This window comes from Nibrella saemangeumensis (assembly GCF_039541915.1).
Lineage (GTDB): Bacteria > Bacteroidota > Bacteroidia > Cytophagales > Spirosomataceae > Nibrella > Nibrella saemangeumensis.
Genome location: NZ_BAABHD010000022.1, coordinates 173,014 through 230,684 on the forward strand (window position 1 = coordinate 173,014; position 57,671 = coordinate 230,684).

Consider the following 57,671-nt stretch of genomic DNA (forward strand, 5'->3'; position numbering starts at 1 on the left):
TTAATCTGCTGCCAGGGCCGGTGTTCCGGCCGCACAGCAACGCCATCGGTCTGCGGAAAATGCAGGACATACGCATAACCGGCTGTAAGGCGAACCTGGTCGGACAGGTAATAGGTGATACCCGGCCGATAGATCTGCGTAGACCAGCGGTCGATGAAATCACCCGTTCGGCGGGCATGTACATCGAGCCACAGGCCCCAGCGATTAGACAGACGGGTTTGATTGAAATACGCGAGCCAAAGCTGTTGCTGAGGATTAACAATCTTTACGGGTGTAGTTTGAGCCTGAACCTGGATGGAAAATAAAAGGGTGAAACTAAGCAGCAGGATTTTTTTCATGCGGGTGTGAGAAGGTTTGTTTCTGCGAATCGTCTTGAACTTTCCCCATAAATTCTTAGACAAAGTCATTACTGCGTCACTAGAAAAATCTAATATTGTATGTCACTTCAAATAACCCGCCCTATGACTAAAACTACTCTAAAATGTTATTTTCTGACCTTGCTTCTGGTAGTGTGTACTGCAGCCGGTTGGGCGCAGTCAATTACTTTATCCGGGACTATTACCGATGCCGCTACTAACCAGCCGTTACCGGGTGTGAACATAACCATTAAAGGCCGTGCGGTCGGTACGGCCACCAACCGCGACGGCCGTTTTTCGCTACAAACGAACCAGGCACTGCCGCTTACGCTGGTGGCTACGTATGTTGGCTACGGTCGACAGGAGGTAACGGTGAGCAATTCGGGCAATCCCATCAATTTCACGCTGCGGGAGGAGTCGCTGCTGGCGGATGAGGTTGTGGTATCGGCCAGCCGGGTAGAGGAAAGCCTGACCAAAGCCTCGGTTACGGTGGAAAAACTGGGCCCCCGGCAATTCCAGCAGTCTCCGGCCGCCACGCCCTACGATGCGCTGCAGAACCTGAAAGGCGTTGACCTGCTCACCCAGAGCCTGACGTTCAAATCGGTAAACATCCGGGGTTTTGGGGCGAACAACAATAACCGCTTTGTGCAGTGGACCGACGGCATGGACAACCGTTCGCCCGGTCTGGGTTTTGGTTTCGGTAACGTAGCGGGTATCTCTGATCTGGACATCGAGAGTATCGAAATCATTCCCGGAGCGTCATCGGCGCTCTACGGTCCCGATGCTTTGCAGGGCCTGATGCTCACCCGCAGCAAAAATCCGTTCGAATACCAGGGCCTGAGCGCTCAGGTCAAAGTAGGAGTAAACAATGTGGGTAAAGAAGGATTCGGCCCTAAGCCCTATACCGACCTGGCCATCCGTTACGCCAAGCAGTTGGGCGAGCGGTTTGCGTTTAAAGTCAACTTTCAGCGGCTTGACGGCACCGATTTTATCGCTGACGATTACAGTGACCGCTCCCACCGCGACCGGGCCGGCTTTTTTACGACCGACGCCAGCCGCGGTAATGTGGCTACGGGCATCAACTTCCAGCCCAACAGCAATCCGAATACCAACCTGCAGTACGATGGTGTGAATATCTACGGCGACGACTTCAATACTGCCGGTGCTTTCCGCTACCCAGCCAATCATCCCAACGCAGCCCTGGCCGGTCAGCTCGTGACCCGGACTGGTTACACCGAACTGGACATCTTAGGAAATAACGGTAAGGTATTTAATACCCGAGCCAATGCGTCGTTGTATTACAAGCTGACAGAGAAAATTCAGGCTACCGTGGGTTGGTACTACGGCAACGGTAACTTCATCCGCACGGCTGGTTTCCGCGAGTACTTCCCGGACTATAACCGCCACCAGATCAAAGCCGAGATCAGTAGTGACAACTTCTTTGTGCGGGCGTATACAACGCAACAGACAGGCGAAGGCTGGAACATCGGTCAGACGGCGCAGGCCATCAACAACGCCTGGAAACCAATTGCGCAATGGTCTGCCGATTTTGCGGCCGGCTACTCGGAGTCCGGTGGAGTTTTTAACCAGGTCGATGCTGCCCGCAACCGGGCCGATCAGGGTCGCTACCTGCCGGGTTCGTCTGATTTCAACCGGGTGAAGGACCTGGTAACCGGTACCTGGAATAACGTGGCGATTCCGAGCCTGGGCCGCAACGGTACGCGTTTCCGCGACAACTCCAGCATGTGGCATTACGAAGGGATGTACAACTTCAAAAACCTGACGAATGTAGTTGAACTGATTGCTGGAGCCAGCTACCGTCATTACGGTCTGGAGTCGGGTGGAACACTATTCCCGCGCAAAAACCTGGGCAATGGTCAGTTTGAGGAATACACCATCGACGAATACGGCGCTTATGTGCAGGCCTCCAAAGAAGTAAAACTGGCGTCGCTGATTACCCTGAAACCTACGGTGGCGGTTCGCTACGACAAGAACGAGTATTTCAAAGGCGGTTTTACACCCAGAGCCTCGGCCGTGCTGAGCGTCGGGCCGCACAACTTCCGGGGTTCGTGGCAGAGCGCTTTCCGGAACCCGTCGCCGAACCAGTTGCTGTCGATGCCCCCCGCCGGGCAGGGTGGCGAAGTGGGTGGATCACCGATGGCCTACGAAGCGACCGGCCTGAACACCAACCCGGCGTACCTGGTGGCCGATGCGCAGGCGTTTGTAGCCAATACCATTACCCAGCAGCAGTTGCAGGAGCGGGTGTTCCGCCCCGGCGAGTTTACGACGGAGAAGATCAAGACGTGGGAAGTGGGCTACAAGACCCTGCTGAACAACCGGCTGTTTATTGATGCCTTCCTGTACCGCAGCGTCTACACCGACTTTATTGCGGCTCAGAACGCATGGCAGCCCAATAGCGGGCAGGTAGCCGATTTCCGGACGAATGCTTTCCGGGCGTTGCAGGTCAACTTCAACAACTTCAACGAGATTTTCGTGAATGGCTGGGGCGTAGGTGCCGATTATGTGCTGGGTAGAGGCTACAGCCTGAGCGGCAACTACGCCCGGCAGGTAGGCCTGATTACCCTGCGCGATGCCCGCGGCAATGTGATTAAAGACCGCGCCGGTAACGACGTGGTGAAGCGCCGGATGAGCAATCCGGAGGTCGCGCAACTGGGCCGTAACTTCTTCATCTCACCGGAAAATCGGTATAACATCACCCTGAGCAATCCCCGCGTGACACCCATGCTGGGCTTTGCCGTAACGTACCGCTGGACGGATAAGATGTGGGTTGAGCAGGGCACCACGGCCGGCGACATCTGGCTACCCGCCTGGAACACCCTCGATGCCCAGGTCTCCTACCGCCTGCCGGCCATTAAATCAATCCTGAAAGTAGGCGGCTCCAACATCCTGAACCAGTACTACGCCCAGGGCTATGGCCTCGCCCGCATCGGCGGCCTGTATTACGTGTCATTGACGTTTGATGAGTTAATGCGGTGATGCACTGGAAAGAAGCCATTATCTATCAGATCTACCCCCGCAGTTTTAATGATGCCGATGGCGACGGCGTGGGTGATCTGATGGGGATTATTCAGAAGCTGGACTACCTGCACGATTTGGGGGTAGATATTCTCTGGCTGAGTCCCATTTTCCAGTCGCCCAACGCGGATAACGGCTACGATATTTCGGATTATCAGGCCATTCAGCCGGCGTTTGGCAAGATGGATGATTTTGATGAACTGCTGGAAGGTGTTCACCGGCGGGGGATGAAGCTGATCCTGGATCTGGTGGTCAACCACAGTTCCGATGAGCATTCGTGGTTTCAGCAGTCGCGTCAATCAAAAGAAAACCCATACCGGGATTATTACATCTGGCGGGCACCGAAGGATGGACGTGAACCGAACAACTGGCTTTCGTTCTTCTCCGGCCCTGCCTGGGAATATGATGATGTTACAGGCGAGTATTACCTGCACCTATTTGCCAGGAAGCAGCCGGACCTGAACTGGGAGAATCCAAAACTGCGGCAGGAGGTGTACCGGATGATGCAGTTCTGGCTGAATCGGGGTGTTGACGGCTTTCGGATGGATGTCATTCCGTTTTTGTCCAAAGACCCGGCGTTTCCGGATTATCCGACGGACCGCTACGGTGACCTTACTTTGTACGCCAATGGCCCCCGCATCCACGAGTTTCTGCAGGAAATGAACCGGGACGTACTCAGCCGCTACGACTGCGTCAGTATCGGTGAGGGCTTCGGCGTAACGGCGGATATTGCGAATCTGTACGTCGGTAGTGGCCGGAACGAGCTGGACATGATCTACCACTTCGACCATGCCGTGCCCCGCGATGAGATCAATTTTGTTGAACCCCGTGCGGAGTTTCCCCTGCCCGAACTCAAAGCCGTTTTCGACCGCTGGGATGCCGCCATTGACGACATCGGCTGGCAGAATACCTATTTCGGTAATCACGACAATCCAAGGGTTGTTTCCCGTTTCGGCGACACGGAGCGGTATCACTGCGAGTCGGCAACCATGCTGGCAACGGTACTGCTCACGCTGCGGGGTACACCGACTATTTACCAGGGCGACGAGATCGGAATGACCAACTGCCTGTTTAATAGCATTGATGAGTTTGACGATGTGCAGGTGCGTAATGCCTATGAGGCTTTGGTGGCATCTGGCCGCTATCCGGCGGAGCAGTTCATGGCTGCCGCAAACCGCATCGCCCGCGACCACGCCCGGACGCCGATGCAATGGTTTGATAGCCAGAACGCGGGTTTCACGGCGGCAAAGGTTATCCCCTGGCTGAAAGTGAATCCGAACTACTCAACGATCAATGTGGCCGCCCAGCAAGTCGCCCCGGATTCTGTGCTGAACTATCACAAAAATCTAATTCGCTGGCGGAAGAAGACGCCGGCGATGGTCTACGGCACCTACCGGGATCTGCTACCCGACCATCCGGCGCTGTATGCCTTTGAGCGACATTTAAACGAAGCGCGTTTTCTGATTATCGCCAACTTTTCCGCCGAAAATACCGAACTTGCTATACCGGAAACGCTCGTGTGGGAGATCGCCATGAGCAATTACCCCGCTCCGGAGATCGACAACAAAACCATATTACGGCCTTTCGAGGCCAGAATTTATCAATACTGAGTATGCTGAAGAACATCACACCCGTCACGATACGTACTGAACAACGATTAGCGGAGATTGCCTGGTTTTGCGACCTCTGCGGGGGCGATACCGAATTTCTGGGTCAACTGGACCCCGAACGGCGTAGCAATTGGGAGCATTGCAGCGACATCCTGCTCACCGCCGACCGGCTGGGCTTTCACAACATCCTGCTGCCGACCTCCTACGTGGTAGGGCAGGAGCCGATTGCGTTTGCCTCGGCCATTGCGCCCATGACCCAAAACATCAGCCTACTCGTGGCTATCCGTACCGGTGAATTCCACCCGCCGATGCTGGCCCGCGCTATTGCCACGCTGGACCATATGCTGGAGGGGCGTCTGACGGTCAATATTATCAACTCCGAACTACCCGGCTACAAAGAAAGCCCCGAACTGCGCTACAAGCGCTGCGCCGAAACTATTCAGATCCTGAAGCAAAGCTGGACCCAAGACCGCATCGAGTTCGACGGAGAGGTGTACGGCAAACTGAGTCTGTCGACAGACCCGGTGAAGCCGTATCAGCAAAACGGTGGTCCCCTGCTGTACTTTGGCGGTATTGCCGACGGTGCCAAGGAAGTGTGCGCTGAGCATTGCGACGTGTTTTTGATGTGGCCCGAAACGGAAGAATCCCTCTACGCCACCATGCTGGATGTTTCTGCCCGCGCGGCTAAATACAATCGTACCATCGACTTCGGTCTGCGTATTCACGTAGTCGTGCGCGAGACCGAGGAAGAAGCCCGTGCCTGGACCCGCCGGATGATGTCTAAATTTGATGAGCAGCAGGCGGCCTCGCTGAAACACCGCACCCAGGACTCCCGCTCGCTGGGCGTACTGCGGCAGGATGAACTGCGCCAGACCGCCGACGATGACGGCTTCATTGAACCCATCCTGTGGACCGGTATCGGCCGCGCCCGTTCGGGTTGCGGTGGCGCTTTAGTCGGCACACCGGAGCAGATTATCGCGCAGATGAACCGCTACATGGATATGGGCATCCGCGCCTTCATCCTGTCCGGCTACCCGCTTATCGAAGAATCCGAATACTTCGGCAAACTCGTCCTCCCGCACCTCCCCAACGTCCGCCTGGGCGACGTCCAGGGCCGCCGGCCCACCACCACGCCCGCTACGCCGTTAACCTACGGCCAGCTAACCTACTAATCTGCTTAAGCCGTGCTTAGCCAACTCCAGACGATTGACATTGTTGTTCTCATCCTGATGCTGCTCATTATGCCGACAGCCGGGGTGATTGTGGCCCTCCGCAAAAAGAACGCGGAGCAGTATTTTCTGGCGGGTCGTTCCATTCGGTGGTGGACGGTGGCCGGGTCGGTGTTTGGGACCAACATTAGTTCGTTTCACCTGATCGGCATGCTCGGCATCGGGTATTCCATTGGCTTTGTGCAGGCGCATTATGAGGTCGTTTTTCCGGCCGTGCTGCTGCTGTGCTTCGTCTTCCTGGCGTCATACCGGCGGTTGGAGTTGTTTACCCTCTCGCAGTACCTGGAGGTGCGGTACAATGAGGCTGCGCGGCTGATTTATACCATTCTGCTGGTGCTGATTATTCTGGTGCAGCTGGTGGGCGCTTTTTACGTCGGCAGCATTACCCTGCAGTGGCTGTTTGGCGGCTCCGATTTTGCCATTTCGTACGAAGTCGGTCTGCTGCTGATTGGTCTGGTCACGTGCAGCTACACCATCTGGGGGGGTATGGAATCCATCGTGATTACCGATACCATTCAGACGCTGATGATGCTGGCGGCTGGTATTACGGTTGCCTACTTCACATTCTCCCAACCGGAGATTGGCGGTTTTTCAGGGCTGTTGTCGCTTGATGCGTCCATGCCGCGTGAGGCTCAGAGGATGCACCTGTACCTGCCGGCGTCGCACCCCAACTTGCCGTGGACGGGTATCTTCACGGGGCTAATGCTTCAGCACTGCTTCAACTTCACCACCAATCAGTTTCTGGTGCAGCGCGTACTGGCGGCCAGCAGCGACGATGATGCCCGCAAAGGCATTATCGCCAGCGGCTTTCTGAAGCTGATGATTCCGTTCTTCTCCATCTCGGCGGGCGTAGCTGCGTATTACCTGTTCCGCAGCCGCTTTGCTGACATGGATTTCAACTCCGATGGAGCCTTCCTGAAACTGGTCGAGACGGTAATACCCTCTGGTGTCGGTCTTACGGGTATGATCCTGGCCGGTCTCACAGCCGCCACCTTCTCCTCCGTCGATTCCATGATGAATGCCGCCACGACACTGCTGACGCTGGATGTGTACAAAAAGTACATTACCCCGGAAGCCAACGACCGGCAGATTGTGCGTTTTGGTCGGCTGAGCATTATAGCCATGGTTTTTGCCTCTATCGCCATTGCGTTGTGGACCTATACGCCCGACCGCTCCAATAACTTCTTCCTGAAGGTATCGGCGCAGTTGTCCTACTTTACCCCCGGCATTATGGTCGCGTTCTTTATTGGCGTGCTGTGGAAGCGGGCCAGCGCCCAGGCGGCCGTAGCTGCCATGGTTCTGGCACCGCTGTATGGCCTGTTGGCTGAGTGGATTTACAATAATGGACTATCGCAGATTCCCGCCATAGCTGCCACTTTTGGGGAAACGCTCAACTTCATGCACCGGGTCTTTATCACCTTTGTACTGAGTTCACTTACCCTGATTGGACTAAGCCTGACTATTTACCCTAATACTAATTTTGAAGGCTTCAACAAACTACAGGTAGACATTAATGCCGGTGAGTTATTCCGCGCCGTTGGGCTGTTTCTACTGGTGCAGGCGGTATTTATCGGCATCATCTTTGGGCTGGATGTATCGCCGAAACAGGTCGCGGTTTGGGCGGCCCTAGCTACGCTGAGCTTATTCCTGCTCACTAACCGCAACGCCCGAACCCAACCTGAACCGACGCAACCAGTGCGGGCGGGCATCGGTCAGGTTTGGATCGACAATCACTTCTGGGCCGGTCTGCTCACGGCTGCTTCGGTTTGGATGTTGTACTATTTTGCCTGAATATTACCAGATCAAATTTACGCCAGCACCTGCCGCAACGTAACAATGCGGTTCCAGGCGAAGCCCACCGTCTGCGGATTGAACCGGCTGCGGTCGCGGCTGATGTCGAACGCCCGGACCGGGTTGGAGGCCGTTGCGTAGCGTTCCAGCAGGTCATGCCAGACGGCGTGGTGGCGGCAGTGGCTCAGCAAGTCCCGGCCGCGCTTGAGGTACCGGCGCTGGCGGGGCGTCAGCATAGACAAAATCATGTCACTACCGTTAAGTAAATCGGGTAAGGCAGTCGGTGGGGCTGTTGGCAGAAACTCTGCCAGCAGGAACAGGCCCAGTTCGACATCGAATAACTGTTTTGCCGACAACCGTCTGGTCAGACCGGATGAACAAAGCGACAGGGCGGCAGAAGTCGGGGCAGGTTGGCGGTGTAAAGCGTTCATGAGTATTGTTGTTTACTGTTCGTTGAGACAAAGTAAACCGGCCATGAACGTAACCTTTTTACGTTGGGCTTTTCTGTAAAAAATTATTTGCGCAAAAGAATAGACTCGACAACTCGTAGGATTACTTCGACGACAGTACACAACTGGTCTGGTACATGGCCCCTAAACGACAAAAGATTTTTGCATACGCTTCCCCAGACGAATCCAAAGCCTACAAAGGCCAGGACGTTCCCGTGGTGCCGGAGTTTCAATTTGTAGTGGCGGAACTGTTTGCGTGAACGTAGCCGCTGTTTACCGGTGCAACCCCCACCGCCGGGCCTCCCGGCGAAGTTCCCGAGCGGTTTCGTAGTCTTTCTGCATCAGTAGTTTATACTCCACGGAATCAGCCGCAATCAGGCGTTCTTTGTAGGTGTTGATAAACGGCATGTCCCAGAAACCGTCGGGCCACTGCCGGATCGGATTATCACGTACATCCAGGCAAACCAGCGAGGTTAACCGGCTAAACCGACGCGGTAACGCCCTAAGTTGGTTTCGTCTCAGGTACAGCCGCTCCAGCCGGGGCAGGTTGCAGAGCGAATCGGGTAACTCCGTAAGCTGCTGACCGGTGAGGTCCAGTTCAACCAGATTGGTCAGCTCGCTGATGCGGTCGGGCAGGAGGCTGATGGTTTTGCGGTACATGGCATTTTGCAACGCAGTAGCCGGCGGACCAAGTGAAAAAAAGCGTAGCACCGTCACCTGTGGATAGTCGAATACCTCTTCCGGAAATTTCGTTAGGTCGAGCAGGCTTAGGTTGATGGTGGTCGAAAGGCCGGAGCGGATATGCCACAGGCGGTCGTCCAGCGTCTCGTCCTGATCCTCCTCATCGTCGTAGAAATAGTACATAAGCCATTGTTGTTTACTGCTATAAGATACAAAAAAGTGGTGGATTGCCGAGGCTTTTGCGAGGTTTAACGGGGCCAATCTATAGGTTTTGCGTAATTTTGGCAGACTTAAAGGCTGTTTTGAATTCCTAATAGGCTTTGTGAAATGAAATAGTTTCTCATTAAATTTTGTCAACAATGAAAACAGACCTGATTACTATAGATCCTGAAACGTCGGGCGGAGTACCACTTTTCGCAGGAAGTCGTGTGCCGTTAGCCAACTTGTTTGATTACCTGAACAGCGGCACGAAAACGTTGCAGGACTTCTGCGAAGATTACCCAACCGTTGACCCGCAGCAGCTTCGGGAGTTTTTGTTGCTAGTGAAGAAGACATTCTCGAATCCAGACAATATCCGGCAGTTAGACGCATGAAACTCCTGCTGGACGAAAATTTACCACTCTCATTACGTCATGAATTCGAGTTGCCTATCGAAGTTATAACGGTCCAGTACATGCAGTGGAAAGGCCGCAAGAATGGTGAATTGCTAGGTTTAATGGCAATGAGTGGCTTTGATGGCATAATTACAGCCGACCAGCGAATGTACACGGATGAGGTAGTTCGTCGCTTCAATTTACATTTCTGTCTGCTTCGTTCCAGAGACACACAGTTAGAAACGCTGCTGCCATTGGTGCGACAGATGAATACGTTTCTAATCCAAGAGCATGACCAACTTATGCAGGCTCGCACGTCCCGGATTATCAGCACTGATGGACTTGCCGATGAGGAGGAAGTGCTTGCTGAACTGTGTCAGTCTGCGGGTTAGTCGAAGCGGTGGGGTTTGATACGTTCTTCAAAGATAATACTGAACTGGTTAATCACCTCCTTCCAGTTGTAGGTTGTTGTTTCCCATTTTACCTGTAAATTTTGGATCGTTAGGTACACCAGCTTCTGTAAGGCCACGTCGGAACTAAAGGCTCCTTTCGTTTTGGTTACTTTGCGCAACTGACGATGATAGCCTTCCACTGTATTGGTGGTATACATCACTTTACGAATAGCGGCTGGATACTCGAAGAATGGCGAGAGTAACTCCCACTTTTCCAGCCAGGGCTGCACGGCCTTAGGATAGCTATGGCCCCACTTTTCCTGCACCAATAACAGGTTCTCCATGCCTTGCTCCCGATCTGGTGCCTGGTAGACCCCTTTGAGGTCTTTAGCAAAGTCTTTCAACAGCTTATCGGGCACAAAGCGGAAACTGTTGCGTAGCTGATGCACAATACAAAGCTGCACGGTAGCGGCCGGAAAGACACTGTTGATAGCCGTATCAAAGCCTTTTAGCCCATCTACGCACGTAATCAACAGATCCTCTACTCCCCTTTGTTTCAAATCACTCAGCACCGATAGCCAGAATTTAGCCGACTCACTCTCAGCAGTGTAAATGCCTAAAACCTGCTTCTTGCCCGACAAACTTAAGCCGATCACACTGTACAACACCCGTGTCACCACTTTACCCTCCTGGCGTACCTTGTAGTAGATTCCATCCAGCCACACCAGCGTATACAGACTCTCCAAAGGCCGGTTCTGCCATTCCCGCATGGCCGGAATGACCTTATCGGTAATAGCGGTTAACTCACTGTCAGAGAGCGTGTAGCCATACATCTCCAGCAGGTGCTGACTGATGTCGGCGTAGCTGTTGCCCACGCTGTAGAGCGAAAGTACCTTCTGCTCTAATTGGGGTGTCAGTACTACCTGCCGCTTAGGCACTAGCTGAGGCTGATAGCTGCCCGTTCGGTCACGGGGTGTTTGTAAATCAAGCAGGCCCGCGCTGCTTTTGACCCGCTTGGTAGTTTTGCCATTGCGCCGGTTTTGCTCGCTTACCCGGCTCTGGAGTAGGTGGTTATCCATTTCCCCTTCTAAGGCTGATTCCAGAAAGTGCTTTAGCAGGGGCGCAAATAGACCGTCTTCGCCGGTCAGGGGCTTACCTTCGTAGAGACCTTTAATGGCGGCCTGCTTGAAGGCCTCAAAGTCGAAGTTGTTGTGGTCAGTCATAATGGTGAATTTAAAGAGTTTTTTCTTTCCCTTCTATTCACCCGCAGACCTGACACAGTTCAGCGAGCAGTCTCGATGAGGAGCTTACTGCCGGAGTGTATCTGGTCTGGCTGGGAAATTAAAACAGTATAAATCTATATTTGGGGTAAGACAGAATTAAAGGGTTTCTATAGCCTCGTCAATTCTAACTACTTCTCGCAGCAACTCATCTATCTGCTTAAGCTCTTCCACCAGCAGTTGATTCCGAATTTCGCTGCGAACTTTGCCGACGTTATAGTCCTGATTTGCCAGGTCTCTATCGCGGATGAACTCCTCTACTCTAGCCGCGCAGGCTTGGCCCAGATGTGCTAACCGGACATGTGCCTCTTCATCGGCTTTAAACTGTGGTAAGGGAACATCTAATATCTTTTTCGAGACATCTCTGGCCCCAAACAAACCCCGCGACTGAAAAGGCTTCATTAAATCATTGGCAGAGTTTGCATTCAGAAACGCTGTCAGATAATAGGCTTCCAGCTCTGAGTCAGTGTAGAATACATAAGCCGCCTTGTCTATAATATATTCCAAATCAAGAGTGCCTCGTTTGTGGACAAACGCATTCGCGTCTTTTGCCGAAGCCGAGTAAAGAACCGCAAATTGCTTGTTCAAATCTTGCTCGGTTAACTTATGTTGCCAGTTAAGGTACTCAATACTCGTAACGTTAGAATTGTTCTCTGTTCGGTATTTAGCCCAAACAGTCTCAACCTCTTTAAACCAACGGGCTGTATCTATGTGGCCCAACAGCTGAATGTCTTTATGGTCAAGTAATTTTAACCGTTTTTGTGGCTTCCCTTCTGAGGTCATTACGTTCAGTATCTGAATAGGTAGCAGAACAAGCGGTAATGCGAATTGAGCAAACGGAACCATGTTACGGGCCATTGCCGTTCGGAACAGGAAGTCTGAATGCACTCGCCCGGACAGCTTCACACTCCTTCCACGGCATTTTGGCGTCTTTGTCATTAGCGTCGTCGGAACGCACCGCAATTACCCTGTCATGCCAGTCCGGTGGCGTAACCCCTTCCGTGCGAACAAAGTAGAAATTACGCGGAAACATAGTGGCTCCATTCCGAAAATGCTCCTTATAAAAGTTGTTTTTTGTGCTTGATAAAAGTTGTTTTTTGTGCTTGCACCACTGCTTAAAACCTGGTTCGTTAATGCCGAGGTGTTTTGCTGCCGGGCCAGATACCAGCGTACCGGAACCGAACTAAGTCTGTCCGCAACTTCGGTAAGCGTTGCATTATGTTTGCGGATGTTTCCGCTGAATACCTGTCCGGTTATACCTTCGGCCGGGATGCCTTTGGCTACATTGGCCTGCCGGGCAAACAGAACACACGAGGGTATGTTGAATAGCGGTTTTACATCTTTCAGGTCCCAAACATCCGTGAGCCGAAAGCCCTTTGCTGAACCGGAGCGGGTATTGTCGTGCTGAGCAGCCGACAGAAAACTGCGCGGTACCACAAAAGCCAGCTTTCCGCCCTCCCGGAGCAGGTAACTTGTCACATGGCTCATAAAAATGGCGGCTATTTCGAGTTGCGGCATGAGCGCTTTCTTCTCAGGAATGAGGTCATAGCGTGTCGCCAACGTTTTCAGGAGTTGCTGGTACTCAGCGTTTCGTATACTATTATACGTAAACCAGGGTGGATTACCTACCACGTAATCAAACCGCTTACGCAGGAAAAACGGCTTGTAACTGTTCTGCAAAATAAACTTCCAGATGCTGTCCCGGCCTTCTTCTTTTGCCCGTTTCAGCGCCAGATAAATATCATAGAACTTACCCACCAGCGTATCTGGTACAGTTGGATGGTCGCTGCGGACGGCATTCACCAACGCTTTAACGGGCACAGGCGCTTCGCCAACGGTATCGGTTGCTAATGCGTCGGCTACCGATACGGCGTTGTCGAAGAGCGTAGGGTTATCAAATGTACCAGTAGGCAGATAATATTTTCGGTCGTCGATAGTGACACCAAACTCTTCGCCAAACAAGTTAACGGCTGCCAGTTGAAGGGTAACCAGGCTATTGGCCAGGTAAACACGCAGATAAATTGGCCGGCGGGCATGCCGAACCGGCTCACCTAAGGCCAATAGCAGGGTAGTTTTGGCTATTTGCACCGACAACGGGTGAATATCAATGCCGGCTATCTGGCCGGCCAGTTCTTCCGGTGTCAGGTCAGGATGTAGTTGGCGCAGCCGGTTTACACTAGCCAGCAGGAAAGAGCCGGAACCACAGGACGGGTCCAAAATTTGCGCGTTCCGTTCAAACTGAAAATGCTCAGCTACCTTTTCGCACAGCCAGTCAGGCGTATAGTACTCTCCGAGCGCGTGCCGGGTTTCCAGGTCGATAAGGTGCTGATAAACACCCTTTAGAATATCAGACTGAACATCCCGAAAGTCATATTCCGAAATTTTGTCCGCAATTTTCAAAAAGAACCGGCGCAGTCGTGGGAAGTATTTGTCAATGGTTACCCATTGGTAGAAATCCTGTTCGACAAAGTTTTCGACGTTGAATTGAGAGAAGATGGAGCCGTCGAGTGCCTTACGCATTTCGGTGGCGTCAATGTGCGTATCGCGGCTCAGCACCTCATACGCAATCAGTTTAGAAAACACACTCAGGTAGGTGTGTACTAAAAACACCTCGCTTGATGCGTTGAAGCTCCCATAAGCGATACTCATAAACCGGCTCCACTCCCGGTATGCCGTCTGAATTTCCGGGTCTATGCTAATGTCCTCGTAGACGAGCTTCATGCCGGCAAACACCTCCATAAACAATGAAGAGCTGTCGCCGAAATCAATCAGAATGGTGTCCAGCGTTGGTTTCTGCTTACTGGAGCGGAATAGGTAGCGGTCAATAAAGGTGAAAAACTCGTCGGCGTTGGTATCGGTCAGCGTAAAGCTGTCAACCACCCGCAGGTAGACATCATCCGCAGTTATCTTTGCTTTGTTCAGGTAACTTTCCGGCTTTGGGCCGTAGATGTTCCAGCGAATACAGTCGGTAGCAATCAAGTAAAAGTCGAACTGCGAACTGGTATTGTAATTACCAGCAAAATATTCTTTGAGCTGGTATTCGGCGTGTTCGCGTTTAGAAGCGTTTTTTATGTCATTCTCGAACTCGATAATTACCTGCCGAAACTGGGTGTCGGCCCGGCCAGTTTTGGTCCGGTCTCCTTTCGGAATGTTAAAGATAGCCTGCTCGGCACCCGATGCCATTTGTTTGACAATGGATATGGCAGTTGGATCATGCCGGAACAGTTCGTGAAGTAATGAATAGAAATGTAGTTTTTTCGCTTCCTCAGTATTAGCCTGCTTAATCTGACTGAAGTAATGTTGAATAAGGGCCTGATTGTTCATGAAGGTGGACTAGGTATTCACCTGACAATATACGGCCCTCAGTAGTGATATGCCATCACCGGCCCAAATATTCTCCGCTGGTGGTGCTAGGCTTTTTCTGTCGGACTACTTCGTTCGCAAGGTCTCTGAGGAGATGAGACAGCTCCAGCAACAACGGCCTATGAGCCAGACCGAGCTTGACAAATTTCTGAATACTCACCTCCGTACTTCCTACCGTAGGGTAGTGGTCGACGGGTTCTTCTTGCTTAGACCGGTTTCTGGCGGGCGATACGCGGGTTCAGGTTCATTTTGAAACCACAGCGGGCTGGATTAACTTTATATACTTGGAATATGTCAATGGCAACAGTACGCAGAACCCGGTCAGACAAAAATACAGGTACAATTCCTGACGAACCCGCCGAACAGACAAATCTCTCGCCGGATGAGTGATGCAACCATCCCTGATAGGAAGCAGTGAAATAGGGAAGACGTTCAATTAACAAATGAATAAGTATGACAACATCAAGCGATACGTTGGAAACCACTGTGCGCGAACTAGGCTACACCGACGTGCGGCAGTTTGCGCGGGTGCAGGCTATGAATCTGTTAAATCGTCGGATACATGAGCACGAGGCTATCGTACAGGCGTTTGAGCGCAAATACCAGACCGACTGGAGCACTTTTCAGGTCGCTCCGAAACGGCATCTGTTGGCCTTATCGAACGCGAATACGACGAGATGGCCTGGGAGGCTACCCTGACCTATCTTGACCACCTACGGCAACGGCGGCAACGGCTTCAGGAAGCAGAATGAGACAGACACTCACGGTATTTGCCGACATCATTACCGAATATGATGTGCTGATAGATATTATCGACAGTGATTTTTATTATTTCTACGTCCGAATTCGACTGACTGATGGCACCCTCTTGTACGCCAGGGAGTATGTAAACTGGAAGTAAACCCGGAAGTACGCGTACAAGTGGCAACAGGCCGATTGCCCGCTGCTCGGCTTTCTGTTTCAGGTGGCTACGGCCGGGCGGCTGTTTGTAATACAGTACGGCAAACCAACACGCTGGTGCCGGTAACCGCCCGACCTGAAACCTTGTAGGTTGCCTACTTCACACCAGCGCTTTTCTGAACAGGCTCAGTCGCTCGTGCAGGCCGAAGCTGCTGACGCCGTTGGTATACTGCCCCTGCACGGTAAACACCCGCAGCCCCGGTCGTAGGTTGGCGTAGATAGTCAGTGCTTTCAGCCAGGTTTCGCGGTTGCGGTACGGTGCCAGCAGGGTCCGGGCGCGGCTCAGGTAGCGGTGCTGCCGGGGTGTCCAGACCGGCCGGTGCCGGTAGGCAATGCCCTCGCCATTGAGCAGGTCGGGCAGCGCTTCGGGCGCAGCAAAGGGCAGCAACTCCACCATCAGAAACAGACCCAGCTCAATATTGAGCAGCCGGTTAGCCTGTTGGCCCGGCAGGTCGTGCCGGAACTGCAGGCGGGTAGCCAGCGGCTCCTGCCAGTGCATCAGCGAGGTAAAGGCTGAGTAGGCAGGGGATGCAGTCGATGCGGAGGAGTGACGTACGGCGTTCATTTGTATTGTTGTTTCTTTGTTCATGACAAAGATTTCCTACCCTTCACGTAATCTTTTTACGTTCTTCTATTTTTCTTCAGAAATTTTCTTTGTTACTTGTCCGCAGACACTGTGGGATCTAAATCTGAGAACAAGCCCTAACGATCTACTGTGAACTGCAAACTGCCAGCCACCCATGCCCATCACCCGTTCCGCCTTTCAGCGTTACCGGCTCATCGATGAAATCATCAGCCGCTACCCGCGCCGATATTCCAAACAGAGGCTGTTTGAACTCCTGCAGGACCAATGCGGTATCCGGTCCGTTTCGTCGCTGGAAAAAGACATTCAGCGGCTGCGCGAAGACCACGACGCGCCCATTGCCTACGACAAACGGAGCAACGGCTACTACTATACCGACCCGCAGTTCCGGCTGCTGAAACTGATGCTTACCCCCGACGATATGGACGCTTTGGAGCAGGCCCGCGAGGTGCTGGCAGCCACGCAGGGAACCTCACTGGCCAATGAACTGGATAACGCCCTGCAGCGGGTCCGGCAGAGCCTCGACATTATCCGGGAGGTGAAAAGCGACGATCAGGCGCAGGGCCTGCCCCGCAAGGTAGTGTACGTCGAAGAGCGCGTTCTGGGCGGCAACCGGCATTATGTGCCAGTGCTGATCCGGGCCATCAGCCAGAACCGCCAGGTGCAGTTCCGGTACAGCAAACACGAAAAGAGCGCGGCCGAACCAGAGCGGCCTAAACTCCGTACGCTGCATCCGATTCTGCTGCGCGAATGGGCGGATAGCTGGTACGTGATCGGCTACGATGCCGCCGGCGGGCGCGAAAAGACCTTTGCCCTGGATCGTATGAGTGATCTTGAGATTACGGATGACCCTTGCGATGTGCCACCGTCGGTGCTGACAAGTGTCAGCGAACTGTTCGAGCATATCTACGGCGTTACCGACAGTAGCGGGCCGGTCGAGGAAATTGTACTGCAGTTTACCCCGCTGTTTGGACGGTACGTCAAGGCTAAGCCCATTCACCAGTCGCAGGAGGTGCTGTGCGACACGGATACCGAGTGTGTGGTACGGCTGCGGCTGGCTCCCAACCGCGACCTGCTGATGCACCTCCGCAGCTATGGCGAACACCTCAAAGTACTACAACCGGCCAGTCTGGTACAGGCCTTCACTGACTCCCTCAGGGCTACCCTAGCGCAGTACAGCGGTTAGGCCGTCAAAGGCTGGGAGAAAAGCTATTTTGTCTGGTAATTTTTATGAAAGCACAGACAGTGCAGGATAGAATGCGGAAAAAACCGCCTTAGTTTGCTTCATTGAAAACTATGATGATGCTACCGGTTCACTAAGGTCAGGCCTGGTGAACTGTATACTGAAAATTAACCCATTCAGTTACACGTTTATCCACCAACGGGTATGCATGATTTTTCGATCCTATCGGAAAAAGAACTGCTGATGTCTCTTCAGCGGGGTAACCCGCAGGCATTTGCCCAAATCTACAAAACGTACTGGTATCCTTTGTATCAGACCGCGCTGGCCCGGTTGAAAAATAGGGAGGTGGCCGAAGAGATTGTACAGGAGTTGTTTATTCAGCTTTGGGAGCGCCGGGAGAACCTGCAAATTGGCAAGCTGGAAAATTACCTGTTCCGGGCGCTCAAATATTCGATTATCGACTTAATCCGGGCGCAAGTGGTGCAGGACCGGTACCTTGACCATTACCAGGCCTTTACTGCGCAGGAGGAGACCACTACCGAGGAAGAGACGACGTACGATACCCTGCGAACCTGCCTGGAGCAGGGCCTGAATACCCTGCCCGAAAAAACGCGTAACATATTCGTGCTCAGCCGGATAGAAGGCTGGCCTGTCAGCCGGATCGCTTCGCATTTTCAGGTCACCGACAAAGCTGTTGAGTATCACCTGACTAAATCCCTGAAAACATTGCGACTATACCTGAAAGGTATCGTGCTGACAGCTCCGTCTTTTTTATGCAGTTACCTGTTCTGAGCAGGTGCCGTTTAAAACAGCTCTATAACTTTCCAAAGAAAGATCGGTGTATCGTTTAAGTTTAATTTGATTTTTCCAATAATTTTTAGTTCGTATTTAGGATTTACCCCAGGTTGCCCGACTTCCTGTTAGAACGGCTTCAGTCGGCCGGCCCGGAAGCTAACGCAGGCCGGGCTGGCTGGAGCAGGTAAATTCCTGAACCCATAACTTTTTTTCGCCATGACCAAGCCTGAGTTTCAGAAGCTGCTGGAACGGTATGTACAGGGTACCTGTACGGCGGAAGAAATCCGGCAGGTTGATCGATGGTATAAGGCTATCGCTGGTGAAACGAACAGTGAACCAGCGAACCTCGATAAACAGGCTGTTCGTGATCGTATGTGGCAGCGGATCAGCCAAACGGTGCAGTTAACAGCCTCTCAGCCTGTGGCTGTAAGCCCCGAACTGGCCTTCGGAAAACGGTATCTGTACTGGGTCGGAATGGCTGCATCGATAGTCTTACTCCTGCTATTGGGCTGGGGCTGGAACCGCATCAACTTCGTTCCCAAAGAGGCAACTGCAGAGCGACCTGCTCAACCCGCTGCGGTATTCAGTAATTCTCAATCGGTTCAGCGCGTTCAGAATACTACGGGCCGAAACCGGTTGCTTACCCTCGAAGACAACAGCACCGTTCTGCTGACGCCCGGCAGCCGGCTTTCGTTTCCGGCTCCGTTTGGCAGCTACCGGCGGGAGGTCGAACTCGTAGGCGATGCTTTCTTTGAAGTTACCAAAAATGCAAAAAAGCCTTTCTTCGTTTATTGCGGTGGGGCCGTAGCGCAGGTGCTGGGTACAAGCTTCTGGGTGAAAACAGAAGGGAAAGCCCGGTGCGAAGCGGTAGAGGTAGAAGTGAAAACCGGTAAGGTGTCGGTGTACGGGCAGAAAAGCCGGCCCAGCGGAAAGCTGTCGGACCCTATGATCTCCAAACTCCAGGGCGTCATTCTGACGCCTAATCAGAAGGTCGTTTTCTTTCCCGACAACAATCACCTGATTCCCGGCCTGGTGGAGAAGCCGGTACTGATTACACCAGCCGACCTGACGCCAACCTTTGTCTACAACGATACTCCACTGACGCAGGTTTTCGGTGGACTGGAGAAAGGCTACGGCATTGAGATCATCCGGGCGACGGAGAACCTGGACAGCTGTTCGTTCAGCGGTGATCTGTCGGATCTGTCCCTCGATGATAAATTAACCTTAATCTGTAAATCCGTGGGGGCCTCTTACGAGGTAAGGGGTACCCGTATCCTGGTCAACGGACCGGGTTGTACTTTATGAATTTTCTTTACCTAACCTGATCCCTAAACGTTAAACCCCGCTGCTGCCGATGGCTTAAAAAAGAACCTACTAAAAAAAACAGCCGACAGTGTACCACCACCGCCGGCTGCCGGATTACTGCCCCTAACAAGTATCATCCTGCCACAGATGCGTTACGGGCATTCTGTCTTTTTTCTCACAAAAAAACATTCCTAACATTATGAACGAGTCGCGACAACTACAATTGTACGCCAAGCTGTACATGCTCATGAAAGTGTCAGTTGTTCAAGTAGCTTTTGCCTGTCTGTTTGTTGCTGTAGGGTTTGCCAGCCCCAGCCGGGGACAGGAAATTATGGACCGTAATATTAGCCTGAGCGTAGAGGGACAAAGTCTGAAGGTGGTGCTGCAAAAAGTGGAGCAGCAGGCCAATGTGAAGTTCGTCTACAGCAAAGAACAGATCAAAACTGACCGGAAGATTACCCTGAAGCTAACCAATCAGCGGCTGGCGGTAGCCCTGGAGCAGTTGCTGCAGCCGCTGCAGATTTCCTATCAGGTTGTTTCAAATCGCATTCTGCTGCAGCACAATACCCCCAGGATTAGCGAGCCAACCAGTTCGTTGGCTCCGTCAGTGGAGCATAACGTGGCCGTAACCGTCAGTGGTAAAGTAACGGATGATGCCGGTCAGGGTCTGCCCGGCGTAAGTGTGGTGCTGAAAGGAACGACCACGGGTACATCGACCAACAGCGCCGGGAATTATACGCTGACGATTCCTGAGGCCAGAGGAACGCTGGTGTTTTCGTCCATCGGGTTCACCACACAGGAAATTCCGGTTGGCCGGCAGACAACCATCAATGTGCAACTGGTAGCCGATACCAAATCGCTGGCCGAGGTAGTGGTGGTGGGTTACGGTAGCCAGGTAAAGAAAGAAGTAACCGGTGCGGTGCAAACGGTGAGTGCCCAGGAGATCAAAGACCTGCCCGTGTCGCAGGTGGGCCAGAAACTACAGGGCCGGCTGGCCGGGGTGCAGATCAACCAGACCACCGGTAAGCCGGGGCAGGGCATCAGCATCCGGATTCGCGGCCAGGTGTCGGTATCCGCCGGGAGCGATCCTCTGTACGTGGTCGATGGTTTTCCGATTACGGGAAACATTGCGCAGCTGAACCCCGATGAGATTGAAGACATTTCGATCCTGAAAGATGCGTCGTCTACCTCGCTTTACGGCTCGCGGGCGGCCAACGGCGTCGTGCTGATCACCACCAAAAAAGGGAAAGTCGGCCGCACCAACATCAGCTTCAATGCCTTCGGCGGGGTGCAGCAGGTGCCCCAGCGGGGTCGCATCAAAATGCTGAATGCCCAGGAGTTTGCGCAGTTCAAGAAAGAGTACTACGAAGATCAGGGTCAGGCGGTACCGGATGAGTTCAAGGACCCGGCAAGCTGGGCCAACAAAGACAACGACTGGTACGATGCCGTTATGCGCGATGCGCCCATTCAGAGCTATAACCTGAGCGTCTCCAACAATACCGAACGCTCGAATACGTCGTTGGTGGCGGGTATCTTCAGCCAGGATGGGGTTGTCATCAACAACAAGTACAAGCGGTATTCGCTGCGGATGAACTCAAACTACAACCTGTCGGATAAGATAACCGTCGGGTTCAACGTAGCGCCCTCCTATGTGTACGACAACACCCCCCGGACCGATGGCGACCGCGGTACGGGCATTCTGTTCAACGCCCTGCATACCTGGCCGGTCATGCCGATCCGCGACGATAAGGGCCAGCTGACGCTGTTTAACCGGTTTCCGGGCAGTACCGGAAATATCTTTGCTTATCCGAACTGGGTGAGAGCCGCCAACGAACTGACCAACGAGACCAAGAACACCAACCTGCTGGCCAATGCGTACGTTCAGTACTCGCCGATCCGGGGCCTCTCGCTGAAGTCGACCATGAACGTGGAATACATGAACTCCCGGTTCTTTTTCTTCAACCCGTCGACGGCTACCAGCGCCATTAACGTGCCCATTCCAACGCTGGCCGTATCGATCCGGCAGAACAGGGAAGACATCTCCTGGCTTAATGAGAACCTGGCGACCTATACCCGCACGTTCAATGACAACCATAATTTTGAACTGCTGGCCGGTTTTACGCAGCAGCGTTTCAGCCAGGAGGTTACCCGGATTCAGGCCGATACCTACGCGGATGACCGGTTGCCAACCATCCAGGGTGCGCTCAATGTAAACCGGGGCGGTACCACCAACGGGGTAAACCAATGGAGTCTGTTGTCTTACCTGTCGCGCTTGACGTATAACTATAAAGGTAAATACCTGTTTACGGCCTCTATCCGGACCGACGGTTCGTCCCGTTTCGGGGCCAACAACCGCTGGGGTACATTCCCGTCGGCTTCCGTCGGGTGGGTGGTTTCCGACGAGGACTTTATGAAGGCCATTACGCCGGTTTCGTTTGCCAAGCTGCGCGCCAGCTACGGGGTCATTGGTAACAACAATATCGGTAACTACACTCAGTACGCCCTGGTGAACAACACGGTCAACGCGGCTTTTGGCGGTACGGTAGCGCCGGGAGCGGTGGTTACCTCCATTGCCAACCCCAACCTGGGCTGGGAGACCACCAGGCAGCTTGACCTGGGCCTGGACCTGGGCTTGCTGAACGATCGCATTCAGTTTACCTACGACTTTTATAACAAACGGACTACCAACCTGCTGTATGCCGTGCAACTGGCGCAGGAGTCGGGTTTTGGCAACTTCAACGACAATATTGGTGAGATTAAGTTCTGGGGTCATGAGTTTGCGCTGAACACCCGCAATACCACCGGTAAGCTGAAGTGGAATACCAACGCCAACATCTCATTCAACCGCAACCAGGTTGTTGCGCTGGCACCGGGCATCGACCGGGTATATGGTACCTTCCACATTACGCAGGTCGGCAAACCCTTTGGCCAGTTCTACGGTATGTTGAAAGAAGGTTATTACATGACCGCCGAAGAGCTCAAAAACTCGCCCATCATCCCGGGTCGTTCGGCGGTAGGGACCATCAAGCTGAGAGATATCAACGGCGACGGCGTGATTACCTACGGCGGTGATTTCGACGACCGGACCATCATCGGGAACCCCTTCCCGAAATTTACCTACGGTATTGTCAACGACCTGCGCTACGGTAACTGGGATCTGTCCGTTACGGGTTCCGGCTCATACGGCAACCAGTTATGGGTTCGTCACCTGTACAGTACGGCTAACCTGGATGCTGTATTCAACATGGTGGCCGGTGTAAAAGACCGCTTCCGGGTCGACAGCAAGGGTAACGTGATTACGCCGGGTGCAGGCCAGTTTGGAGCGACCAACGGTGGTGGTAACTTCACCGGGATCGAGCGCGACTGGAACAGTACCCAGTTCCTGGCCGATGCCTCCTTCTTTACCATTAAAAACATCACGCTGGGTTATACCTTCGGCGCGCTGAACAAATTCTTTAATTCGGCCAGGGTGTTTGCCTCGGCCCAGCAGGTCTATGTATTCACGAAATACTGGGGTGGCCCTAATCCGGAGACCAGTGCCCAGGCTAACGGCGAGGGCGATGGCGGTAACCTGAGCCAGGGAGTTGACTTCTCCAACTACCCGGTGCCGCGGACCTACACCATTGGTGTAAACCTGAATTTTTAATTGCTAATCCATTTTTTCATCCTTATTCGACTACAGAATGAAAAAGAAAATCATACTGGCGAGTCTGATCGGTTTGGCCGTGACGAGTTGCAATAATGATAAGTTCCTGACCGTAATTCCTCAGACTGCGTTAAGTTCAGCCACGTTCTTTACCAAAGAGGCTGATTTTGTGCAGGCCGTGAACGCTACGTATGTACCCCTACGGGCTATGTACAACGAAGCGGCCTGGGCGATGGAGGAGATGCACTCCGATAATACCTATTACGCCCGCAACGTCCTGTTCGGGGCGGTGGAAAACACCCAGAACATCGCCGATTTTGCGATTCTGAACGCCGGTGGCCTCACCGCCAACACGATTGTACTCAATATGTACCGCCTGAATTATCAGATCATCGCCCGGGCCAACCAGGTGCTGTCGGTGATCGATAAAGTAGAGTTTAGTGGCGCTGCTGGTGCCGAATCGAAGAACAACCTGAAAGGACAGGCCCATTTTCTCCGTGGGTTTGCGTACTTCCAGCTGGCCCGGCTATTCGGCAAAGCACCTATGCACCTGACGCCGGTAGCGAACCGCGAAGAAGCGGCATCACCCCTGGCGACGACGGCCGACTTGTACAATCAGGTGGAGAAGGATCTTTTGGAAGGGGTAAAACTGCTGCCGGTAAAATCGAAACAGGAGGCTGGCCGGGCTACATCCGGTGCCGCCAGAACGGCACTGGCCAATCTGTATATGGTTCAGAAGAAGTGGGCTGAGGCCGAAAAACTCCTGGCGGAAATCGTGGCCAGCGGGGAGTACTCGCTCATGGCGGATTATAATGATGCGTTCTCGACTACCTCGGGCAACAAGAACAACCGGGAGTCGGTTTTTGAGGTCCAGTACCTGGAAGGCGCTGCCGGCCTTAATGGAAACCAGATCTACCGGTTTATACCAACGCCGATTACCGCCGAGGAATTAAAGCCCATCACCGGTACGTCGAACCCGCAGGCCATCTCAGGCGAGAACAACAACATTCCGACACCGGACCTTATTGCCGCCTACGAGCCGGGCGACAAGCGTAAAGACATTTCGATCGGTTCCGTCACCCTGAGCCAGAGTTTACGGGAAAACAAAACGTACCCGTATATTAAGAAATATGCCCGGACACACGCGCAGCACAACAACACGGGTCAGAACTGGCCGATTTACCGCTACGCGGAGGTGCTGTTGTTCCTGGCCGAAGCGCTGAATGAGCAGGGTAAGACGGGCGAGGCTGTTCCGTACCTGAATCAGGTGCGGAGCCGGGCCGGGCTGGCCGCCACTACGGCGGCTTCGCAGGCTGCGATGAGAGATGCCATTTATCGGGAGCGTCGCGTAGAACTGGCGTTTGAGAATAAGCGCTGGTATGATCTGGTCCGGACCGGCCGGGTGAAAGACGTCATTACGGCGTACGGGGCCCGCATCAAAGCCAATCCGCAGGATTATTACTTTCCGAAGGGAGCTGTGCCTCCGCCGAACGCCTTTACCAATTTGGAGGATTATTATCCCTTGCCGGCGGTAGAGGCTGCGTTAACTCCGCATTTCTAGAAAATCGTTCAGGCCGGCTTCAACCCGAAGCCGGCCTGTTTTACAGAGTCGTATGAGTGGGGAACCAGCCGGCCTTATGAAAATAAAATTATTTTTTCCGGTTTAAGTGTTATAACTCCCGCCCCTTTACCTTTCTTCTGTAAAGAGTCCTGCACCAAAAAGTTTCTTAAACGCTGTACCCTTCAGACAAACCAATGAAGTCGACCTTTTTAAATCTAAAAATACTGCCGGTTCTGGGTCTGATGACCCTGCTCGGTGCCTGGAACAGTCTGCCGGACGTAAATCAAAACCTGAACTCTCCGCCGGAAACAAAAGTCGATAAACTGAAACTGCCGGCTGGTTTTAAAGCCGAACATCTCTACAGTCCGTCGGAGAGCCAGAACGGTTCCTGGGTGTCGATGACGTTCGACGACAAAGGCCGCATGATTGCCTCCGACCAGTACGGCGCCTTGTTCCGGTTGCAGCTTCCGGCGATTGGCTCCGGTTCGGCGCAGCCCGTTGTTGAAAAGCTGGTTATTGGCAGCGATACCAGCTCGGTAGGTGGTATGGGCTACGCTCAGGGGTTATTGCATGCTTTTAACAGCCTGTATGTGATGGTGAACAACCGGGCCAACAACCGGTTCTCCAAACCCAGTGGTCTGTACCGGTTGCAGGATACCAACGGCGATGATAAATACGATAAAATTACCCTGCTGAAAGAACTGGTGGGCGAAGGCGAACACGGCCCGCACAGCATCCTGTTGTCGCCCGATAAGAAATCGCTGTATGTGATTGCGGGTAACCATACCGATGTACCTAAAATGGATGCGTACCGGTTACCGCCCGTCTGGAAGGAAGATAACCTGTTCCCGCAGATTAAGGACCCCCGCGGCCACGCCAACAACCGGATGGCCCCCGGCGGCTGGATCGCTAATCTGGACCCGGAAGGCAAGCGGTGGGAACTGATCAGCGCCGGCTACCGCAATGCATTCGATATGGCGTTTAACGAAGCCGGTGACCTGTTCGTTTACGATGCTGATATGGAATGGGATTTTGGTCTGCCCTGGTACCGCCCCACCCGCATCACCCACGCTACCAGCGGCAGCGAGTTCGGCTGGCGGACGGGTAACGGCAAGTGGTCGCCGACCTACCCCGACAATCTGCCCGCGATCGTGAACATCGGTCAGGGCTCGCCTACGAACCTGATTTACATAAACCGGGGCCGCTTCCCCGAGAAATACCAGCACACACTGCTGGCCTTCGACTGGAGCTTCGGGATCGTACACGCCATTCACCTGAAGCCGTCCGGCTCAACCTATGCGGGCCAGCACGAAGAATTCCTGTCGGGCCTGTCGCTGCCACTGACCGACGGCACTATTGGTCCCGACGGTGCTTTGTACTTCCTGACGGGCGGCCGCCGGCTGGAGTCTGACCTGTACCGGGTATACTACGACGGACCGGGCAAGACCGTATCAACCACGGCTATGCCGGTGCTGCCGGAGGCCCACAAAATCAGAACCAGCCTGGAGGCCTACCACAGCGGTGGTCCTAAAGCCGGAGCGGTGGCGGCTGCCTGGCCGTACCTGAAGCACCCGGACCGGTTTGTGCAGTACGCAGCCCGCGTCGCCGTTGAGCATCAGCCCGTCAGCGAGTGGAAAGATAAAGCCCTCGCGGAAAAAGACCCACGGGCCGTTTCGCAGGCCATGATCGCCCTGGTACACCACAGCGACTCAAGCGCTACCGCGCAGCGGGATCAGATGCTGACCAACCTGATGGTGCCCACCTTCAAACAGCTTTCTGAGCAGGAGCAGCTGGATATTCTCCGGGCCATGGAACTGATAATTGTTCGGATGGGCCGGCCCACTGCCCAACTGTCGGCGCAGCTGGGTGCCTTCCTGAATCCGAGCTATCCGGCCAAAACAAATAACCTGAACCGAGCTTTGTGTAAAATGCTGGTAGGAATCGAAGACCCGCAGGTGATTGCCAAGACGCTGAACCTGATGGATCAGCCGGCCGACCGCGAAATTGCCGGTGGCGAAACCGCTACGGCATCCAGCGAGCTGATCATGCGTAACCCGCAATACGGTCTGGATATCGCCAAAATGCTGGAAAAAATGCCCCCTGCCCAGCAAACCTGGTATGCAAACATGCTGAGCCGCAAGGCAACCGGCTGGACGCCGGAACAGCGGAACAAATACTTTAGCTGGTTTGCCAACGCCTTCAAGTACCAGGGTGGCCGCAGCTACGTCGGCTTTGTCGACCGCGCTCGCAAGCTGGCACTAGCTCACGTCCCGAAAGACCAATTTGATAAGTATAACAAAATGTCGGGTGCCGAGCTGCTGACCAGTTCAGGAAACGACATTGCCCTCAGCTACGCTCCCAAAGGACCGGGCCGGCGCTGGCAGCTCGACGATGCCGTAGCCGCCGTTGATACGGGCCTGAAAAACCGCGATTTCGAGACGGGTAAGAAAATTTACTCGGCTATCCTGTGCAGCCGTTGCCATGCCATGCGGGGCGAGGGATCGGATATTGGTCCGGACCTGACGCAACTGGGAACCCGGTTCTCCAACAAAGACATTCTGGAGGCCATTATTGATCCGAACAAAGCCGTTTCTGATCAGTACGCGGCTACTACGTTTAAGCTGAAAAATGGCCAGACGGTGGTAGGCCGACTGGTGAACGAAGACAAAACGTCGTACTCGGTTTCACAGAACCCCTTTTCGCCGGAACAGCTGAAGAAGCTGCTGAAGAAAGATGTGGCCGCTACCTCGCTTTCAAACGTATCGATCATGCTGCCTGGACTCATCAATAGCCTGAATGCAAATGAATTGCGCGATTTGATGGCCTATCTGAAATCCGGCGGTAACCAGAATCATGAAGTGTACCGGGCAACGGCCGACGCCGGAAAAGGAAAATAAAGGCACAGCTGCAAAACAGATTTATCAATGTTGAAAAAGACGAATCGTATATTTATTCAGCTTGGACTGGTGCTGGCGGTTATAGCGGCCGGCAGCATCAGTACCTCCTGTATGGCTCAGAGCAGGAAGGCAAAGAATGACGGCTTTGTGCAGATTTTTGACGGCAAAAGCCTGAAGGGCTGGGACGGCGATCCTACTTACTGGCGCGTCGAAAACGGGTCCCTGGTGGGTGAAATCACGCCCGACAAACCGCTGAAGACGAACTCCTTCATTATCTGGCGCGGTGGCGAACCGGGCGACTTTGAACTGAAGGGCGAGTTTCAAATTACCGAAGCAGGTAACTCGGGAATCAACTATCGTAGTGAGCAGCTGACGGATATTCCGTTTGCTCTGCGCGGCTACCAGGCCGACATTGACGGCCGGAACCGCTATACCGGTCAAAACTACGAAGAACGCAAGCGCACCACGCTGGCTTATATCGGACAGAAAACCAAAATTGTAAACCAGAGCGGTGCCAATACCCCTGAGGCCATCCGGGCAAACGTAAGCCGGAACGCCTGGAACGGCCTGACGGTGGTTGAGTCGCTGGGTAATGCCGATTCGCTACGGGCTAACGTGAAAACCGGTGACTGGAACACGTTTCACCTCATTGCCAAGGGCAACCGCCTGCAACATTATATCAACGGCAAGCTCATGAGTGATGTCACCGACGAGGACCCCGCCAACGCAAGCGCCAAAGGGTTGCTGGGTGTGCAGGTTCACGTAGGGCCACCCATGAAGGTGCAGTACCGAAATATTATGCTGAAAGAACTGGATCAGGGGTTATCCCGTAAATAACCCCTGACCCGAATATCATTTCGTATCCACCAGTTAAGCACAGTCAATGAACAAGATAGGATTCAACGTCCTGGCCTGGTCGGCCGTCATTTCTGATGATTTATTTCCCATTATTGAACGACTTAAAACCATCGGCTACGATGGCGTCGAGTATTTTGTCGGGTCACCGGATGAGCCGGCTTATAAGCGCGTAGGTCAGCATACCAGAGACCTCGGCCTGGGTGTTACCTGTGTGTCGGTAGTGGGCAAGGACGAAAATCCAATCAGTGATTCGGCAGCTGTACGGGCCAAAGCGCTCGACCGGCTTAAATGGGAAATTGACCGGACCCACGATCTGGGTTCGCAGCTTCTTTGCGGACCGATTCACTCGGCCCACGCGGTATTTGCCAGTCGTGCTCCCCAGGATGATGAATACAACTGGGGGGCCGAGGTACTCCATGCTGCCGGTGAATATGCCGCGCAGGCCGATGTGGTGCTGGGGCTGGAAGCGCTCAACCGCTTTGAGACTTACCTGTGTAACACCATGGAGCAGTTGCTGCGGCTGGTCCGGGCGGCCGATCACCCCAATGTGCGGGCCATGTTTGACACGCACCATGCCAATGTCGAAGAGAAGAGTTACGCCAGGGCATTACAAACCATTGCGCCGGTGCTGGTCCACGTTCACATCAGCGAAAACGACCGGGGTACGCCCGGCGACGGTATGGTGCTGTGGGATGATGCGTTTGCCGCCCTGGCGCAGATCGACTATCGAGACTGGCTCACCATTGAGGCCTTTTCCCGGAATGACCCTGATTTCGCCAACGCCATCGGGGTCTGGCGGGAATATTCTCCGCCCTGGGACATTGCCGAAAATGGATTAAAATTCATCCGGCAGATGTGTCAGAAACACGGAGTCGGTGCGTAAGCTGACCTTTCCGCCTTTATCCAACCACCATTCCTGAATCTCAACAATGAATAGCACAGGCACCGATTTGAGTCATCAAACCTGGCGCGACAAAATCAGTAATACAGCCCAGCTCGGGGGCATCGAAACCGCCGAACTGGACAATGGGCCGGGCCGGGGTACCCGCATTGCCTGGATCAACACGGGGACCGGGTTGCGGTACAAAGTCGTTTTGGACCGGGCGATGGATATTGCCGACGCCTTTTATAACCAGCACAGTCTGGCCTGGCTAAGTCATGTCGGTGTTACCTCGCCCCAGCCCTTCTCGGATAAGGGCATCGATTGGCTCCGTACGTTCTACGGAGGATTGCTGACGACCTGCGGCCTTACCCACGTGGGCGGACCCGAATCCGATGAATTTGGGGAGCGGGGTATTCACGGCCAGATCAGCAATATTCCGGCCGAAATCGAATCCATTATCCAGCCCGACCCGGCAGCGGGTAAGCTGGATATGAGCATTACGGGCCGCATGCGGGAAACCCGCGTGTTTGGCCCCAGTCTGGAGTTAAGACGAACCATATCCGGAACGCTCGGCCAGCCGTACATCCGCATTCAGGATGAGGTCATCAACCGGGCCAATACGCCGGCTCCGCACATGCTGCTCTACCATTTCAACTTCGGGTGGCCGCTGGTCGACGAAGGCACCGATATTGTATGGCAGGGTCAATGGCAGGCGCGGGACGGTGGGATGAACGCTGACATTTTCAACGAAGGCAATACCTTCAAAAAGTGCCCCGCGCCGATGGATCAGCACGCCGGCGGGGGCGAAGCCGTAGCGTTTATCGACGTGGCGGCCGATGGTAACGGCCAATGCAGCGCCGGGTTGCACAATGCTAATCTTGGTATTGCGGTGGCGCTGCGGTTCCGGAAAGATCAGTTACCCTGGCTCACCAACTGGCAGCACTGGGGCAGGGGTGAGTACGTCACCGGCATTGAGCCCGGTACACACCCACCCATCGGCCAGGCCAAAGCTAGGGAGCAGCAGTCGCTCATCTTTCTGGCACCGGGCGAAAGCCGCACCTACAACCTTACGGTGGAGGTGTTGCATACGCCGGACGCTATTCAGGATTTTGTAAAACCAACTTAGAATTCATAAACCAGTACAGCCTCGATGGAAACAGTTGAAAAAGTAAGTTTAGCCGAACGAGCATTGGAGCAGGGCAAGGGTATTTTGCGTCTGGCCCCAACCTGGGTGCCCCGCTCGTTCTGCGTACCCGGCCGGCGTATTAAGCTCCACCCCGATGATTATTATGTACTCGGCGGCAACCGGGGCGGTATAGACGAGCGCTGGTTGTCTTCTACCACCCCCGCCAAAAACGGTCCGCTCACCGGCGAAAACGAGGGGTTGAGTGCCATTGTATTCAACGATGGCGGTAAAGAAGTGCAATTTTTGCTGAAGGATGCAATAGACGAATTGAAAGGCGCTATCATCGGCGACCGGCTGTGGAATCAGTACCAGAGCTGGCCGATGTACTCCAAGTTTTTCGATAACATGGGACCGCTGCCGCATCACGTTCACCACAACGATGAAGAGGCCGCTAAAATTGGTCAGTTGGGCAAGCCGGAAGCCTACTATTTCCCTCCCCAACTGAATAACCACGGGGGTGATTTCCCGTATACCTTCTTCGGTATTACACCGGGAACTACCAAAGAGCAAGTCCGTGAGTGTCTGGTGAACTTCACCAAGGGCGACAATAAGATTACCAACTACTCGCAGGCCTACCGGCTGGAGCCGGGCACGGGTTGGGATGTGCCTCCCGGTCTCCTGCACGCGCCGGGTAGTATGTGTACGTACGAACCCCAGAAAGCGTCCGACGTATTTGCCATGTACCAGTCGCTGGTAAACGAGGCCATTATTCCGGAAGAACTGCTCTGGAATGGCACCCCAAAAGACCGCATCGGCGATTACGACCAACTCATGGAAGTATTGGATTGGGAACTGAATACGGACCCCAATATGATGGCTAACCGCTTTATGGCTCCCAAGCCAGTACGATCCGTTGACGAGATGCAGGCTGAAGGCTACATCGAGAACTGGGTATGCTACAAAAACGAAGCGTTCAGCGCGAAGGAACTTACCGTTATGCCGGGTGCCACAGTAACCATCAAAGACAGTGCCGCCTACGGCTTAATCATGATGCAGGGCCACGGCAAGATGGGCGTGTGGGACATTGAGACCCCGGCCCTGATCCGGTACGGCCAGCTGACCAACGACGAGTTCTTCGTGAGTGAACGTGCCGCGATGGAAGGTGTGCAGATTACAAACCTGTCTTCGACTGATCCGATTGTCATGCTCAAGCACTTCGGACCCGGCAACCCGGATTTGGTTTTATAAAAAAAATTGTAGTTTCAAGTTCCAGGTTTCATGTTGGCAAGGACCTGTCTGACATGAAACCTGGAACTGCGAACCTCAAACGTCAAACCTCAAACTCTTCAAAGTATGCCCGAGAATAATTTTCCTAAGCTTCACAACGCCACCTGGCCGGGTGTGGTCGGAAAAGGAGAGAACTCCGAGCCGGCTATCCCCTTCGATACCATGCTGGACATGACCGCTGCCGCTGAGGTAGACGGCGTAAAATTCGATGGCGTTGACCTTGGCCTGTTCGAGCCGCACTTCGACATTAACATGTCAGATGATGACATCAAGCGGCTGGCCGACAAAGTGTCGTCCAAAAACCTGAACATCGGTAGTCTGGTAGCGCCTATCTGGGGTGGTCCAGCGATGGGCAGTAAAGAGGACCGCGCCGTATTTGTCGATATGGTGCGTAAATCGTGTCACATCGGTCAGCGGCTGCGCGAACTCGGCGTTCGGCCGTACGGTATCGTTCGTATTGACTCTGCCAGTTCTCCGCAGGAGTGGGAGAAAAACCCGGTAGAGAATTCCAAACTAATTGTGCAGACGTTCCAGGAAGCCTGCGACGTTGCCGCTGATTTTGGTGAGCGCCTGGCCGCCGAAGGTGAAATCTGCTGGGGCGGTATGCACAGCTGGCGGGTGATGGTGCAAACGCTGGAGGCCGTTGACCGCCCGAACATGGGTTTCCAGGCCGATATGGCCCACACCCTGCTGTACCTGATGGGCTACAACCATCCCGAAGACCGCGTGCTACCCGAAAACTTCGACTGGAGCGACCGTGCTACGCTGACCGAATCGCTTAAGACCATGACCAAAGCCCTGCGCCCCTGGACCATCGACTTCCACGTGGCTCAGAACGACGGCACCGTGTTCGGTTCCGGCTCGCACGACAAAACGGGTCGCCATTGCCAGGCGCTTGACCCGAACGGTAAGCTGGACATTGCCGTCGATGCCGGCCACTGGCTGCGCAACGAAAACGGTGAACTGACCAAAGCCTTCAAGCACATCTGCTGGGACGGCTGTATGTTCCCCAACGCCGTCATGACGAATCAGCAGACCTGGAATGACATTCTGGCTACCATGATCAAAGTGCGCAACATGCACGGCTGGTACGAGCCGGAGGCAGTAGCTGTTGGGAATTAGTTTCAAGTTTCAGGTTCCAAGTTGCTTCGCTTAGGCTAAAACCGCCGGGCGGGCTCCTTGGAACTTGAAACCTGAAACTTGGAACTTGAAATCTGAACCAAAAACATGGCAACAAAAAAAGATTTACGAATAGGCTTAATCGGAACCGGCTTTATGGGCCGGACCCACTCCAACGGCTACAACCGCGTACCAAACTTCTTCCCCGATCTGCAATATAATCCGGTACTCCAGGCCGTTTGCTCCCGCAACGAAGCCAGCGTACGGGCCTTCGCCGACCAGTGGGGTTACAAATCCATCGAAACCGACTGGAGAGCGATTATCGCCCGCGATGACATTGATGCGGTAGACATTTGTACACCCAACGACACCCACGCCGAAATTGCGATTGCGGCTGCCGAAGCGGGCAAGATGATTCTCTGCGAGAAACCCCTGGCCCGCAACCTGACCGAAGCCCAGGCTATGGTCGATGCTATTGAAAAGGCGGGTGTAGCCAATACCGTTTGGTACAACTACCGCCGGGTGCCGGCCGTGACGCTCGCCAAGCAGATTATTGATTCGGGTAAACTTGGCAAGATCTTCCACTACCGGGCCAACTTCCTGCAGGACTGGACCATCAACGCCAATGTGCCGCAGGGCGGGACCGGAACCTGGCGGATGGACGTTGAAGCCGCTGGTTCAGGTGTGACGGGCGACCTGCTCGCTCACTGTATTGATACGGCTATGTGGCTGAACGGCGGCATTACCGATGTATCGGCCGTGACCGAAACCTTCGTGAAAGAGCGGATGCACCAGCTTACCGGTAAAATGCAGCCGGTGGGTATTGATGATGCCTGTATCTTTCACTGCCACTTTGAGAACGGCTCGCTGGGTCTGTTCGAGTCGACGCGCTACGCCCGTGGTCACAAGGCCCTGTATACCTTCGAAATCAACGGAGAAAATGCCTCAATCCGCTGGGATCTGCATGACCTGAACCGACTGGAGTACTTCGACTATGCCGATGACGGTATTGTACGCGGCTGGCGGTCCATCCACGTTACCGACGGCGACCAGCCCTACATGGGTAAATGGTGGGTGCCGGGTCTGTCAATCGGTTACGAGCATACGTTTGTGCATCAGGTAGCCGATTTCCTGAAGAGCCTCGAAACCGGTGAGCCCTGCCAGCCGACCTTCCGTGACTCGCTGGAAACCCAGAAAGTTTGCGAAGCTGTCATCGAGTCGGCTAAAACCCGGAGTTGGAAAGACACTAACGTCGAGTGGAATGCCACCGTATCGGTGGGTTGATTTGCCTTGCTTTACACCCCGGATTGGCTGATATTAGCTAGTCCGGGGTGTTGCTTGAATGCCTTCTCCCTCTTCTCCTAACCCATGACTCAACCCCCAACCCCCATCCTCCAGGTCCGCGACCTGTCTAAATCCTTTGCGGGTGTAAAGGCGCTGGACAACGTTCAACTGAACGTTCAGCGGGGAGAAGTGCATGCGGTAATGGGGGAGAATGGGGCCGGCAAATCAACCCTGATGAAGATCCTCATTGGGTTGCATACGCCCGATGCCGGCGAAGTTATGTTCGAGAGAAGTCCGCTCCCTTATGGTGATGTTCACGAAATCCTGAAACGGGGTATTTCGATGATTCACCAGGAATTACAGGTGGTGCCGGAGCTGACGGTAGCCCAGAACATCTTTCTGGGGCGGGAAACCACCGGCGGGCTGTTTAGCTGGCTGAACGACCGACGCCAGGAGCGGGAGGCAGGCTTGCTACTGGAGCAGATGGGCGTAACCATTCGCCCCGGCCAGACAATGAAGTACCTCAGCGTGGCCGAAATGCAGATGGTTGAAATTGCCAAAGCCATTTCCAACCAGGCCAAAATTATTATCATGGATGAACCCACCTCCGCCCTGTCTGACAAGGAGGTTGCCGCGCTCTTCCGCATCATCAGCGAACTTAAGAAAAATGGGGTGGCTATCATTTACATCTCCCACAAAATGGAGGAGATATTTGAGATAGCCGATACCATCACCGTCCTCCGCGACGGCCAGTATATTGACACCCAACCGGCCGCCAATCTGAACCGGAACAGCCTCATCGCCATGATGGTTGGGCGGGAAATCGAAAGCCTCTTTCCGGAGTCGGTGCCGCGCAAAGGGCAGGAGGTGCTATCGGTGCGGAACCTCAGCCGGGCGGGCAAGTTTACCGACATCAATTTTACCGTACACGAAGGCGAGGTGCTGGGCTTGGCGGGCCTGATGGGTGCCGGCCGCACCGAAATCGCCCGCGCTATTTTTGGACTTGACGAACTGGAAAGTGGTGAAATCTACATCAAAGGACAAAAAGCTGATATTCACTCACCCCAAGACGCTATTCAGCATGGCATCGGCTACGTCAGCGAAGACCGCAAGGCGCTGGGCTTTATTCCTGGGCTGTCGGTCAAGCACAATATTACCCTGGCCAGCCTGCCGAATCACTCAAAGGGTGGACTGATTCAGGATAAAACGGAGACCGAAGCAGCGGCTAAAATGATTGCCGACCTAAAGATAAAATCCGCCGGTATGCACCAGAAGGTCACCTACCTGAGTGGGGGTAACCAGCAGAAGGTCGTGATCGGCAAAGTACTGCTCGCATCGCCGGACCTGATTATCCTCGACGAGCCCACCCGTGGTATCGACATCGGTGCCAAATCCGAAATCTATAAACTAATTAACCGGCTAACCGCCAGCGGCATTGCTGTTATTATGATTTCCTCGGAACTTCCGGAAATCATAGGCATGAGCGATCGGGTGGTGGTGTTGTCGCAGGGACGGCAAACGGCAACCCTCAGCAAAGAAGAAGCGACACCGGAAACCATCATGGCCTATGCCATGCATGCCTAATCTGTGCAGTATGATACCTACCCAGAAACCGAAAAGTACCTACCTTAACCAAGTGGGGGAATCTTACAAAACCCGCCTTCGGGGCCTCAGCACCTACGGCATCCTGCTGGCGTTTATTGCCATCTGCATTGTGCTGGCGCTGATTACCCCCCGCTTCCTGACCATTTCCAACTTAACGATTGTGTTGACGCAAGTGTCCATCAATGCTCTGCTGGCGTTTGGCGTTACGTTTGTGATTATTACGGGTGGTATCGATTTGTCTATCGGCTCCATGGTGGCCGTTACGGGGGTGGTCGCGGCCATGTTTGCGCACCCGGATACGTATCCGGTGGGCGTTCCCCTGCTGATGGGCCTGCTGACCGGTCTGCTGTTTGGGGCCTTCAACGGCCTGGTGATTACCCGCAGCAAGGTGCATCCGTTTATCGTAACCTTGGGTACGATGACCATGGGCCGGGGGCTAGCGCTGATTCTGAGCAAAGGCCGGCCCATCTCCAATCTGTCCGACGAGTTCAACTTCATCGGGGGCGGTCAGGTGCTGGGTATCCCCATGCCCATTATCATCCTGATAGTCTTTTTCATCATCTGCTCCGTATTACTTCAGAAAACCGTTTTGGGGCGGTATATGTACGCCGTCGGCGGCAACGAGCAGGCTGCCAGAGCGTCCGGTATATCCCTGAACAAGGTTAAAATGGTGGTGTATACCTTATGCGGGGGGCTGGCCGGTCTGGCGGGCATCGTACTTACCTCTCGCATCACTACCGGCCAACCCAATGCCGGAGCCGGCTTCGAACTGGATGCCATTGCGGCTGCCATTATCGGTGGTACCAGTACGTCGGGCGGCACCGGAACCATGACCGGCACGCTCATTGGTGCCCTGCTTATTGGCGTCATCAGCAACGGCCTGGACCTGCTTAATGTCACTTCCTATTACCAGCAGGTGGTCATGGGGATCATCATCATCGGGGCTGTGGTGCTGGATAGCTGGAATCAGAACAGAAACAAATAATCAACGCGAATAGCCAATGATGAAATCCGTAACGCTGCTCAGTTCACTTGTTTTTATGGCCATCCTGCATATGGGGTGCAATCAGGGCAGTTCCAGCGAGCAGGGGCAAAATAGTGAGGGTAAGAAACTGGTAGTGGGTGCCACCATGCTCAGTATGCAGAATGAGTTTATCGTCAACGTGGCCGACGAAATGGAGAAGAAGGCCAACGAGTCGAATGTCGAACTGATCGTGGTCGATGCCGAGCGCTCTCCGCTGAAGCAAGTCGAACAGGTCGAGAGCTTTATCGCCCAGAAAGTCGACGCCATCATCTTGAACCCCTGCGAGGTAGAAGCCAGTTCGCCGGCGGTGACTAAAGCGATGGCCGCTAAAATCCCCATTATCAACGTTAACTCAGCCACCAGCGCCAAACCAACGGCCTTTGTGGGTTCCGATGATGTTGAGTCCGGCCGTATTGCCATGAAGTATATCGCCGAAAAGCTCGGCGGGAAGGGTAATGTGGTCATGATGCACGGCCTGATGGGCCAGGCCGCTCAGATACAGCGGGAGCAGGGTGCGCAGGAAATCCTGAAACAGTATCCGAATATGAAACTACTGGCCCACCAGACCGCCGGATGGGACCGGGCCAAGGGCATGGCGCTGATGGAGAACTGGATTCAGTCGTACGGGAACCAGATCAATGCCGTTTTTGCGCAGAACGACGAAATGGGTATGGGCGCCGTCAAGGCGCTGACCGATGCCGGCCTGAAAAATAAAGTGATTGTAGTGAGCATCGACGCCATTCCGGATGCGCTGCAGGCGGTGAAGAAAGGGACGCTGGACGCCACTGTTTTTCAAAATGCGCAGCAGCAGGGTTCCAAAGCCATCGAAACGGCTATCCGAATCGCAAAAGGAGAATCGTACGAGAAAGAGACGTTGATTCCATTTCAGTTGGTTACCAAGGAAAATTTAGCTAAATTCCTGAACTAATAGTACAGAAGTAACAAAACGGTATTATCCACACTACTCCGTATGCTTGAAAAGTATTTTTACGGTCTTGTTTTGTTCGTGGGGTTGGGAGTCGTTAGTCAGTCCTGCACCAAAAGTTCGGCCAATCAGGCTACGGACGGTCAACTGCCGGACATGGTCAGTTATAACTTCGACATCCGGCCCATTCTGTCGGATAAGTGTCTGGTCTGCCACGGCCCCGACGCCAACAAACGCGAAGCCGGTCTCCGGCTCGATCTCGCCGAAAATGCGTATAAAGCCTTACAGGAGCATCCGTCCGCCCACGCGCTGGTACCCGGCAAACCGGAACTGTCCCAGGTTTATCTGCGGATTACGTCGCAGGATACCGCGCAGTTGATGCCTCCGCCCTCGTCAAATCTCAAACTGACGGCTCGTGAAATCAAGCTGATCGAGAAATGGATCAAGCAGGGCGCTGCGTATGAGAAGCACTGGGCGTTTGTGGCTCCGAAGCAACCCAAGCTACCAGAGGTAAAGCAGAAAAACTGGCCAAAAAACGAGATCGACTATTTTATTCTGCACAAGCAGGAACAGAAAGGCCTGGCACCCAACGAGGAGGCTGACAAAGAACGGCTGCTGAAGCGTGTCAGCCTGGACCTGACCGGCCTGCCGCCGAGCCTCAAATTGATGGATCAGTTTCTGGCCGACGGTGGGGTTAATGCCTACGAACGGGCCGTCGACCAATTGCTGAGAAGTCCGGCCTACGGCGAAAAAATGGCCCTTCACTGGCTCGACCTGGCCCGGTACGCCGATTCACACGGCTACCAGGATGATGGCTACCGCACGCAATGGCCCTGGCGCGATTGGGTCATTCATGCCTTTAACCAGAACATGCACTACGATCAGTTCGTGACCTGGCAGCTGGCCGGTGACTTATTGCCTAACGCGTCAAAGGAACAACTGCTGGCTACTGGCTTCAACCGAAATCACAAAATCACAGAAGAGGGGGGCGTTATTCAGGAGGAATACCGCATGAGCTACGTGATGGACCGGAACGATACCTTTGGCAAAGGCCTCCTGAGCGTTACCCTTGAGTGCGCCCGCTGCCACGACCATAAATACGACCCATTCTCGCAGAAAGAATATTATCAGTTGCTGGCGTTCTTCAATAACGTTCAGGAGGTTGGTCTGGAATCCGTAATTGGCGGACCGGAAACGTACGCCAAGAAGCCCCTGATGGAAATCTCCGACCAGGAGGTGCAAAGTATTCTGTCTTTTGTGAATAAGAAGGACACCAATTGCCTGATTGTGTCCGTCATGGGTGACCTGGATACCACCCGCAAAACCTTTGTGCTGAAACGCGGAATGTACGATGCACCGGAAGAAGAAGTTCAGCCCGGAACGCCCAAAGCTATTCTGCCCTTCAACGCTAACTACCCCAAAAACCGGCTCGGACTGGCGCAGTGGCTGTTCGACAAAAAGAATCCGCTGACGGCGCGGGTCTACGTCAACATGCTGTGGCAGGAGCTCTTTGGGCGGGGTATCGTCAAAACAGCCGGCGATTTCGGGATGCAGGGCGAACTGCCGTCGCATCCCGAACTGCTTGACTGGCTGGCGGTGGATTTTATGACCCACAACTGGGACATCAAACGGTTGGTCAAGAAAATGGTGATGTCAGCAACGTACCGGCAGTCGGCGGTGGTTACGCCGGAAAAGCTAAAGACGGACCCCGACAATATGCTGCTGGCCCGCTCACCGCGCTACCATATTCAGGCCGAACTAGTTCGGGATCTGGTCCTGTCCAGCAGTGGCTTACTGGTAAAAACCATTGGCGGCCCCAGCGTGAAGCCCTACCAGCCGGCCGGGCTGTGGGAGGGCGCTACTTCCGGCCGTGGGCTACTGTCCATGTACGTTCAGGACCACGGCCCTGATTTGTACCGCCGGGGCATGTACACGCTCATTAAGCGGACGGTGCCGCCCCCGGCCATGATGATTTTCGACGCCAGTAACCGGGATTTGTGCGAGGTGAAGCGGCTGAAAACCAACACCCCGCTGCAGGCGCTGATTATGATGAATGACCCAACGGTGCTGGAAGCTTCCCGCGTACTGGCCGCCCGGCTGTTGCAGGAGAGCAGTGCCACTTCCGATAAAATCGGCAAAGCTTTTCGCCAGATTGTTTGCCGGACACCGAAGGAAAAAGAGCTTGCCATCCTGACGGACTACTACGAAAAAGAACTGAAGAAGTTCACCCGCCCCAGCGCCGAAAAATACCTAACCGTGGGTGAGTACCCGATTCCGGAGCGGATCGACAAAGTAAAACTGGCCGCGCTGATGCGGGTGGTATCGACGATTTACAACCTGGAAGAAACCATTACCAAGTCCTGACCCGTATGGAAAAGTTAATCGAAGAACACGGCCTGACCTTCAACCGGCGTCGCTTCCTGTCCCGCTTAAGTTTGGGTCTGGGCAGCGCGGCCCTTGGGTCGCTGCTGATTCCGGATTTGTTCTCGGGTGGCGCATTTGACGAAGATGGACTGACGCCGGGTATCCCGCATTTTGCGCCCAAAGCCAAACGGGTTATTTACCTGTTCCAGAACGGAGCCCCTTCGCAGCAGGAGTTGTTTGATTACAAACCCAAGCTGCGCGACATGCAGGGGCAGGAGATTCCGCCTTCGGTGCGCGGTAGCCAGCGCCTGACGGGCATGACGGCCGGACAGTCGTCGTTTCCGCTGGTCGGCTCATTTGTGGACTTTAAGCAGTATGGTCAATCCAGGGCGTGGGTGAGTGATCTCATGCCGTACACGGCCGGAATCGTCGACGATCTCTGCATTGTAAAAAGCCTGTACACGGAAGCCATTAACCACGATCCCGCGCTCACGTTTTTGCAGACGGGTTCGCAGCAGGGCAACCGGCCCAGCATGGGAGCCTGGCTGAGTTACGGGCTGGGCAACGAAAACAAAAACCTGCCCACCTTTATGGTGCTGCTCTCGCGGGGTATCGGCAATGGGCAGGGTGTGTATTCGAAACTGTGGACAAACGGCTTCCTCGATTCAATTCACCAGGGCGTTCAGTTCAGCAAGGGCGAAGACCCGGTGCTGTACCTGCGCGACCCCGACGGTATGGACCGCAAAGACCGCCGGGACATGCTCGACAACGTAGCGCAACTCAATGAACTAGCGTATCAGGAATTCGGCGACCCGGAGATTATGGCTAAGGTGCAGCAGTACGAAATGGCGTACCGGATGCAGACCGCCATCCCCGAAGTCATGGACCTTTCCAAGGAGCCCGATGATATTGTCAAACTGTATGGTCCCGACTGTCTGGTTCCCGGCACCTTTGCGGCCAACTGTTTGCTGGCCCGCAAGTTGTCGGAGAACGGCGTCCGGTTTGTGCAGCTCTACCATCAGGGCTGGGATCAGCACGGCAACCTGCCGTTTGAGATTGCCAAACAGGCCAAGGATGTCGACCAGGCATCGGCTGCGCTGGTGACGGATCTCAAACAACGGGGCTTGCTGGACGAAACGCTGGTGATCTGGGGTGGTGAGTTTGGCCGTACCAGCTATACCCAGGGCAAACTCACCGCCGACAACTACGGCCGCGACCACCACCCGCGCTGTTTTACCATCTGGATGGCCGGCGGAGGGATCAAGCCCGGTATCGTATATGGGGAAACGGACGAACTGGGCTACAACATTAGCGAGAACCCCGTACACGTGCATGATTTTCAGGCGACGGTGCTGCACCAGCTAGGCCTTAACCACGAAAAACTAATCTATAAACACCTGGGCCGCCGGTACCGCCTGACCGATGTTTCCGGGAAAGTAGTCAATGACCTCATCAGCTAAACCGGGCAGTGCTGTTTATGACGAGCAGGAAGATTATTAAGCTGGCTGAGCAGCTATTGTTTGCTACCGCAGTGTTCACCCTGGTACTTTTAGCCTTTACTGATAAGGTAGTGGTGCCGGTCTGGCTGCAGGCTGTCGGGCGCATGCACCCACTGCTGCTGCATTTTCCGCTGGTACTCCTGCTGCTGGCGATGGGACTGGAAATTTTTCGGTTCAAACCCGCTAATCTGACCAATGAGTTTTACCAGGGTTTTCTGAACAGCCTGTGGCTGACGGGTGCCCTATCGGCTGGTATTACCGTGGTGATGGGCTTATTCCTGTCGAGGGAGGAAGGTTACACCGGCAGCGCGTTGCAATGGCATAAGTGGTCGGGGGCGGCTGTGTTCTTCCTGTCGGCGCTGCTGTACTGGGCGCGCAACCGGGCGTGGTACACGGCGACCGTTGCCCGAACCAGTGCGGTGGTAGGGGCCTGTCTGCTGGTAGCATCGGGGCATTTGGGCGCTACGGTAACGCATGGCAACAATTTTGTCTGGGAGCCCGTCGCGAAGCTGGCGAAACCCGAACCGGTTCCGCTGGAGCAGGCTGTCGTGTTCGACCATGTCATCCAGCCCATTTTCGAACAGAAATGCGTGAGCTGCCATAATGCCGAAAAGCTAAAGGGCGAACTCAGACTCACCGATGCCGAGTCCGTCAGAAGGGGCGGCAAATCCGGCAAACTCTTCGTGGCCGGCAAGCCCGAGATGAGCCTCTTGCTAAAACGTATACACCTACCGGAAGAAGAGAAGAAGCATATGCCGCCCAAAGGCAAATCACAGTTGACCGACAACGAAATCGCGCTGCTGTCGCTGTGGGTGAAAGGCAACGCCGATTTCAACAAGAAAGTTGTTGACCTGCCGCCCTCGGATACGCTCCGGCGGATAGCGGCCGCCCTGTTTAAGCCGGCCGAGCAAGTAGACGAGTACGACTTTGCCGCGGCCGATGAAGAGACGGTACAGAAGCTCAGCAATAACTACCGCACGATACTGCCGCTCGCCAAAGACTCTCCGGCGCTGGCTGTTTACTTCTTTAACCAGAAACAATACGCGCCCGAAAAGCTAAAGGAACTAAGTGATATTCGGCAGCAGGTGGTATCGCTGAACCTCAATAAAATGCCGGTCAGCGATGCGGATCTGAAGAGTGTCAGTCAGTTCGAAAACCTGCGGAAACTGGACGTCAACTTCACCAACATCACCGGTGCGGGATTGAAGACGCTGGCCGGCTTGAAACACCTGACGGAACTGGCGCTCTCTGGTACCCGGATTACCTCCAGTGACCTGCAGGAGCCGATTCGTACCCTGCCCAGCCTCAAAATGGTGGCGTTGTGGCAGACGGGGGTAAAGCCGGCCGACATTCAGCAGTTGCAGAAAGCCTATAAACACATCACGTTCATTGGTGGGTTTCGGGGCGATGAGGCTGAGCCGATCAAGCTGAATCCACCCCAGGTTAAGAACAGCTCCACTATCTTCTCGCAACCACTCGCTATGCAGTTGGGGCACCCGATCAAAGGGGTGCAGATTCGATATACCACAGATGGCACGGAGCCGGACAGCCTTAAGTCACCGGTTTTCACCGGCAATACCATTCTCACCGAAAGCGCCAGCATCAAAGCCAGGGCCTATAAAGAGGGCTGGTACGGGAGCAGTGCCGCTACCTTCAACTTCTACAAGACTACGTATAAGCCCGACAGTGTCAATCTGCTGTTGCCCCTGAATCGGGTACACCAGGCCGATGGAGCCAAAACGTTTTTTGACGGTAAACTGGGGGTACTCAACGCCAATAGTCCGGCTTGGGCCAACAACTGGGCCGGTGTCCGGAACAACGACCTGGCCTTTGTCTCGGAGTTTAAGCAACCCATCAGTGTAAAATCCGTAGCCCTGCGGACGATGGTGGAGTCCGAAACCGGCATCTTCCCCCCGACAATAATTGAAATTTGGGGTGGTGCCAGCAGGGAGCAGATGAAACTGATTACCACCTTTAAGCCGGCGCAGCCCCAAAAGGTATACCCGCCGGAGCTTAACGCCTACGGAACAACTTTTAAGCCGCAAACCATCTCATACCTGAAGATCGTAGCTAAACCGGTAGAGCAACTGCCGGAGTGGCATAACAATAAGGGTAAACGGGGTTTTCTGCTGGTCGATGAGGTGTTTATCAACTAATTCAGGAAAACGGGACGGGGTATAGTATGGCTGCACCCATGGATAATTCGTCGGGCATTGAGTACGCTCGACTGAGCGATATAATCCTTCACAGACTGATGCAAACCGGCGACGAGGCCGCTTTCCGGGAAATTTACCGGAAGTACTGGCAATTACTGTTTGGCATTGCCTATCGCAAGCTGCAATCACAGGAGAATGCCGAGGAGATTGTGCAGGATATTTTTGTCGACATTTGGGAGCGACGCGCCAGCCTCCAGATTGACGACCTTAGAAAGTACCTGATGGGGGCCGCAAAATATCGGATTCTAAATGCAATAAAAGCCCGTCTGATCCGGGAACGGTATGCCGTTTTTTGTCAGTCACAAACAGGCTACACCGACCCTCTCACCGAAAATGAACTAGCTTTTCAGGATCTCACAAAGGCAGTTGAGCAGGCATTACTTAGTATGTCGCCGAAAACACAGGCAATATTCCGTCTCAACCGATTCGACAATCAGAGTGTTCGCGAGATAGCTATCCAGCTTTCCGTTCCGGAGCGTACCGTCGAGTATCACATCACACTGGCCCTACGAACCCTTCGTCTGCAATTAAAAGAATTTGCCGTTAAGTAACGGCAAGTAAGCTGATCTGCGAGAAGTTTATATAAATTATTAAAGAAGTTAATTAATTAGTAGCAAGTAATATATAAATAATTTAATATTTTAAATAAGTATTTGCGGTTTTCTCCGTCATAATTGACTATACTGTATACCAGAGGCTTTCTCATCCTTGAACAGGGCCGATGCGGGTATGGGGTATGGAAATGAACCATCAGACATTTCTGGAATTGCTTCAACGCTACACGGTTGGCCTCTGTTCGTCTGAGGAAAAGCAGGTGATGGATTACTGGTACAACCTGCTCGGCAAAGACACCAGCGAATTGCCGGCCGGTATGACCAGACAACAACTGGAGGACCTGCTCTGGGATAAGATCTACCATCGGATCCGTGCTGGTGAGGATGATGAACCTTAATGCATCGTATAAGTCAGCCGGTAGCGCTCGTTTGTTTCACTAAACCGATACGCCTATGTAATTCAACCGTGTACTCCCCGACTAAAATTGGTTCTCGATGCTGTATCAGCACGGGCCTGATTTGCCTGCTCTACGTCTGTCGTTCCTGTACAGATTCTACCGCCACTATTCAAGCCATACTACCCTAAGGCTTTTGTCACTTTTGTTTGAGTCACCAACAAAGTCATGAAAAAACGAAGACTTCCTAACCCATTTTCCAACCTTCTTATAAGGTATTCACTCCTTCAGGTATGCTTAAGCATACTGATCCTGACGAACGTATACGCTCGGACCGACGATACCCCCGATAACACCGCACAGGAGCGGGCCATTACCGGAACCGTTCGGGATGATGCCGGCCAGGGTTTACCCGGTGTCAGCGTAGTGCTGAAAGGAACCACCAGGGGAACATCGACCGACGCCAGCGGTAATTTCAGGCTTGACATTCCGCAGCGGGGAGCCATTCTGGTTTTTTCGTATGTCGGTTACGTTTCCCAGGATATATCCATTGGTAACCAGACTAATCTGTCTGTTCAGTTAGCGGCCGATACGCGGGCACTTGAGGAAGTGGTCGTTGTGGGATACGGTTCGCAGCGTAAACAGGATATTACTTCGGCGGTGTCGGTCATTAACATGAAAGATATTGGCGAGCAGCCGGCCAACAACCCTAACCAGATTCTGCAGGGACGCGCACCGGGTGTTGTGGTTAAGCAGAAGAGCGGCCAGCCTGGTGGAATCTTTGAGGTACGGGTCCGGGGTATCAGCTCACTGGGCGCGGGTAGTGATCCGCTGTACGTTATCGACGGCTTTCCGGTGGGTACCTCCGTTGGACAGAACCTGAACCCGAACGATATTGAGAGTGTCTCGATCCTGAAAGATGCAGCTTCTACGGCTATTTACGGGGCTCGCGGCTCCAACGGGGTAGTGCTCATTACTACCAAGAACGCGAAAGAAGGCAAAGTGGGCGTCAGCCTGTCGCTGGATTACGGTATTCAGAATGTGCCGATGTCCCGGCGGGTAAGGATGCTGAACGGACCGGAGTTCGCCCAGTTCAAGAAGGATGTCTTCATGGACGCTATCCGCATTCTTCAGAAGCGGGAGCCGGCCCTGGAAGAAGTGCCGCTTAACTACCGCTATCCGGAGCAGACCAAATACTCGACGGACTGGTTCGCCGAAATCATGAACAACAATGCGCCGTATACAGACGCGAACCTGACCATTTCGTCCGGTCGTGGTCCTATCAAATCGCTGCTGTCGGTGGGCTATTACAAGGAAGAAGGGTCGATTATCAAAACCAACTACGACCGGGTGTCGGTGCGCTCCAACATGGGTGGGGAGGTTAACAAGTTCATCAACGTCGGTCTCAACATCAACGGTACCATTACCAAGCAGAATGTGGCCGTTACCGACGGGCGGAGTAACCTGGTGGGTGGTGCCCTGCTGATGGACCCCCGCGAACCGTCCCGCAATCCCGACGGAACGCTTCGGCCCTATATCGGTGGGGTGGATGGCGTGTTTGGCTTTCCGAACCCGGTTTTTGTCCTGAATAACGTAACCCGCCGACGCAATATCGCCGACATTCTGGCAAACGGCTACGTAGAACTGGCCATCCTGAAGAACCTGAAGTTCCGGTCGGCGGTCAATGCCAAGGTGAACTTCAACAACTACAAGGAATATGTACCCTCGACAATTGGTCTGCCGGTGGCCTCCGGTACCGCCGGGGCTCCTCCGCGGATTGCTACCTCCCGGGAGTTGACCGACCAGCTGACCAATTTCTCGTTTGACCAGTTGCTAACCTATAACCCCAAGATAGGGACAGACCACAACCTCGATATCCTCGCTGGTTATACGGCACAACGGGAACAGGTGCGTGGGGTAGACGGCTCGGCTAATACCTTCCCCGACGACCTGGTGCCTTTCCTGGGAGCCGGTGTCATTCGCTCGTCAAACTCCTACGAATTTGGCTGGAGTCTGTTGGCGTATCTCGGACGGGTCAACTATTCCTACAAAGACAAGTACCTGCTCTCGGCTTCGTTCCGCCGGGAAGGTAGCTCGCGCTTCGGAGCCCGAAACAGATACGGAGATTTTCCGGCGGCCTCCATTGGCTGGCGGGTTAGCGAAGAGTCGTTCATGCCCAAATTCACCTGGCTGTCGGATCTGAAACTCCGGGCCAGCTGGGGTGAAACCGGTAACAACGCCATTGGTAACTACTCCAGCCTGGCGTTTATGAATACCAACAATTATATCCTGGGCAATGCGATTGCGCAAGGTAAAATTGTGAACGCATTTGCCAACCAGGAGCTGAAATGGGAGAAGTCGAACCAGTTAGACCTGGGCATGGACCTGGCGCTGTTCAACAATAAGCTGACGTTTACTGTCGAACTCTATAAGAAAATCACCAACGATATGCTGCTGCCGATTTCGATACCGTCGGTATCCGGCTTTACCACCAGCTTATCGAACATCGGTAAGGTAGAGAACAAAGGGCTGGAGATTGGCGGGGAATACCGGATACCCATCGGACCGGTTAATTTCCGGACCAATGCCAACATCAGCTTCAACCGCAGCAAAATTCTGGCCATCAAAGGGGCCAACGATATGCTCTGGTACGGTGGCTTCTACGGCGGCTATAACGTCATGAAGGTGGGCCGTCCCATTGGTATGATCTACGGCTACAAGAAGATGGGTATCTTCAATACGCAGGCTGAAATTGATGCGTGGCCTAAGCAGGATGGCGTAATTCCGGGCGGGATGAAGTTTGCCGATACCAACGGCGATGGCGTGGTTACCTACGATACGCAGGATATGGTGGAAATCGGTAATCCGAACCCGGCCTTTACCTGGGCCTGGACCTTTGCGGCTGATTACCGGAAGTTCGACCTCAACCTGATGTTCCTGGGTGCGCACGATTTCGACATTTACCGGAACATCGAAGCCTCGACCATGAACATGGACGGCGTATTCAACGTGCTCGACAAGGCGAAGGACCGCTGGCGGTCACCGGAGAATCCCGGCTCTAACCCGAACGCCAAAAACTCACAAGGCGGTACCAGCTACTTCAAATGGTCGCGCGAGAGCAGTGAGCGGTATGTGTACGACGGCAGCTACGTGTGGCTGAAGACCGTTACGTTGGGCTATACGCTGCCCCGCTTTAAGTCGATCCTGAGCGATGCCCGCGTGTTTGTGACGGCCAATAACCTGTTCCTCTTTACGAAGTATCCCGGCAACAACCCGGATGCCGGTGTACGGGGTGGAACCGAGCTGAATAATGATGATGAGTCGTACCCGGTTCCCAGAACCCTGGCTGTTGGTGCAAGATTTAACTTCTAATTGTCACGAAAATGAAAAAAATAACCCTTTTAGGAACCGCACTTCTTTGCCTTTCCCAGTTTTCGTGCAAGGAGGACTTTCTGGTTACCACCGACCCCACGCGTGTAGGGGCCGATCTCTTTTACAAAACCGAAACGCAGTTTCAGCAAGCCCTGAACGGCGTCTACGGTCAGTTGCAAACCATTACCAACACGGCCTACATCTTCCAGGAGTTTACCTCGGATAACACCACCATCGACTTCAACCCGCTCGACCGCGGGGGCGCTGCCGGCTGGGAGGCTTTCGAGTATTCGACCGTAAACCCCGGTAATGGCGAAATCGCGAATATGTGGAATCAGTACTATTCGGCGATGTACAACATCAATTACGCGCTGGAGAAGCTTGGTCCCAGTACGATTGATGCCAATGTGAAGAAGCAGGTAGAAGGGCAGCTGAAGTTTTTGCGGGGGTATCTTTACTTCAATCTTGCGCAGTATTTCGGCGATGTGGTGCTGGTGACCTCTACGCTGGACAAGCCCGAAAAAGCGTTTGACCTGGTGCGGTCGCCGGAGGCTGAGGTGTATAAGCAGGTTGAAAAGGACCTGAAGGAGGCCGCTGATCTGTTACCCCAGACGTATCCGGCCAATCAGGCCGGACGCGTAACCAAGGGTGCCGCGCTGGGCATACTGGGTAAGATGTACCTGACGCGGAAGCAATACGCCGAGGCTGTGACAACGCTGAAGCAGGTGACTACCCTAGGCTATTCGCTGCTGCCAAAATACTCGGATAACTTTGACCCGGCGAAAAAGAACGGGCCGGAGTCCATTTTTGAAGTGCAGTACCAGGGCGGTAACGATCTGGGTGAGCAGAGTAACTTTATGTATGTCTTTGCGCCCCGTTTGTCCGGCGCTGCCGTAACGGGCTTCTCCACCGCCGTACCGTTGGGCCGTAACATCCCGACCAACGACATCATTGCCGCCTACGAAGAAGGTGATCTGCGGAAAGAAGCGTCGCTGAAGCCTGGCTATACCCTGAACGGCAAATTTGTGCCGGTACCGTACGTCAGCAAATTCCAGCATCCGCACACCATTGCCGGCCGTACGGATAACAACTGGCCGGTACTCCGGTACGCCGACGTCCTGCTGATGCTGGCGGAAGCCATCAACGAGCAGACAGGCCCAACGGCCGAGGCTTTGGATTACCTGAATAAAGTGCGTACCAGGGCCGGATTGGCCGCTTTGGGCGCGGACTTAACGAAGGAAACGTTCCGGACGGCGGTGCTGAAGGAAAGACGCCTAGAACTGGCGTTTGAAAACCACCGCTGGTTTGATTTGAAGCGCACCATGACGCCGGCTCAACTGGCTGCTTTCATGAACGCACACGGTGCCAAGGAGAAAGCGAAGCCCACGGTAGAGCGGGGTGGTATTGCCTTCAACGCGCTGGATTACGTGTACGAGAATCACGAATTTTTCTTCCCCGTTCCGGCACCGCAAATTCTGATTAACAACAAATTAACGCAGAATCCGGGCTACTAGGCAGAAATGTTGTCCCGGTACATTAGATAATGCGCCACACGTGTCTTATGGTATGAGCCGGCTCTTTTCGGGAGTGTGACTTATACCGTAAGACCGTTGGCTTTTTGTTCCCGTACCTAACCACCTAACCCTTTACCAACTAGTGATACTAACTGAATCGTTTTGGCTTTGGCAGTTCCTGGGCCGCCTGCACCCGCTGATCGTCCATTTTCCGGTTAGTCTGCTGTGTGTGGCTTTACTCCTGGAACTGGTCGGATTGCGTCGGAAATCGACCGACCTGCGGGCGGGCATTACCGCCATCGTCTGGATTGGCGCCATTGGTTCCGTCATTGCGGCTGCCCTGGGTCTGCTCCTGGCAAATCAGGAGGACTACGGTGGCGATATACTGGCCGTGCACCAATGGTCAGGGCTGGCTACTATGGCTTTGTCCATCGTTACCGTCTTCGCCCTGCGCGCCCGCCGGATGCAAGTGTACCGGGGGGCTCTGCTGGTTACGGTGCTGGGCGTTACCCTAGCCGGGCATTATGGCTCCTTATTAACCCACGGTGAAGATTACCTGTCCAGCGTATTACCTTTTGGTAACGAGTTGGATTCGCCCGAATCCGGCGATACGAATAAACGATTTGCACTCGTCAGCAACAACCAGACCCTGACGGCGGAGCAGGTTACGCAGTTGAACCTGGAGGTGCGCACCATCTTAGCCCACAGCTGCTACAACTGCCACAGCGCCAGTAAAATGAAGGGCGAACTGCGGCTCGACAAAAAAGAATTTATCCTGAAAGGGGGCGAAGATGGACCGGTTATCGAACCCGGCGACCCGGATGACAGCGAGCTCATCCGGCGGATTAAACTGCCCACCGGTCATAAAGAAGCTATGCCCACCAAAGGCAAGCGCCTGACCCCCAAAGAAATAGCCCTCCTCGAATTCTGGATCAAACAGGGCGCTCCCTGGCCCGATGGTCCGGAAAAAAGCATTTACCGCGTAGCCGCCCTGGAGCCGAGATTGCCGGCTGTCCCTTCCGGTCCGGCCGCACTGACCAACCCTGTAGACCGGTTTGTCAACGTTTATTTTAAAGAGAATAAACTCGGTTGGAAAAATCCCGTTGACGATCGTACCTACATCCGCCGGGTCTACCTGGACGTAATTGGCTTGCTGCCTACCCCCGAGCAGATCCAAACCTTTACTGCCGATGTCCGGCCCGATAAGCGGGAGGTATTGGTGAACGAATTGCTCGGCCGGGATAGAGACTATGCTCAGCACTGGCTCACGTTCTGGAATGATGCCCTGCGCAATGATTACAGCGGAACGGGGTATATCACCGGCGGGCGTTTCGATATTACCAAGTGGCTGTACGCGGCCCTCAAGACGAATAAACCGTACAACCATTTCGTCAAAGAACTCATCAGCCCTGCCAAAGAATCGTCAGGCTTCATTAAGGGTATTAAGTGGCGCGGTACCATCAACGCCAGCCAGCGCACCGAAATGCAGGCGGCTCAGAATGTAGCCCAGGTGTTTCTGGGCCTGAACCTGAAGTGTGCTTCCTGTCACGATAGTTTTATCAGCGACTGGAAACTGGACGATGCCTATGCCTTTGCCAACGTCTTCTCCGATACCACGCTGGAAGTCAACCGCTGCGACAAGCCGACGGGTAAAATGGCCGGCCGCCGTATCCTGTTCAAGGAACTGGGCGAAATCAACGGCGAAGCACCGACCGAAGAGCGCCTGAAAGAACTGGCCGATTTTATGGTGCAGCCTAAAAACGGCCGGCTGTACCGGACGCTGGTGAACCGGGTATGGGCGCAGGTCATGGGCCGGGGTATTGTGGAGCCCGTGGATGCGATGGACAATGTGCCCTGGAGTCAGGACCTGCTCGACTATCTGGCCTATGATTTTGTTGAAAACGGCTACGACATCAAGAAGCTGCTGTACACCATCCTGACCTCCCGGACCTACCAGTTACCATCGGTCGGGGTAAAAGATCCTGAACTGTTGCTGGTGTCTGACTTTGTGTTTCAGGGCATGGTTCGCCGGCGGATGACGGCCGAGCAGTTTGTCGATGCGGTGAGTCTGGCGTTCAATCCGGTTTATGTGGATACCTCGTTTGCCGAGAAGCTACTTCCGGTAACCATCAAACAGGAAGCGCCTTTCCCGCGGGCGTCGCTGGTCAAGAATGATCCGTTGCTGACGGCACTGGGTCGTCCGAATCGGGAGACCGTCAGTACCAGCCGTACCTCGCAGGCAAACCTGCTGCAGGCGCTGGAACTCACCAATGGCACTAAGTTCAATGAGGCCCTGAAGTACGGTGCCGAGCAGTGGAAGGAAAAGTATCCGTCGTCGGATAGCATTGTGAAGGAGCTGTATAGGCGGGCGCTGGGCCGCGAGCCGGTGCCGAAAGAAATGGTGGTGGCGCAGAAGATTGTAGGCACCAAACCCAGCGTTGAGGGCATTCAGGACCTGGTCTGGGTCATTGCGCTGCATCCGGAATTTCAGTTGATTTTTTAACGCTTTAAATCCTGCCAACATGAATTATAGATGGAACAGACGGGAATTTCTGCAGAAAACCAGCGCGGCTACGTTAGCGGCTCTGGCGGCCGGCGCTCCCGTGTCGAATCTCTTAACCAGTTGTAAAAGCAAACCGGTTGGCCAGACCGACGGCTCTGCCGATACCGTAATCCTGCTCTGGATGGCCGGGGGCATGGCCCATACTGAAACCTTCGATCCGAAGCGATATACCCCGTTTGAGAAAGATATGGAGGGTAATCGGGTCCTGAGTACATTTAAATCCGTGCCCACCGTCCTCGACGGCGTTCACTTCTCGGAGGGATTGGAATCCATCGGCAAGGTGATGGATAAGGGCACGATCATTCGCTCGTACGTAGCCGCCGACCTGGGCCATATTCTGCACTCGCGGCACCAGTACCACTGGCATACCTGCTACGAGCCACCACAGACCGTAGCCGCTCCGCACATGGGTTCCTGGATCGCCAAGCAGCTGGGACCTAAAAATCCGGTTATTCCGGCATTTATCGATATTGGACAGCGGTTTACGGTGGGCGAGGCCGAAGAACTAAAAGCCTTCCATACCGCCGGTTTTCTGGGTAATGAGTTTGGCCCGTTCTTTATTCCCGACCCCAGCCAGGGGCTGGAGAGTGTGCGGCCGCCGGTGGGTATGGATTCGACCCGGTTTGAGCGCCGGAATCAGTTGTACAATGAACTCATCAGCAACAGCCCGTTCGGTGAGTTCGGCAGTGACTACCAGAAAGAGTCGCTCCGGCGCTCCATGGAACAGGCCTATATGCTGCTGAACTCTCCCGAAGCGCGTGCGTTTGACCTGAGCACCGAACCCAAGGAAAGTTACGATATCTATAACACCGGGCGCTTTGGCTTGGGCTGTCTGCTGGCCCGCCGACTCACCGAAAAAGGGGCGCGGTTTATCAGCGTCACCACCGAATACGAGCCGTTTAAAGGCTGGGATACGCACGAAAACGGCCATACCCGACTGGAGGAGATGAAGAAGATGATCGATGGTCCCATTGCACAGCTGGTCAAAGATCTGGACAAGTCCGGGCATCTGGACCGGACCATGATTATTCTGGCCAGCGAGTTCAGCCGGGACATGATGGTCGAAGGCCGGCCCGATCAGAAAGTGCAGGAGCAGGTGAAACAGCCCGATATTCTGTCGGATATGAAGTTCTACGGCATGCACCGGCACTTCACCGACGGCTGTTCCATTCTGATGTTTGGCGGGGGGATTAAGAAAGGATTTGCCTACGGAAAAACCGCCGATGAGCGCCCCTGCAAAACCATCGAGAACCCGGTAAAGATTGACGGTATTCACCAGACCATCTACCACGCGCTCGGCATTTCCGCCGATCACCACTACGAAATCGAAGGTCGGCCCTTTTACACTACCCCCGACGGAAAAGGAAAACCGGTGATGGAATTGCTGGCCTGACAAACCGAAGCAGGAAACTGGATACCCATACGGCCGATGCAGTTAAAAAGAGCGTTTGTTACAAGTCTGTTTTGTCTGGTCGCGCTCGTTGGGGTATCCCAGCCGGTGCCGGCGTATAACCTCACGAGTACGCACCTGCCCAGGCGGTGGGACGAGGGGTTACCCCTGGGGAACGGGATGGTTGGCAGCCTGATCTGGAAGAAGGGCGACTCGCTCCGGTTTTCGCTGGATAGGGTTGACCTGTGGGACCAGCGCCCCATGAAGGGGCTGTTCCGGCCGGAGTTTACCTACCAGTGGGTGCATCAGCAGGTGCAGAAGAACGAGTACAAGATAGTTCAGGATTACTTCGATGCGCCTTACGACCGGGAGCCGGCACCCACCAAAATTCCGGGAGCCGCGCTGACGTTTGCCATTCCGGAAGATGCCTCCCAGGCCCAACTCGATATTCGGACAGCCCAGGCGCAGGTCAAGTGGCCGAACGGGATGCAACTGCGCAGCTTCGTGCATGCTACGCACCCGGTAGGCTGGTTTCAACTGATTGGGGCTCCTGCGGCTGTGTTGCCCACCCTGATCCCTCCGGCCTACCAGACCGGCACACCGGAAGAGAAACCAAACTCGCTGGATGGCGATAATCTGATCCGGCTGGGCTATCCGCAGGGAAACGTAGTCCGGGAAGCCAACCGCATGGCGTATCACCAGCCGGGCTGGGAAACGTTTGCCTACGATGTCGAGGTGCAATGGCAACGCCGGGGCGACACGCTGACCGGCGTCTGGAGCATCAGCACCAATAAGCAGCCGCAGACTGCCCGGCAGTACGCCGAAGCTGCCTGGAAACGGGGCATTATTGCCGACTGGCAATCGCATCAAAACTGGTGGCAGTCCTTTTGGGCAAAGTCGTCGCTGCAGGTACCCGACGATACGCTGACCCGGCAGTGGTACCTGGAGCAGTACAAGTTTGGGGCGGCAGCGCGGAAAGGGGCACCCGCGATCTCGCTGCAGGCGGTCTGGACGGCCGATAATGGCCGCATTCCCCCCTGGAAAGGCGATTACCACCACGACCTGAATACTCAATTGAGCTACTGGCCCGCCTACAGCGGCAACCACCTGGACGAAGCGGAAGGGTACATCGACTTTCTGGAACGCTGCCGGCCCGAGTTTGCGCGGTTTACCCGCCAGTATTTTCAGGTCAATGGACTGGCCGCACCGGGGGTAACCACCCTCGACGGCACGGCTATGGGCGGATGGATTCAGTACTCCTGTTCACCCACTACGGCCGCCTGGCTGGCGCAACATTATTACTGGCAATGGCGGTACACCATGGACCGGCAGTTTCTCAAGAACAAAGCGTATCCCTGGTTCCGGGATGTGGCCACTATGCTGGAAAACGTCACCGTTAAAGACGAGCAGGGCATGCGCAAACTGCCCATCAGCTCCAGCCCGGAAATTAACAATAACAAAATCACGGCCTGGTTTCACCAGATGACTAATTACGATCTGGCCCTGTGCCGCTATGTGTTTCAATACGCAGCCGAACTGGCCGGAGAACTGGGCAACCAGGCCGAAGCCAGCCGTTGGCGAAACGTACTGGCTGAGTTTCCGGACTATGCGCTTAGCGAAAATGCAGAATTGAAATTTGCTCCATCGTTGCCTTATAAAGAATCGCACCGGCACTTTTCGCACCTGATGGCCATTCATCCGCTGGGTCTGATCAAATGGGAAGACGGCCCGCAAGCGCAGACCATTATTAAGAATTCCATTACCCTCCTGGAGAAGATCGGCCCGGACTTTTGGTGCGGCTACTCCTGGTCGTGGCTGGGTAACCTTAAAGCCAGAGCCAAAGACGGAGCCGGGGCGGCCAATGCATTAAAGATTTTCGCCCGCGCTTTCTGCTCCACCAACAGCTTTCACCTCAACGGTGACCAGACCAAATCCGGGTACTCCACCTTAACCTATCGACCGTTTACGCTGGAAGGTAACCTCGCCTATGCCGCCGGGCTCCAGGAAATGCTACTGCAAAGCTATGCCGGCTTCATCGAAATATTTCCGGCTATACCGGCCACCTGGACCAACGTTCGGTTTGACAATCTCCGGGCTGAAGGCGCTTTTCTGGTCAGCGCCCGCCGGACACCTGGAGGGTCGGATCAGGTGACCCTTACCTCCGAAAAAGGCGGTACTACGCAGGTGAAATTGCCGGCCGGAAACTACAAGGTAAACTCTTTGCAGAAGGGAAAGGTGGTCAGGGGAGACGAAGGCTTTATCAGAGTAACCCTACAGCCGGGCGGAGCGGCTACGCTATCGATTTATCAATAGACAGGCATCAACCAGACCGGAATTACGTTTAATTCGCTAAATTTGACTACTAACAAATAGCCCAGTTAACCAGCCTTTCAGTCGACTAGTCTTCATGCAATCAACTCCTGTCACGGCTACCACTAAGCCAGCCGCCTTTACCGAGAAGAAGTATATTGTTACGTTAATCTTTGTTACGTCACTTTTCCTGCTGTGGGGCATTGCCATCACCATGGGCGACGTACTCAACCGGCACTTCCAGAACGTGCTGCACGTCTCAAAAGCTGAGTCGGGGCTGGTCCAGTTCTCTATCTTTGGTGCCTACGCCGTGATGGGCATACCGGCCGGTCTGTTCATGAAGCGATTCGGCTATAAGAACGGGGTATTGCTGGGACTGCTGCTGTACGCCTTTGGTGCCTTCCTATTCATTCCGGCTGCCAACGCCGAGTCCTTCGGCTTTTTTCGCATTGCCCTTTTCATCCTGGCCTGCGGACTGGCTACGCTCGAAACCGTTGCGCACCCCTTTGTGGCCGGGCTGGGCGACCAGCGCACCAGCGATCAGCGCATCAATTTTGCGCAGTCGTTCAATGGCGTTGGGGCGGTGATCGGACCCATGCTGGGTGGTTACTTTATTCTGCGGGCCGGTCAGGAGCACTCCAACGACCTGGAGTCGGTGAAGATGCTGTACATCGGCATCGGCAGCGTGATTCTGAGTATTGCGATAGCCTTTGCGTTTGTTAAGGTGCCGCCGGTACAGGATGCCCACGCCATTGAGGCCGAGCAGGATGCCTACGCTGTGCCAACCAGCCCCGCTGATGTAAAGCACCCGAAATCGCTTTTCCAGCACCGGCACTTTGTCTGGGCGGTTATCGCGCAGTTGTTCAACGTGGCCGCGCAGGGTGGTACCTGGGCGTTCTTTATCAACTATGGGGTAGAGAAGATGGGGCTGGCGGAAGAAAATGCCGCCTATTATTTTGCCTTCAGCATGGTGATGATGATGGTTGGCCGGTTTGTGGGGACTTTCCTGATGAGGTTCATCGCCCCCAACAAACTGCTGGCCGTTTTTGCACTGGGTAGCATTACCATGTGTCTGATCATTGCGCAAAGCTTCGGTTGGCCGTCATTCATCGCCTTGATCATGCTTAATTTCTTCTTCAGCATCATGTTCCCGACCATCTTCAGTCTGGGTCTGAAAGGATTGGGTACCCATACGCAGCAGGCATCGTCGTTCATCGTGATGGGCGTGGTCGGCGGAGCGCTCTTCCCGCCGATTATGGGCCTGGTAGCCGATAAAGATATAGCGGCCGCTTATTACCTGCCCATCATCTGCTACGCCGTTATTTTCCTCTTCGCTGCAAAGTTTTCCAAAGTGCAGTAAGCAGGTAGCCGGCCTCGTAGTGGAGAGCGGCTATGAAACGGACCACCGGGCTGAATTCGCTGTGGCGAACCAACCGGTGGTCCATCCATTACGACAACGACTGTGCTTTCTCCTGCCGGTAAATATAGTATGAGTACCACAGCGACCAGAAAACTACCAGCATTATACTGCCCATAAAGGCCCATACTTTTACGGGAAGGGGCAGCAGCAGGGCCAATACTGCAGCCAGCAGGCCAACGGCGACAAAAACGGGCGCGGCTTTCTGGTGCGTCCGGCGCCAGACAGTCTCGCTCTCCAGCGTCCAGGGTGTCCG

Annotated in this window: 42 protein-coding genes (2 of these 42 only partly in view); 34 read left to right on the forward strand and 8 right to left on the reverse strand. The window is 54.2% G+C overall.

Annotated features, from left to right (window positions below):
* On the reverse strand, positions 1-338 hold the 5' portion of the coding sequence (locus ABD949_RS08695) for a DUF2490 domain-containing protein (RefSeq protein ID WP_345242579.1). 424 nt of this gene lie to the left of the window's left edge; 338 of the gene's 762 nt are visible here — the first part of the coding sequence; its start codon is at positions 336-338; its stop codon lies beyond the left edge, outside the window.
* Between the two features lie 123 nt (positions 339-461).
* On the opposite strand from ABD949_RS08695, the gene ABD949_RS08700 reads away from it, so the two are divergent.
* The 4 genes from ABD949_RS08700 to ABD949_RS08715 are packed head-to-tail and all read left to right on the forward strand — an operon-like array spanning position 462 to position 8,022.
* Positions 462-3,353 carry a TonB-dependent receptor gene (locus tag ABD949_RS08700; protein WP_345242580.1) on the forward strand — a complete coding sequence of 964 codons (2,892 nt, stop codon included), beginning with the start codon at positions 462-464 and terminating at the stop codon, positions 3,351-3,353.
* Positions 3,353-5,002, forward strand: a complete 1,650-nt coding sequence (locus ABD949_RS08705; RefSeq protein WP_345242581.1) for a glycoside hydrolase family 13 protein — start codon at positions 3,353-3,355, stop codon at positions 5,000-5,002. The genes ABD949_RS08700 and ABD949_RS08705 overlap by 1 nt, the downstream gene beginning before the upstream one ends.
* Before the next feature lie 2 nt (positions 5,003-5,004).
* Complete coding sequence (locus tag ABD949_RS08710) at positions 5,005-6,174, forward strand: LLM class flavin-dependent oxidoreductase (RefSeq protein WP_345242582.1); 1,170 nt, start codon at positions 5,005-5,007, stop codon at positions 6,172-6,174.
* A 12-nt stretch (positions 6,175-6,186) separates the two neighbouring features.
* A complete protein-coding gene (locus tag ABD949_RS08715; protein ID WP_345242583.1) occupies positions 6,187-8,022 on the forward strand; it encodes an SLC5 family protein in 1,836 nt (611 codons plus the stop codon).
* Between the two features lie 17 nt (positions 8,023-8,039).
* On the opposite strand, the gene ABD949_RS08720 is transcribed toward ABD949_RS08715, so the two are convergent.
* Complete coding sequence (locus ABD949_RS08720; protein WP_345242584.1) at positions 8,040-8,453, reverse strand: pPIWI_RE_Z domain-containing protein; 414 nt, start codon at positions 8,451-8,453, stop codon at positions 8,040-8,042.
* Between the two features lie 291 nt (positions 8,454-8,744).
* Positions 8,745-9,335, reverse strand: a complete 591-nt coding sequence (locus ABD949_RS08725) for a leucine-rich repeat domain-containing protein (RefSeq protein ID WP_345242585.1) — start codon at positions 9,333-9,335, stop codon at positions 8,745-8,747.
* Positions 9,336-9,511: 176 nt separating this feature from the next.
* On the opposite strand from ABD949_RS08725, the gene ABD949_RS08730 reads away from it, so the two are divergent.
* Entirely contained in the window at positions 9,512-9,745 is a 234-nt protein-coding gene (locus tag ABD949_RS08730) for a DUF433 domain-containing protein (RefSeq protein ID WP_345242587.1), read from the forward strand.
* Positions 9,742-10,137 carry a hypothetical protein gene (locus ABD949_RS08735; RefSeq protein WP_345242588.1) on the forward strand — a complete coding sequence of 132 codons (396 nt, stop codon included), beginning with the start codon at positions 9,742-9,744 and terminating at the stop codon, positions 10,135-10,137. Before ABD949_RS08730 ends, ABD949_RS08735 begins: the two co-directional genes overlap by 4 nt.
* On the opposite strand, the gene ABD949_RS08740 is transcribed toward ABD949_RS08735, so the two are convergent.
* The 3 genes from ABD949_RS08740 to ABD949_RS08750 form a co-directional block, all read right to left on the reverse strand.
* Positions 10,134-11,360, reverse strand: a complete 1,227-nt coding sequence (locus tag ABD949_RS08740; protein ID WP_345242589.1) for an IS256 family transposase — start codon at positions 11,358-11,360, stop codon at positions 10,134-10,136. The two genes, ABD949_RS08735 and ABD949_RS08740, sit on opposite strands and share 4 nt — an antisense overlap.
* A gap of 156 nt (positions 11,361-11,516) precedes the next feature.
* Complete coding sequence (locus tag ABD949_RS08745) at positions 11,517-12,356, reverse strand: hypothetical protein (RefSeq protein ID WP_345242591.1); 840 nt, start codon at positions 12,354-12,356, stop codon at positions 11,517-11,519.
* Between the two features lie 24 nt (positions 12,357-12,380).
* Entirely contained in the window at positions 12,381-14,741 is a 2,361-nt protein-coding gene (locus ABD949_RS08750) for an Eco57I restriction-modification methylase domain-containing protein (protein ID WP_345242593.1), read from the reverse strand.
* Positions 14,742-15,233: 492 nt separating this feature from the next.
* Here ABD949_RS08750 and ABD949_RS08755 point away from each other — a divergent pair, with 492 nt between their 5' ends.
* Positions 15,234-15,479, forward strand: coding sequence for a hypothetical protein (locus ABD949_RS08755; RefSeq protein WP_345242595.1), 246 nt, complete (start codon positions 15,234-15,236; stop codon positions 15,477-15,479).
* A 49-nt stretch (positions 15,480-15,528) separates the two neighbouring features.
* The gene (locus ABD949_RS08760) at positions 15,529-15,681 is read left to right on the forward strand and encodes a hypothetical protein (protein ID WP_345242597.1); all 153 of its coding nucleotides are present in this window, start codon (positions 15,529-15,531) and stop codon (positions 15,679-15,681) included.
* A 159-nt stretch (positions 15,682-15,840) separates the two neighbouring features.
* Here the strand turns inward: ABD949_RS08760 and ABD949_RS08765 are convergent, their stop codons facing one another.
* Positions 15,841-16,305, reverse strand: a complete 465-nt coding sequence (locus tag ABD949_RS08765; RefSeq protein ID WP_345242598.1) for a pPIWI_RE_Z domain-containing protein — start codon at positions 16,303-16,305, stop codon at positions 15,841-15,843.
* Positions 16,306-16,480: 175 nt separating this feature from the next.
* Between ABD949_RS08765 and ABD949_RS08770 the strand changes: the two genes are divergently transcribed.
* The 26 genes from ABD949_RS08770 (at position 16,481) to fucP (ending at position 57,358) form a co-directional block, all read left to right on the forward strand.
* Positions 16,481-17,509: a helix-turn-helix transcriptional regulator gene (locus ABD949_RS08770; RefSeq protein WP_345242600.1), complete on the forward strand. Its 1,029-nt coding sequence runs from the start codon at positions 16,481-16,483 to the stop codon at positions 17,507-17,509.
* 201 nt (positions 17,510-17,710) lie between these two features.
* Positions 17,711-18,298, forward strand: coding sequence for an RNA polymerase sigma factor (locus tag ABD949_RS08775; RefSeq protein ID WP_345242602.1), 588 nt, complete (start codon positions 17,711-17,713; stop codon positions 18,296-18,298).
* Between the two features lie 219 nt (positions 18,299-18,517).
* Positions 18,518-19,606, forward strand: a complete 1,089-nt coding sequence (locus tag ABD949_RS08780) for a FecR family protein (RefSeq protein ID WP_345242603.1) — start codon at positions 18,518-18,520, stop codon at positions 19,604-19,606.
* Positions 19,607-19,805: 199 nt separating this feature from the next.
* Complete coding sequence (locus ABD949_RS08785; protein ID WP_345242605.1) at positions 19,806-23,252, forward strand: TonB-dependent receptor; 3,447 nt, start codon at positions 19,806-19,808, stop codon at positions 23,250-23,252.
* 37 nt (positions 23,253-23,289) lie between these two features.
* Positions 23,290-24,813, forward strand: a complete 1,524-nt coding sequence (locus ABD949_RS08790; protein WP_345242607.1) for a RagB/SusD family nutrient uptake outer membrane protein — start codon at positions 23,290-23,292, stop codon at positions 24,811-24,813.
* A 194-nt stretch (positions 24,814-25,007) separates the two neighbouring features.
* Entirely contained in the window at positions 25,008-27,710 is a 2,703-nt protein-coding gene (locus ABD949_RS08795) for a c-type cytochrome (RefSeq protein ID WP_345242609.1), read from the forward strand.
* A gap of 27 nt (positions 27,711-27,737) precedes the next feature.
* On the forward strand, positions 27,738-28,547 hold the full coding sequence (locus ABD949_RS08800) for a 3-keto-disaccharide hydrolase (RefSeq protein ID WP_345242611.1): 810 nt from the start codon (positions 27,738-27,740) through the stop codon (positions 28,545-28,547).
* Between the two features lie 46 nt (positions 28,548-28,593).
* Entirely contained in the window at positions 28,594-29,451 is an 858-nt protein-coding gene (locus tag ABD949_RS08805; protein WP_345242612.1) for a sugar phosphate isomerase/epimerase family protein, read from the forward strand.
* A gap of 67 nt (positions 29,452-29,518) precedes the next feature.
* Complete coding sequence (locus tag ABD949_RS08810; RefSeq protein ID WP_345242613.1) at positions 29,519-30,577, forward strand: aldose 1-epimerase family protein; 1,059 nt, start codon at positions 29,519-29,521, stop codon at positions 30,575-30,577.
* A gap of 24 nt (positions 30,578-30,601) precedes the next feature.
* Entirely contained in the window at positions 30,602-31,825 is a 1,224-nt protein-coding gene (locus ABD949_RS08815; RefSeq protein WP_345242614.1) for a class I mannose-6-phosphate isomerase, read from the forward strand.
* 105 nt (positions 31,826-31,930) lie between these two features.
* Positions 31,931-32,986, forward strand: coding sequence for a sugar phosphate isomerase/epimerase family protein (locus ABD949_RS08820; RefSeq protein WP_345242616.1), 1,056 nt, complete (start codon positions 31,931-31,933; stop codon positions 32,984-32,986).
* A gap of 105 nt (positions 32,987-33,091) precedes the next feature.
* Entirely contained in the window at positions 33,092-34,267 is a 1,176-nt protein-coding gene (locus tag ABD949_RS08825) for a Gfo/Idh/MocA family protein (protein WP_345242619.1), read from the forward strand.
* 84 nt (positions 34,268-34,351) lie between these two features.
* The gene (locus ABD949_RS08830; protein ID WP_345242621.1) at positions 34,352-35,851 is read left to right on the forward strand and encodes a sugar ABC transporter ATP-binding protein; all 1,500 of its coding nucleotides are present in this window, start codon (positions 34,352-34,354) and stop codon (positions 35,849-35,851) included.
* 10 nt (positions 35,852-35,861) lie between these two features.
* On the forward strand, positions 35,862-36,857 hold the full coding sequence (locus tag ABD949_RS08835) for an ABC transporter permease (RefSeq protein ID WP_345242622.1): 996 nt from the start codon (positions 35,862-35,864) through the stop codon (positions 36,855-36,857).
* A 19-nt stretch (positions 36,858-36,876) separates the two neighbouring features.
* Positions 36,877-37,824, forward strand: coding sequence for a sugar ABC transporter substrate-binding protein (locus ABD949_RS08840; protein ID WP_345242925.1), 948 nt, complete (start codon positions 36,877-36,879; stop codon positions 37,822-37,824).
* A 42-nt stretch (positions 37,825-37,866) separates the two neighbouring features.
* Positions 37,867-40,185: a PSD1 and planctomycete cytochrome C domain-containing protein gene (locus tag ABD949_RS08845; RefSeq protein WP_345242623.1), complete on the forward strand. Its 2,319-nt coding sequence runs from the start codon at positions 37,867-37,869 to the stop codon at positions 40,183-40,185.
* Positions 40,186-40,190: 5 nt separating this feature from the next.
* Entirely contained in the window at positions 40,191-41,645 is a 1,455-nt protein-coding gene (locus ABD949_RS08850) for a DUF1501 domain-containing protein (RefSeq protein ID WP_345242624.1), read from the forward strand.
* A gap of 17 nt (positions 41,646-41,662) precedes the next feature.
* Complete coding sequence (locus ABD949_RS08855; protein WP_345242626.1) at positions 41,663-43,840, forward strand: c-type cytochrome domain-containing protein; 2,178 nt, start codon at positions 41,663-41,665, stop codon at positions 43,838-43,840.
* A 26-nt stretch (positions 43,841-43,866) separates the two neighbouring features.
* Positions 43,867-44,451, forward strand: a complete 585-nt coding sequence (locus ABD949_RS08860; RefSeq protein WP_345242628.1) for an RNA polymerase sigma-70 factor — start codon at positions 43,867-43,869, stop codon at positions 44,449-44,451.
* Positions 44,452-44,636: 185 nt separating this feature from the next.
* The gene (locus tag ABD949_RS08865) at positions 44,637-44,852 is read left to right on the forward strand and encodes a hypothetical protein (protein ID WP_345242630.1); all 216 of its coding nucleotides are present in this window, start codon (positions 44,637-44,639) and stop codon (positions 44,850-44,852) included.
* A 225-nt stretch (positions 44,853-45,077) separates the two neighbouring features.
* Positions 45,078-48,221 (forward strand): SusC/RagA family TonB-linked outer membrane protein, encoded by a 3,144-nt coding sequence (locus ABD949_RS08870; protein WP_345242632.1) that lies wholly within the window; start codon positions 45,078-45,080, stop codon positions 48,219-48,221.
* 11 nt (positions 48,222-48,232) lie between these two features.
* Positions 48,233-49,735, forward strand: a complete 1,503-nt coding sequence (locus ABD949_RS08875; protein WP_345242634.1) for a RagB/SusD family nutrient uptake outer membrane protein — start codon at positions 48,233-48,235, stop codon at positions 49,733-49,735.
* A 142-nt stretch (positions 49,736-49,877) separates the two neighbouring features.
* Entirely contained in the window at positions 49,878-52,238 is a 2,361-nt protein-coding gene (locus tag ABD949_RS08880) for a DUF1549 domain-containing protein (protein WP_345242636.1), read from the forward strand.
* A 19-nt stretch (positions 52,239-52,257) separates the two neighbouring features.
* Positions 52,258-53,691: a DUF1501 domain-containing protein gene (locus ABD949_RS08885; protein ID WP_345242637.1), complete on the forward strand. Its 1,434-nt coding sequence runs from the start codon at positions 52,258-52,260 to the stop codon at positions 53,689-53,691.
* A 36-nt stretch (positions 53,692-53,727) separates the two neighbouring features.
* Entirely contained in the window at positions 53,728-56,001 is a 2,274-nt protein-coding gene (locus ABD949_RS08890; RefSeq protein WP_345242638.1) for a glycosyl hydrolase family 95 catalytic domain-containing protein, read from the forward strand.
* Between the two features lie 94 nt (positions 56,002-56,095).
* Positions 56,096-57,358: an L-fucose:H+ symporter permease gene (gene fucP / locus ABD949_RS08895; RefSeq protein WP_345242640.1), complete on the forward strand. Its 1,263-nt coding sequence runs from the start codon at positions 56,096-56,098 to the stop codon at positions 57,356-57,358.
* An 88-nt stretch (positions 57,359-57,446) separates the two neighbouring features.
* Here fucP and ABD949_RS08900 read toward each other — a convergent pair whose 3' ends face one another.
* Positions 57,447-57,671, reverse strand: the end of a protein-coding gene (locus tag ABD949_RS08900; RefSeq protein ID WP_345242642.1) for an SdpI family protein. Its footprint extends 438 nt past the window's final position; only the last 225 of its 663 coding nucleotides appear in the window; the start codon falls outside the window, past its right edge; its stop codon occupies positions 57,447-57,449.

Bases quoted from the DNA above. Each gene is read 5' to 3' on its own strand.
- ABD949_RS08745 (WP_345242591.1), bottom strand. From the start codon at position 12,356: ATGACAAAGACGCCAAAATGCCGTGGAAGGAGTGTGAAGCTGTCCGGG.
- ABD949_RS08780 (WP_345242603.1), top strand. From the start codon at position 18,518: ATGACCAAGCCTGAGTTTCAGAAGCTGCTGGAACGGTATGTACAGGGT.
- ABD949_RS08815 (WP_345242614.1), top strand. From the start codon at position 30,602: ATGGAAACAGTTGAAAAAGTAAGTTTAGCCGAACGAGCATTGGAGCAG.
- ABD949_RS08770 (WP_345242600.1), top strand. From the start codon at position 16,481: ATGCCCATCACCCGTTCCGCCTTTCAGCGTTACCGGCTCATCGATGAA.
- ABD949_RS08750 (WP_345242593.1), bottom strand. From the start codon at position 14,741: ATGAACAATCAGGCCCTTATTCAACATTACTTCAGTCAGATTAAGCAG.
- ABD949_RS08860 (WP_345242628.1), top strand. From the start codon at position 43,867: ATGGCTGCACCCATGGATAATTCGTCGGGCATTGAGTACGCTCGACTG.
- ABD949_RS08835 (WP_345242622.1), top strand. From the start codon at position 35,862: ATGATACCTACCCAGAAACCGAAAAGTACCTACCTTAACCAAGTGGGG.
- ABD949_RS08865 (WP_345242630.1), top strand. From the start codon at position 44,637: ATGGAAATGAACCATCAGACATTTCTGGAATTGCTTCAACGCTACACG.
- ABD949_RS08825 (WP_345242619.1), top strand. From the start codon at position 33,092: ATGGCAACAAAAAAAGATTTACGAATAGGCTTAATCGGAACCGGCTTT.
- ABD949_RS08720 (WP_345242584.1), bottom strand. From the start codon at position 8,453: ATGAACGCTTTACACCGCCAACCTGCCCCGACTTCTGCCGCCCTGTCG.
- ABD949_RS08820 (WP_345242616.1), top strand. From the start codon at position 31,931: ATGCCCGAGAATAATTTTCCTAAGCTTCACAACGCCACCTGGCCGGGT.
- ABD949_RS08805 (WP_345242612.1), top strand. From the start codon at position 28,594: ATGAACAAGATAGGATTCAACGTCCTGGCCTGGTCGGCCGTCATTTCT.
- ABD949_RS08885 (WP_345242637.1), top strand. From the start codon at position 52,258: ATGAATTATAGATGGAACAGACGGGAATTTCTGCAGAAAACCAGCGCG.
- ABD949_RS08830 (WP_345242621.1), top strand. From the start codon at position 34,352: ATGACTCAACCCCCAACCCCCATCCTCCAGGTCCGCGACCTGTCTAAA.
- ABD949_RS08890 (WP_345242638.1), top strand. From the start codon at position 53,728: ATGCAGTTAAAAAGAGCGTTTGTTACAAGTCTGTTTTGTCTGGTCGCG.
- ABD949_RS08735 (WP_345242588.1), top strand. From the start codon at position 9,742: ATGAAACTCCTGCTGGACGAAAATTTACCACTCTCATTACGTCATGAA.
- ABD949_RS08765 (WP_345242598.1), bottom strand. From the start codon at position 16,305: ATGAACGCCGTACGTCACTCCTCCGCATCGACTGCATCCCCTGCCTAC.
- ABD949_RS08760 (WP_345242597.1), top strand. From the start codon at position 15,529: ATGAGACAGACACTCACGGTATTTGCCGACATCATTACCGAATATGAT.
- ABD949_RS08705 (WP_345242581.1), top strand. From the start codon at position 3,353: ATGCACTGGAAAGAAGCCATTATCTATCAGATCTACCCCCGCAGTTTT.
- ABD949_RS08790 (WP_345242607.1), top strand. From the start codon at position 23,290: ATGAAAAAGAAAATCATACTGGCGAGTCTGATCGGTTTGGCCGTGACG.
- ABD949_RS08875 (WP_345242634.1), top strand. From the start codon at position 48,233: ATGAAAAAAATAACCCTTTTAGGAACCGCACTTCTTTGCCTTTCCCAG.
- ABD949_RS08725 (WP_345242585.1), bottom strand. From the start codon at position 9,335: ATGTACTATTTCTACGACGATGAGGAGGATCAGGACGAGACGCTGGAC.
- ABD949_RS08795 (WP_345242609.1), top strand. From the start codon at position 25,008: ATGAAGTCGACCTTTTTAAATCTAAAAATACTGCCGGTTCTGGGTCTG.
- ABD949_RS08870 (WP_345242632.1), top strand. From the start codon at position 45,078: ATGAAAAAACGAAGACTTCCTAACCCATTTTCCAACCTTCTTATAAGG.
- ABD949_RS08700 (WP_345242580.1), top strand. From the start codon at position 462: ATGACTAAAACTACTCTAAAATGTTATTTTCTGACCTTGCTTCTGGTA.
- ABD949_RS08775 (WP_345242602.1), top strand. From the start codon at position 17,711: ATGCATGATTTTTCGATCCTATCGGAAAAAGAACTGCTGATGTCTCTT.
- ABD949_RS08855 (WP_345242626.1), top strand. From the start codon at position 41,663: ATGACGAGCAGGAAGATTATTAAGCTGGCTGAGCAGCTATTGTTTGCT.
- ABD949_RS08840 (WP_345242925.1), top strand. From the start codon at position 36,877: ATGAAATCCGTAACGCTGCTCAGTTCACTTGTTTTTATGGCCATCCTG.
- ABD949_RS08740 (WP_345242589.1), bottom strand. From the start codon at position 11,360: ATGACTGACCACAACAACTTCGACTTTGAGGCCTTCAAGCAGGCCGCC.
- ABD949_RS08800 (WP_345242611.1), top strand. From the start codon at position 27,738: ATGTTGAAAAAGACGAATCGTATATTTATTCAGCTTGGACTGGTGCTG.
- ABD949_RS08755 (WP_345242595.1), top strand. From the start codon at position 15,234: ATGACAACATCAAGCGATACGTTGGAAACCACTGTGCGCGAACTAGGC.
- fucP (WP_345242640.1), top strand. From the start codon at position 56,096: ATGCAATCAACTCCTGTCACGGCTACCACTAAGCCAGCCGCCTTTACC.
- ABD949_RS08850 (WP_345242624.1), top strand. From the start codon at position 40,191: ATGGAAAAGTTAATCGAAGAACACGGCCTGACCTTCAACCGGCGTCGC.
- ABD949_RS08710 (WP_345242582.1), top strand. From the start codon at position 5,005: ATGCTGAAGAACATCACACCCGTCACGATACGTACTGAACAACGATTA.
- ABD949_RS08730 (WP_345242587.1), top strand. From the start codon at position 9,512: ATGAAAACAGACCTGATTACTATAGATCCTGAAACGTCGGGCGGAGTA.
- ABD949_RS08785 (WP_345242605.1), top strand. From the start codon at position 19,806: ATGAACGAGTCGCGACAACTACAATTGTACGCCAAGCTGTACATGCTC.
- ABD949_RS08845 (WP_345242623.1), top strand. From the start codon at position 37,867: ATGCTTGAAAAGTATTTTTACGGTCTTGTTTTGTTCGTGGGGTTGGGA.